Below are 56,251 nucleotides of genomic sequence, written 5' to 3'. Positions count from 1 at the left end.
CGGCCGCAACGCCGTCTATCCGGAAGGGCATCACGGAAACGCGGTGCTGTCCCGCTACCCCATTGAACATTACGAAAACCGCGACGTTTCCGTCGGGGAAAGCGAAAAACGCGGCCTGCTTTACTGCCGCATTACGCCGCCAGACCTCGAGCGACCTGTCCATGTCGGCTGTGTTCACCTGGGCCTTCGCGAAGCCCATCGTCAGGCGCAGCTGAAAATGCTGGCCGAATGGGCCAACGCGCTTCCCGAAGGTGAACCGGTGGTGGTAGCGGGCGATTTCAACGACTGGAGACAGAGGGCAAACCATCCGTTGAAAGTAGATGCCGGGCTGGAAGAGATTTTTACTCGCGCCAACGGCAGGCCTGCGCGCACCTTCCCGGTCCGTTTCCCGCTGCTTCGGCTTGACCGCATCTACGTGAAAAATGCCCACGCCAGCAGCCCGACCGCCCTGGCGCTCCTTAACTGGCGACATCTTTCCGACCATGCCCCGCTCAGCGCGGAGATCCACCTATGAAATGTTCCTGGCAGGAAGGCAACCGAATCACGCTGCTGGTCAACGGGGACGAGTATTATCCGGCCGTGTTTAAAGCGATTGACCATGCACAGCAGAAGGTGATCCTCGAAACCTTTATCTGGTTCGAAGACGACGTCGGCAAGCAGCTGCATGGCGTGCTGCTGCGCGCCGCCCGGCGCGGCGTCAAAATTGAAGTGCTGCTTGATGGCTATGGCTCGCCGGATCTCAGCGATACGTTTGTGAATGAGTTGACCGCTGCGGGCGTGGTGTTCCGCTACTACGATCCCGGCCCTCGCCTGTTCGGCATGCGCACCAATCTTTTCCGCCGGATGCATCGCAAAATAGTGGTGGTGGACGAGACGGTGGCGTTTGTCGGCGGCATTAACTACTCCGCTGAGCATATGTCCGACTACGGCCCGGAGGCGAAGCAGGACTACGCTATTCGCATTGAAGGCCCGGTGGTGCAGGACATCTTACTGTTTGAGCTGGAGAACCTGCCGGGTAAAGAGGCCGTTCGCCGCTGGTGGAGACGCCGCCATCGCCCGGAAGAGAACCGGAAGCCCGGCGAAGCGCAGGCCCTTTTCGTCTGGCGGGATAACGGCGAGCACCGGGACGACATTGAACGTCATTATCTCAAGATGCTCGCCAACGCGAAGCGCGAAGTGATTATTGCTAACGCCTACTTTTTCCCCGGCTATCGTCTGCTGCACGCCATGCGCAATGCGGCCCGGCGCGGGGTACGCGTGAAGCTGATTGTGCAGGGCGAGCCGGATATGCCGATTGTCAAAGTGGGCGCACGCCTGCTGTATAACTATCTGGTGAAGGGCGGCGTACAGATCTACGAATATCGCCGCCGACCGCTGCACGGCAAAGTGGCGCTGATGGACGATCACTGGGCCACCGTGGGTTCCAGTAATCTCGATCCGCTGAGCTTATCGCTCAATCTCGAGGCTAACCTGATCATTCACGATCGCCAGTTTAACCAGACCCTGCGGGATAACCTGCAGGCGCTGATCGTTAACGACTGCGTGCGCGTGGACGAATCCATGGTTCCCAAACGCACCTGGTGGAATCTGGGCATCAGCGTGGTGGTGTTCCACTTTCTGCGTCATTTCCCGGCCATGGTCGGCTGGCTGCCGGCGCATACGCCTAAGCTTGCGCAGGTGGACCCGCCGGTACAGCCCGAAATGGAAACCCAGGACCGTATTGAAGCGGAAGACGGAGGCAAACCCTGATGTCGAAATCGCATCCGCGCTGGCGGCTGGCAAAAAAGATCCTGACCTGGCTGTTTTTTATTGCGGTCGCGGTTCTGCTGGTGGTCTACGCGCAGAAAGTTGACTGGGAAGAGGTGTGGAAAGTCATCCGCAACTATAACCGGATGGTGCTGCTGGGCGCTGTGGGGCTGGTTATTGTCAGCTACCTGATGTACGGCTGTTATGACCTGCTGGGCCGTGCTTACTGCGGCCACAAGCTGGCCAAACGTCAGGTTATGCTGGTGTCGTTTATCTGCTACGCCTTCAACCTGACGCTGAGCACCTGGGTCGGCGGCATTGGCATGCGCTATCGCCTCTACTCGCGGCTCGGACTGCCGGGCGGGACCATCACGCGCATTTTCTCGTTAAGCATCACCACCAACTGGCTGGGCTATATTTTGCTCGGCGGGGTGATCTTCACCATCGGCGTGGTGCAGCTGCCCGCGCACTGGTATATCGATGAGGCCACGCTGCGCATTCTGGGCATTGTGCTGTTGCTGATTATCGCCGTTTATCTGTGGGCCTGCGCCTTTGCCAGACGCCGCCATATGACCATTAAAGGGCAAAAGCTGGTGCTGCCCTCGTGGAAGTTTGCGGTGCTGCAGATGGCCGTCTCCAGCGCCAACTGGATGGCGATGGGGGCCATTATCTGGCTGCTGATTGGCGAGGACGTCAATTACTTCTTCGTGCTGGGCGTGCTGCTGGTGAGCAGTATTGCGGGCGTGATTGTGCATATTCCGGCGGGGATCGGCGTGCTGGAGGCGGTGTTTATCGCGTTGCTGGCCGGGGAGCATGTCTCTCAGGGAACGATTATCGCCGCACTGCTGGCGTACCGCATGCTGTATTACTTCCTGCCGTTGGCCCTGGCAACGGTGTGTTATCTGGTGCTGGAGAGTCGGGCGAAAAAGCTGAGAGCGAAGAACGAGAAGGCGTTAGCGAAATAAAAGCAAAACGGCAACCTTGTTGCCGTTTTTAGTGTTTGTTCCCTCTCCCACGGGAGAGGGTCAGGGTGAGGGCACCAGACCGCATCCCGGCAAAACAACCTTAGCGACGGTTGCCGAAAATCCGCAGCAGCATCAGGAACAGGTTGATGAAGTCCAGATACAGCGTCAGCGCGCCCAGAATCGCGTATTTGCGCAGGTTCGAACTGTCGCGTACGTCGATCTGCTCGCCGATGTTTTTCAGCTTCTGGGTGTCATACGCCGTCAACCCAACGAAGATCACCACCCCGATGTAGGTCACGGCCCACATCAGCGCGTCGCTCTTCAGCCACAGGTTTACCAGCGACGCCAGCACAATCCCGATCAGCCCCATAAACAGCATGCTGCCGAAACCGCTCAGATCGCGCTTCGTGGTGTAACCGTACAGGCTCATCGCACCGAACATCCCGCCGGTGACCACGAAGGTGCTGGCGATGGAGGAGTAGGTGTAAACGATGAAGATACTGGAAAGCGTCAGCCCGGTTAGCGCCGAATAGAGCATAAACAGCGTAGTCGCCATTCCGGCACTCAGCTTTTGCACCAGACCAGAAAGCACAAACACCAGCGCCAGCTGCGCGATAATCAGCCCAAAGAAGGTGATTTTGCTGGAGAAGATAAACATCATCAGTTCAGGCGTGTTCGCCGCATACCACGCGATAAACGCGGTAAGCAGCAGGCCAACCGTCATCCAGCCGTACACCTGAGCCATATACGTCTGCAGGCCGCTACGGGTCTGCTGTACTATTGAATCGGAACGCGGAAATCGGTCCATGATTCACTCCTGATTAAGATTAAGTAGACACACACGTTAAGATTAACACATCCACGTAAACCGACTACCAACGGCTGGCGGCTTGTTTATCGCTGTCGCGCGATTCTACCCAGCGGTCACCTTCCGGCGTGGCTTCGCGCTTCCAGAACGGCGCTTTGGTTTTGAGGTAATCCATAATGAACTCCCCTGCCGCAAACGCGCTGCTGCGGTGCGCGCTGGTCACCCCGACGAAGACAATCTCCTCGCCAGGCCACATCTCGCCGATGCGGTGAATAACCGTGACGCGGCCAAGCGGCCAGCGGCTTCTCGCCTCGTCGACAATCTCCGCCAGCGATTTCTCGGTCATCCCCGGATAGTGCTCCAGCGTCAGCGCCTTCACGCTGTCACCGAGGTTGTGGTTGCGCACCTTGCCGGTGAAAGTGACGACCGCGCCGTCCTCATCGCGTTCCGCCAGCCAGCTGTATTCGGTCCCCACGTTAAAACGTTCGGGACTCACCAGAATTCGGGTTTCAGCCATCTTAGCCCCCCGTAACCGGAGGGAAGAAGGCCACTTCATCGCCCTCCTTCAGCGGATGGGTGAATTCCACCAGCGTCTGGTTAACGGCGGCCAGCAGCTTGCCTTCGTCGAGCGCCAGCGCCCAGCGGTCGCTTTGTGCCGCCAGATGCGCTCGCAGGGTAGCGACGTTTTCGAAGGACGCATCCAGCGTCAGGCTGTCGGTATTCACCAGCTCGCGCACCTGCGCAAAAAAGAGCACCTTAATCATGGCTGTCCACCTTAAAATCACCGGATTTGCCGCCGCTTTTTGCCAGCAGGCGAACCGGGCCAATCACCATATCTTTCTGCACCGCTTTGCACATGTCGTAGATGGTCAGCGCGGCGACTGAGGCCGCCGTCAGCGCCTCCATCTCCACGCCGGTTTTGCCGGTTAAGCGGCAGAGTGACTCAATGCGCACGCGATTATGCTCCGGCTGTGCCTGCAGGTTCACTTCCACCTTGCTCAGCATCAGCGGATGGCACAGCGGAATGAGCTCCCAGGTCCGTTTGGCGGCCTGAATACCGGCGATGCGGGCGGTGGCAAAGACGTCGCCCTTGTGATGGCTGCCGTCGATAATCATCGCCAGGGTCTCCGGCAGCATGGTGACAAACGCTTCCGCGCGCGCCTCGCGCACCGTTTCAGCTTTGGCGGAGACGTCCACCATATGCGCTTCGCCGGCGGCGTTAATGTGGGTCAGTTGTGACATAGCTTATTTCTTTAAATGGGGATGGAAATTACACGGACGGGTACGGGCATCCAGCTGCGGGGCGATGATGTTTTCCCACGCGGTGCGGCAGGCTTTGGTCGAGCCCGGCATAGCGAAAATCAGGGTTTTGTTAGCCACCCCGGCAATGGCGCGCGACTGGAGCGTGGAGGTACCAATCTCTTCAAAGGAGAGCATGCGGAAAACTTCGCCGAAGCCTTCTACCTCGCGGTCGAACAGCGGGATCAGCGCTTCGGGGGCCTGATCGCCTGCGGTAAAACCGGTGCCGCCGGTGATCAGCACCACCTGCACCTCATCACTCGCAATCCACTGCGAAACCTGAGCGCGAATGGCGTAGCGGTTCTCCTTCACGATCGCTTTATCGACGATGTGATGCCCCGCGTCATGGGCCGCCTCGCGCAGCCAGTGGCCAGAGGTATCATCCTCTTCGCCACGGCGGTCGGAAACGGTAAGGATAGCAATGCGTGTCGGGATAAATTCTGCGCTTACCTGACTCATCTTCTGATTCCTTCTTAAGCCTGATTACCCGCCGATGTAGGACAGGTTCTGAGTAATACCGGTATTGCCCTGATGCAGGAAGTGGGTCTGTTTTTTATGCGTCAGCGCGTCAGAAATGCGTGCTTCAAGCGCGGCCTGCTGCGCATCGTCTTCCAGCAGATCGCGGAGATCCACGCCGCCGTCGCCGAACAGGCAAAGATGGAGCTTGCCAACGGAGGAGACGCGCAGGCGGTTGCAGCTGGCGCAGAAGTCTTTCTCATAGGGCATGATAAGCCCAATCTCACCTTCGTAATCCGGGTGGCAGAAGACCTGCGCCGGGCCGTCGCTGCGCTGGCGGATTTGATGGATCCAGCCGCGTTTCAGCAGCTCGTCGCGCAGCACCATGCCGGAGATGTGATGGCGACGAAACAGCTCGCTGCCCTCGCCGGTTTCCATCAGCTCAATAAAACGCAGCTGTATAGGGCGGGATTTGATCCACGCCAGGAAGGTATCGAGCTGGTGATGGTTCACATCACGCATCAGCACCGTGTTGACTTTGACCTTCTCGAACCCGGCCGCAAATGCCGCGTCGATGCCGTCCATGACCTGCTGAAATTTATCCTGGCCGGTAATGGCGTGGAACTGACGGGCATCCAGGCTATCGACGCTGACGTTGATCGCCGTCAGCCCCGCATCGCGCCAGTTCGCCACGTCACGCGCCATGCGGTAACCGTTGGTGGTCACCGCAATCTGGCGGATGCGTTCGTTTTCACGCACGGCGGCAATGATGTCGGGGAAATCGCGGCGCAGAGAGGGTTCTCCGCCGGTCAGACGCACTTTTTCGGTGCCGAGCTCAGAGAAAGCGCGCGTGACGCGGCGCACTTCATCCACGGAGAGAAAGCCGTTATTGGTGACGCTGCCCGGTTTGTAGCCATCGGGCAGGCAGTAGGTGCAACGGAAGTTGCACACATCGGTAATCGACAGACGTAAGTAATAAAACTTACGCGCGAAAGCATCAGTAAGTTGTGAAGCCATGTACACCTTTCCAGATCGGGAGGCACAGTCATTTCTTTCTGTACCCTGGTGGCAAATTCGCCACGGCCAGAGCGCCATATCTTTCGACACAGGCACAAGGGCTAGAGTGTATGTTTTCAATTTTGAAAACGTGGTTAGGGCGATAGTAGCGCGGAAATTCTGACGACGCCATTATCGCCTCACGCTATATAATTATCTATATAGCGAATCGTTCCTGCATTTTCGCTACAGAATACCTAAAAACCGCATTTTCACATTGATATACGTCATTTTGCATCGGGTGAGGCATCGTCTTTTAGGGGTAGTTAGGTTACTGTTACGCGATCGAACGTGATAAGGAATACGTATGCGCAATCGCACTTTTGCGGATCTTGACCGAGTGGTCGCTCTTGGCGGAGGACACGGCTTAGGCCGGGTTATGTCCTCTTTGTCGTCACTCGGCTCAAGGCTGACAGGGATAGTAACTACCACCGACAACGGCGGCTCAACCGGGCGCATTCGTCGTGCCGAAGGCGGCATTGCCTGGGGAGATATGCGCAACTGCCTGAACCAGTTAATTACCGAGCCGAGCGTCGCGTCGGCGATGTTTGAGTACCGTTTTGGCGGTAATGGCGAACTTTCCGGACATAACCTCGGAAATTTGATGTTAAAGGCGCTCGATCACCTGAGCGTAAGGCCTCTGGAAGCCATCAACTTAATCCGTAATCTGCTCAAAGTGGACGCATTCCTGATCCCCATGTCAGAACAACCGGTAGACTTGATGGCCATCGACGCCGAAGGGCATGAAGTGTACGGCGAAGTGAATATCGACCAGCTCATCCTGCCGCCAACGGAGTTAATGACCTATCCGAGCGTGCCCGCCACGCGAGAAGCGGTGGAGGCCATCGGGGAAGCGGATCTTATCCTGATCGGTCCGGGCAGTTTTTATACCAGCCTGATGCCAATTCTACTCGTAAAAGAGCTGGCTCAGGCGCTGCGCCGAACCCCTGCCCCGATGGTTTACATCGGTAACCTGGGACGTGAACTGAGCCCCGCGGCGGCGAGCCTGTCGCTGGCTGACAAACTGGAATTAATGGAGCATTACGTCGGCAAGAAAATCATTGACGGCGTAGTCGTGGGCCCAAAAGTGGATGTGTCAGGGATTGGCAATCGTCTGGTGGTGCAGGAGCCGCTGGAGGCCAGCGATATCAAGTACCGCCACGATCGTCACCTGCTGCGCGAGGCGCTGGAGAAGGCGATTCAGGCGCTGGGTTAGGTTCGTTTTGTGCGGCCTGTTGCCCTCACTCCTGCCCTCTCCCACGGGGAGAGGGAGAAAACAACGCTTTACTCACGATGCCGCGATGAAAAGATCCCGCAGCTGATGAAGCTGGTCGCGGATCTGCGCCGCCTCTTCGAACTCCAGATTCTGCGCGTGCTGCATCATCTGCCCTTCCAGCTCGTGGATTTTCTGCTGCAGCGCTTTCGGCGTCAGCACGACGGTATCCTCTTCCACCACTGAACGCGCCTTGCCGCGACCCTTCGCTTTGGTTTTGGCAATGTTCTGACCCAGCGCCAGAATATCCACCACCTTCTTGTTCAGCCCCTGCGGGGTAATGCCGTGCTCTTCGTTGTAACGCTGCTGTTTCTCGCGTCGGCGCTCCGTTTCGCCAATCGCTTTCGCCATCGACGGGGTGATTTTGTCACCGTACAGAATCGCTTTACCGTTGACGTTACGCGCGGCACGGCCGATGGTCTGGATCAGGGAGCGTTCAGAACGCAGGAAGCCCTCTTTGTCCGCATCCAGAATCGCCACCAGCGAGACTTCCGGCATGTCCAGACCTTCTCGCAGCAGGTTGATCCCCACCAGCACGTCAAACTCGCCCAGACGCAGATCGCGGATAATCTCCATGCGCTCCACGGTGTCGATATCCGAGTGCAGATAACGTACCTTCTCGCCGTGCTCTTCGAGATACTCGGTGAGGTCTTCCGCCATACGCTTGGTGAGCGTGGTGACCAGCACGCGCTCGTTGATGGCGGAACGGGCGCGGATCTCAGAGAGCAGATCGTCCACCTGCGTGGCCACCGGACGAACTTCAATAATTGGGTCGAGCAACCCGGTCGGACGCACAACCTGATCGACAACGTCTTCACCGGATTTCTCCAGCTCGTAGTTGCCCGGCGTGGCCGAGACGTAAATGGTTTGCGGCGCTAATGCCTCAAACTCTTCAAACTTCATCGGACGGTTATCCAGCGCTGACGGCAGGCGGAAGCCGTACTCCACCAGCGTCTCTTTACGCGCCCGGTCACCGCGGTACATCCCGCCGATCTGCGGGATCGTGACGTGGGATTCGTCGATCACCAGCAAACCGTCTGCCGGCAGGTAATCAAACAGCGTTGGCGGCGGCTCGCCCGGCCCGCGTCCGGAGAGGAAGCGCGAGTAGTTTTCAATGCCGGAGCAGTAGCCCAGCTCGTTCATCATCTCAAGGTCGAACTGGGTACGCTGGCTGAGGCGCTGCTCTTCCAGCAGCTTATTGTTCGCCAGCAGCACCTTACGGCGCTCGGCCAGCTCCACTTTGATCTCTTCCATCGCCTGCACGATACGCTCGCGCGGCGTAACGTAGTGCGTTTTCGGGTAGATGGTAAAGCGCTGGATCACTGACTCAACGTGTCCGGTCAGCGGGTCGAAGAGCGACAGGCGTTCAACCTCTTCGTCAAACAGCTCGACGCGCAGCGCCATATCGTCCGATTCCGCCGGGAAGATGTCGATCACCTCTCCGCGTACGCGGAAGGTGCCGCGCTGGAACGCCTGATCGTTACGGGCGTACTGCAGCTCTGCCAGACGGCGGACGATGGCGCGCTGGTCGATAATCATCCCCTGCGTCAGGTGCAGCATCATCTTGAGATAGAGATCCGGATCGCCCAGACCGTAGATCGCGGAAACCGATGCGACGACGACCACATCGCGACGCTCCAGAAGCGCCTTCGTGGCCGACAGACGCATCTGCTCGATGTGCTCGTTCACCGAGGCATCCTTCTCGATGAAGGTGTCAGAGCTCGGTACGTAGGCTTCAGGCTGGTAGTAGTCGTAGTAGGAGACGAAATACTCCACCGCATTTTCCGGGAAGAACTCTTTCATCTCGCCGTAAAGCTGTGCGGCCAGGGTTTTGTTGGGTGCCAGCACCATCGTTGGACGCTGGAGATCCGCAATCACGTTGGCGATGGTGAAGGTTTTACCCGAGCCGGTTACCCCCAGCAGCGTCTGGTGCGCCAGCCCGTCTTCCAGCCCCTCTTCCAGACGACGGATCGCCTCAGGCTGATCGCCAGATGGACGGAAAGCTGAATTCAATTTGAACGGTTTACTCATGGGCGACGACCTGATGACGTTATAAGCGGCAGGTGAGTAATTTTACTCGTTGTTGCCAGGAATGCCAGTAAAAAACACTGGATGAAAAACCAGTAGCATGTCAGGATATTTAGCATAGCGCCTGAATGATTAGCGCGATAGCGGCCAAAATTTGGACTGTGACAATATAAAACACCAGTCAGGTCAGGTTATCCCCAGAACTTTTTCTTTTTTAACATTTGTCAAGCCAGGTAATGATAGTTTTGTGGCAACGGGTGACACTTTCATGACGGGAATTGCTTTTATCTAAGCAGTTAAATAATAAACGATATTTTCTAAAGCCGCGTTTCGCGCCAATTTGGGCGTAAGCCGCGTCTTCTCTCGCTTATCGCGTGTTTTCTAACTCTAATGCACATGGTTATCCACAGGAATAGTGGATAACTGCTTCCAGCCCATACAGACTGGCGCTCGGCAAATTCCCGGTTTTTCCCACGAGACGGCAGTAAAAAATTTTTATAGCTATTTTTTGATGATTAACAGTTGCGTCATTCATAACCAGTCGATGAGATCTTGCTCACATTTTCATCATTTTGGGTTCTGCACCACAACTCACCACCTGCAGCACCGTCGCTGTGCAATCCGGTTTTTTATAAACCGCTTTCTGGTGATTCATTCCTAAAAAAGCCGTTTTTTTGAACACTTTTCGGTTTCTGGCAGGGGTTTTGCAGATTCAAACACGAGCCTCACCTACACACATTTTTAAGGAGAAAAAGATGTTGAGTCTGCGTGCTGTGAATCAGTTTTACGGAAGCCAACATACGCTATGGAACGTGAATTTGGATTTTCCGCAAGGGATGTGTACAGGCGTCGTTGGCCTGCCGGGGATGGGGAAAACCACCCTCATGAATTGCATCGCCGGGAGAGTGCCCGTTGAAAGCGGCAGCATCATCTGGCACGAGGCGGGCGCGCCGCCGCGCGATTTGCTTAACCTGCCGCCAGAACAGCGCTCAGGACCGGGAATAGGCTATGTCCCGCAGGACAGGCGGATCTTCTCCCAGCTAACGATTGAGGAGAATCTGCATATCGCCATGCGGGCGATGGGGAAACCCAACCCGGAGGCGAAAAGTGACGTTTACGACCTGTTTCCGGCGCTCTACGCATTGCGGCAGGCCCGCGCCAATACGCTCTCTCCGGACGATCAGTATCAGCTGGCGCTGGCTAACGCGCTGGTGAACCGCCCGAACCTGCTGATCCTCGATGAGCCCCTGCACGGCGCAGGACACAGCTTCGCCCAGAAGCTGGGGCAGCTGCTGGCGCGCTTAAACCGGGAGTTAGGTATGACGGTGCTATTAGCGGAACAGCAGCTGTCGTTTATCCGCCGGGTTGCGGACCGTTTCTGCATGCTCTATCGCGGGCGTAACGTGGCGCAGGGCCACGTTAACGAACTGGATGACGAGCTTATCGCGCACTGGATGTCGCGGGAAGCAAGACGCTGAGATCGAGATAACGCCCGGTGTCGGCATTTTCCGCGCCGTCAGCAAGCCAGGGAATTTTCCCGAGGCACGGGGCGGGAAGTACGCGCCTGAGCGTCGCCAGATACTCCTGGTGTCGTTTACCCGGCGCAACCACGTCGTTGGCTATCCAGCCCGCCAGCGTCAGCCCGGCCTGCTGGACGGCCTGCGCGGTCAACATGGCGTGATTGATGCAGCCCAGCCTGACGCCGACGACCAGAATGACCGGAAGCTGCTCGGCCTGCACCCAGTCAGCAAACGTCTGCGTCTCCGAAAGCGGCGTAAACCAGCCGCCTGCACCTTCCACCAGCACCCAGTCGGCATGGCTTTCCAGCGTCCGTAACCCGGCTGACAGCACGGTGAAATCAATCGGACGACCTTCGTCAGCGCTGATGATGTGCGGCGAGGTCGGTTCGGCAAAGGTGTACGGATTGACCGCTGAATAGGCGAGTTCAAGGGTGCTGTTACGCTGGAGCGCCAGCGCGTCGGTGTTGCGTAACCCTTCCGCCGTCATCTCGCTGCCGGAAGCAACGGGCTTATACCCGGCGGTGTTTTTTCCGAGCAGTCGTGCCGCCTGCAGCAGCGCCGAGCTGGCCACCGTTTTGCCCACTTCCGTATCCGTGCCGGTAACAAAATAACGTTCAGTCACGTTCGATAATCCCATGAAAAAGTTGATAAGAGAGCGGGAAATGTCCCCGCTGCTGCGGCCAGGCCAGCTCCAGACGCTGCAGCTGGCCCCGGGTCAGCGGTTTTTTCTCCCGTCCGGCGTGCAGATGCGTGGCGCCGATGCCCTTCAGCGAACGCATGGCGCTGAACGCATCGCTAAAATTGAGGGTGATAGTCTGCACCGTGCTGCGGTAGCGCCAGCCTGCCAGCGCCTGCATGACCTGCTCATGCGATAAAAAGCGGTTAGCGTGCGGCTGCTCATCCACCGCTTTCCACGCCTGATTCAGCTCCGGCAGCGAGCTTTCCAGCAGGGTGGTAAAGGCCACCTTCCCGCCCGGTCGCGCGACGCGATAAAGCTCGCGCAAGGCCTGCGGCAGGCTGCTGCACCACTGGACCGCCAGATGACACCAGACCAGATCGAACTGCGCATCCGCCAGCGGGATCGCCTCGATATCCGCCAGCAGATAATGGTCCGCGGCCTGCCGCTGTCGCGCCTCGTCGAGCATCTGGTCCGAGAGATCGATAGCCGTGACCTGGCTTCCCGCCCCGCGCCAGTAGCGGCTGTTGCTGCCGGGACCACAGCCCGCGTCCAGCACCTGCGGAAAGCGGTTGTCGCCAAGCGCGGCCAGAAGCCCCTCCGCGCTCTGACGCTGCAGCTCATCGTGCTGCGAATAGCTCTGCGCGGCCCGGCCAAATGCCGCCGCAACGGCCTGCTTATTCACCGGCGTCATGGAGCGCCTCCAGCAGCGTCTGGATATCCCGAGCGTCATGCGCCGCCGTCAGGGTTAAACGCAGCCGCGCGGTGCCCGGCGGGACCGTTGGCGGGCGAATGGCGGTCACCCACATGCCGCGCTCGCGCAGCGCCTGTGCCAGCGCCAGCGCGCGACCGTTTTCGCCGACAATCACCGGCTGGATGGCGCTTTGCGAATCGGGACTGTGGAAGGGCAGCGCCGCTAACCCCTTGCGGAAGCGGGAGATATGCTCTGCCAGCCGCTGACGACGTTCATCCCCTTCTGCGCTGCGGATCACCGCCAGCGACGCAGACAGAGCCACGGCCTGCGCCGGGGGCATGCTGGTGCTGTAGATCAGGTGTCGGGCAAACTGCAGCAGATAGTCGGCGACGGACTCGCTGCACAGCACGGCGGCGCCGCTGGCGCCAAAGCCTTTGCCGAAGGTGACGATCAGCAGCTCGGGCTTCACGTTTTGCTGGTATGTGCTGCCGCGACCTTCGTCACCCATTACGCCAATGCCGTGGGCATCGTCGACCAGCAGCCAGGCGTTTTGCCGCTTTGCTGCCTCGTGCAGCGCGGCAAGCGGCGCGCTGTCGCCGTCCATGCTGAACACCCCTTCCGTAACCGCCAGCTGTTGTCCGTCGCAGGGTTTATCCAGCAGCGCGGCGAGCTGCCCCGCATCGTTATGGGCAAAGCGGCGCAGCTGCGCCGGGCTTAAACTTGCCGCCTCCAGCAGCGAGGCGTGGCTCAGGCGGTCGGCGACAATACGGTCCTCTTTTCCCATCAGGGCGGTAATGACCGCCTGATTGGCGGCAAAGCCGGAGATGAACAGCAGCGCGCGCGGGTAGCCGAGCCAGTCGGCAAGCGCCTCTTCCAGCGCCTGATGCGCCGTGGTGTAGCCGCTGACGTGTCCCGAGCCGCCGCTGCCCACGCCAAACCGCTCCGCACCCTGCTGCCAGGCGCGGATGATGGCCGGATGCTGGCTCAGCCCGAGATAGTCGTTGCTGGAGAAATTACAAAACTGCCGCCCCTCGCGGGTAAGAAAACGGCCCGCGCCGTTTTCCACCACCCTGCGAACGCGAAACGCCTCTGCCGCCCGGCGTTCGTCCAGCGCGGTATTTATTCGTGCCTGCCAGGTCATACGGCTGCCGCGTTGTAGAACTGGTCGGTGTCGGCGTTGAAAATCTGCTGCTCCAGCTGCTGCTGTTGCTCGTTATCGCCCGTCAGCACTTCGGTTTGATGCGGGTTAAGCCCCAGCTTGCGGAACAGCTGAACGTCTTTGTCCTCTTCCGGGTTCGGCGTGGTCAGCAGCTTGCAGCCGTAGAAGATGGAGTTGGCTCCGGCCATAAAGCACATCGCCTGGGTCTGCTCGTTCATCTGCTCGCGACCGGCAGAGAGGCGCACGAAAGAGGTCGGCATCATGATGCGCGCCACCGCGATGGTGCGAATAAAATCAAACGCATCCACGTCGTCGTTATCCGCCAGCGGCGTTCCCTTAACCTTCACCAGCATGTTGATCGGCACGCTTTCCGGCGGGGTCGGCAGGTTTGCCAGCTGCAGCAGCAGGCCCGCCCGGTCTTTCACCGTTTCGCCTAAGCCGACAATACCGCCGGAGCAGACCTTGATCCCCGGCGTCACGCACTTTATCCAGCGTGTCCAGACGCTCCTGATAGGTCCGCGTGGTGATGATGTTGCCGTAAAACTCCGGCGAGGTGTCGAGGTTATGGTTGTAGTAGTCCAGCCCCGCCGCAGAGAGGCGCTGCGCCTGCTCCTCGTTCAGCGTGCCGAGCGTCATACAGGCTTCGAGGCCCATCTCCTTCACGCCCTTCACCATCTGCTCCAGATACGGCATGTCGCGATCGTGCGGGTTCTTCCACGCCGCGCCCATGCAGAAGCGGGTTGAACCGGCGTTTTTCGCCTTGCGCGCCGAGTCGAGCACCTGCTCCACCTCCATCAGCCGTTCGGATTCCAGGCCGGTTTTGTAGCGCGCGCTCTGCGGGCAATATTTGCAGTCTTCAGGACAGGCACCGGTTTTGATCGACAGCAGCGTGCTGACCTGAACATGGCGCGGATCGAAGTGCTGACGATGCACCTGTTGGGCTTCGAACATCAGCTCAAGGAAAGGTTTGTTGAATAATTCAGTGACTTGCGACATCGTCCAGCGTGCGTGGTGAGCCATCGGGCTTCTCCAAAGGGTTTTGTTAATTTTCGGTTCGGTTTATACTCGTAAACCTAAAACTTTTCAAAATGGTTTACAAGTCGATTATGACCCAGGACGATCTCGCCTTCGACAAGCAGCATATCTGGCACCCTTACACCTCCACTACCCGCCCTCTTCCCGTCTATCCGGTGGCCTCGGCCCACGGCTGCGAGCTGCACCTCGCCAGCGGCGAGCGGCTCGTTGACGGGATGTCTTCGTGGTGGGCGGCCATTCACGGGTACAACCACCCGCGCCTGAATGCGGCGATGAAGGCCCAGATTGACCAGATGTCGCACGTGATGTTTGGCGGGATCACCCATCAGCCCGCGGTGGATTTATGCCGTCGCCTGGTGGCGATGACGCCTGAATCGCTGGAGTGCGTGTTCCTGGCCGATTCCGGCTCCGTGGCGGTGGAAGTGGCGATGAAAATGGCGCTGCAGTACTGGCATGCGAAGGGCGAAACGCGCCAGCGCTTCCTCACCTTCCGCAACGGTTATCACGGGGATACCTTCGGGGCGATGTCGGTGTGCGATCCGGACAACTCCATGCACAGCCTGTGGAAGGGCTATCTGCCGGAAAACCTGTTCGCCCCTGCCCCGCAGAGCCGTTTCGACGGCGAGTGGAACGAGATGGACATGGTCGGTTTCGCGCGGCTGATGGCGGCGCATCGCCATGAAATCGCAGCCGTGATCCTGGAGCCGATTGTGCAGGGCGCAGGCGGAATGCGGATGTACCACCCGGAATGGCTGAGGCGCATTCGCAGGATGTGCGACCGCGAGGGCATTCTGCTGATTGCCGATGAGATCGCCACCGGCTTTGGCCGCACCGGCAGGCTGTTTGCCTGCGAGCATGCGGGCATTGCGCCGGATATTCTGTGTCTGGGTAAAGCGCTGACCGGGGGCACCATGACGCTCTCCGCCACGCTCACGACCCGCCAGGTGGCCGACACCATCAGCGACGGCGAGGCGGGCTGCTTTATGCACGGCCCGACGTTTATGGGCAACCCGCTGGCCTGCGCCGTCGCAAGCGAAAGCCTTGCCATTCTGGAGAGCGGCGAGTGGCAGACGCAGGTTGCGGCGATTGAGGCGCAGCTGAAAGATGAACTGAGCGCCGCCTCGGGCGCGAATTTTGTGGCAGACGTGCGCGTGCTGGGCGCCATCGGCGTGATTGAAACCACCCATCCGGTGAATATGGCGGCGCTGCAGCGCTTCTTCGTGAACCAGGGCGTGTGGGTACGGCCCTTCGGCAAGCTTATCTACCTGATGCCGCCGTACAGCATTACGCCGGAGCAGCTGCGTAAATTAACCGACGCGGTTGTAACAGCCGTTAACATTCCCGCGCATTTCACGATGTAACCCTATGCATTACACTTGCTGAACGAGCGATCAACGAGGGTAAACCGTATGAAAATCATCAGTAAAGATCTGCGCGACGGTGAAAAACTGCCGGAACGCCACGTATTCAACGGCATGGGGTATCAGGGAGACAACATCTCCCCGCACCTGGCGTGGGACGAGGTTCCGGCCGGAACCAAAAGCTTTGTCGTGACCTGCTACGACCCGGATGCGCCGACCGGCTCCGGCTGGTGGCACTGGATTGTGGCGAACCTGCCTGCCGACACGCGCGTCCTGCCGCAGGGTTCCGGTTCAGACCTGGTTGCCCTGCCTGAAGGCGCCATTCAGACGCGCACTGACTTTGGTAAAGCGGGCTACGGCGGCGCGGCGCCGCCAAAAGGGGAAACCCACCGCTATATCTTCACGGTGCACGCGCTGGATGTGGAGAAGATTGAGGTCGATGAAGGGGCGAGCGGCGCGATGGTCGGGTTTAACGTGCATTTCCATTCGCTGGGCAGCGCGTCGATTACGGCGATGTATTCATAATAGTGCGGGCTGATGCCCTCACCCCGGCTCTCTCCCACAGGGAGAGGGAGAAAACCGGGCAATTCCCTCTCCCTTTGGGAGAGGGTTAGGGCAAAAATCACAGCACTGAAGGTAGCAGTCCTACAAGGCTTCCCTCTTCCAGAAGCTGCATCGCCTTATCAATATCCGGCGCAAAGAAGCGGTCGTCATCGTAGTGCGATACGAGCTCGCGCAGCGCATGACGCGCCTGCTCCAGCAGCGGGCTGGATTTTAACCCTTCACGCAGATCGACACCCTGACATGCCGCCAGCCACTCCACCGCCAGCACGCCGCGGGTGTTGGAGGCCATTTCCCAGAGACGACGCCCGGCAGCCGGCGCCATCGAAACGTGATCTTCCTGGTTCGCTGACGTTGGCAGGCTGTCCACGCTGTGCGGGTGCGACAGGGCTTTGTTCTCGCTCGCCAGCGCCGCCGCGGTCACCTGGGCAATCATAAAGCCCGAGTTGACCCCGCCGTTACGCACCAGGAACGGCGGTAGCTGGGACATATGTTTATCCATCATCAGCGCGATGCGGCGCTCGGACAACGCGCCGACTTCGGCAATCGCCAGGGCGATATTATCCGCCGCCATTGCCACCGGCTCGGCGTGGAAGTTGCCTCCGGAGACCACCTCGTTTTCGTGAGCGAACACCAGCGGGTTGTCGGACACCGCGTTGGCCTCCACCAGCAGCACTTCTGCCGCCTGACGCAGCTGCGTCAGGCACGCGCCCATCACCTGCGGCTGGCAGCGCAGGGAATACGGATCCTGCACCTTTTCACAGTTGTGGTGTGAATCCGCGATCTCGCTGGTGTCGGTAAGCACGTGACGGTACATCGCGGCGGCATCAATCTGCCCGCGCTGACCGCGCACCTCGTGGATGCGGGCATCGAACGGGCGGCGCGAGCCCAGCACGGCTTCGGTAGTCAGCGCACCGCACACCACCGCCGAGGCAAACAGATCTTCCGCTTCAAACAGGCCGCGCAGCGCGAAGGCGGTCGATGCCTGCGTGCCGTTCAGCAGCGCCAGCCCCTCTTTCGCCGCCAGGGTGATCGGGTTTAGCCCGGCTTTTTTCAGCGCCTCTTTCGCAGGAAGCCACTCGCCCTGCCAGCGCGCTTTGCCTTCGCCCAGCAGCAGCAGCGACATGTGCGCCAGCGGCGCAAGATCGCCGGATGCGCCAACGGAACCTTTTGCCGGGATCCACGGATAGACTTCCGCATTGACCAGCGCCATCAGCGCCTGAATCACGCTCAGGCGAATGCCGGAGAAGCCGCGGGCCAGGCTGTTGATTTTGAGCACCATCATCAGACGGACAATCTCATCATCCAGCGGCTGACCCACGCCCGCCGCATGTGACAGCACCAGCGAACGCTGTAAGTTTTCCAGATCGTGTGTCGCGATGCGGGTCTGCGCCAGCAGGCCAAATCCGGTGTTAATCCCGTAGGCGGTGCGCCCTTCGGCAACGATGGCTTCGACGCAGGCGACACTGTCGTTAATGGCGGCGTGGGCACTTGCATCCAGCGAAAGGGTGACCGGTTTACGCCAGACGTTACGCAGCTGCTTGAGCGTCAGCGAGCCGGGAGTGAGTGTTAATGCGTTCATTAATGCTTTCCTTGTGTGGCAGGGATCATCGGCAGGTTAAGGCCCTGCTCTTTGGCACAGTCAATGGCAATTTCGTAACCCGCATCCGCGTGACGCATCACGCCGGTGGCCGGGTCGTTGTGCAGCACGCGAGCGATACGCGCGGCGGCTTCATCGGTTCCGTCGCAGACGATGACCATCCCGGAATGCTGGGAGAAGCCCATCCCCACGCCGCCGCCGTGGTGCAGCGACACCCAGGTCGCGCCGCTGGCGGTGTTCAGCAGAGCGTTCAGCAGCGGCCAGTCGGAGACCGCATCCGAGCCGTCGCGCATGGCTTCGGTTTCGCGGTTCGGGCTGGCGACGGAGCCGGAGTCCAGGTGATCGCGACCGATGACGATCGGCGCGGAGACTTCACCGCTGCGCACCATTTCGTTGAAGGCGAGGCCGAGTTTTTGACGCCACTCCAGCCCTACCCAGCAGATACGCGCCGGCAGGCCCTGGAAGTTAATGCGCTCGCGGGCCATGTCCAGCCAGTGATGCAGGTGTTCGTCATCGGCGACGATCTCCTTCACTTTGGCGTCGGTTTTGTAGATGTCCTCCGGGTCGCCGGACAGGGCAACCCAGCGGAACGGACCGATGCCGCGGCAGAACAGCGGGCGAATATAGGCAGGAACGAAGCCCGGGAAGTCGAACGCGTTATTCACGCCCATCTCTTTCGCCATCTGGCGGATGTTGTTGCCGTAGTCAAAGGTCGGAATGCCCATCTGGCTGAAGGCCAGCATGGCGGAGACGTGCTCGGCCATGCCGCGTTTCGCGGCAAGCACCGTGCCTTCCGGGTCGGTTTCCGCTTTTTGCTGATATTCTTCCCACGTCCAGCCTTTTGGCAGGTAACCGTGCAGCGGGTCATGGGCGCTGGTCTGGTCGGTGACCAGATCCGGACGCACGCCGCGGGCGACGAGCTGCGGGAGAATGTCCGCCGCGTTGCCGCACAGGGCAATCGACACCGCTTTGCCTTCGGAGGTGTATTTTTTGATGCGCGCCAGCGCATCGTCCAGATCGGTTGCCTGCTCATCGACGTAGCGGGTGCGCAGACGGAAATCAATGCGGCTCTGCTGGCACTCAATGTTAAGCGAGCACGCACCGGCAAGCGTGGCGGCCAGCGGCTGCGCGCCGCCCATGCCGCCGAGACCCGCGGTCAGCACCCAGCGGCCTTTGAGCGAGCCGTTATAGTGCTGGCGACCGGCTTCCACGAAGGTTTCGTAGGTGCCCTGCACGATCCCCTGGCTGCCGATGTAGATCCAGCTACCCGCGGTCATCTGGCCATACATCGCCAGCCCTTTCGCGTCCAGTTCGTTGAAATGTTCCCACGTGGCCCAGTGCGGCACGAGGTTAGAGTTAGCGATCAGCACGCGCGGCGCGTTTTTGTGCGTTTTGAACACGCCAACCGGCTTGCCGGACTGCACCAGCAGGGTTTCGTCGTGTTCGAGTTCGGTCAGGGATTTTACAATTGCGTCATAGCATTCCCAGTTGCGCGCGGCGCGGCCAATGCCGCCGTAGACCACCAGCTCGTGGGGGTTTTCCGCCACCTCAGGGTCGAGGTTGTTCATCAACATGCGCAGCGGGGCTTCGGTGAGCCAGCTTTTGGCGGTAAGCGTGGTGCCGCGCGCAGCGCGGACGTCCTGCTGGCGGTATTTACCTGACGACATTGTGTGCTCCTCATAGGGGACAGATGATGCATTTAGATATACTTGTATAGACAAGCACACACAAGGTCATATTTAACAAAAAAGATACAATTTTGTTATATTGCGTTAGCGATCACGCTTATAAAACTTATGACATGAAGTGGCCCTGCAGCCGGTAGCGATTCCCCGGGAAAAGCAGCCGGGCATGCGACACAATGTGCGACGAGGACCAGGTTCGACGGCGGATCAGCAGGCACGGATCGTGCTCTTTAATGCGTAGCCTTTCGCACTCCTGCGGCGTGGCGCGCACGGCCTCCACAATGTGCTCCCCTTCCGTCAGCGGTGCGACGAGCGAGAGATAGGCATGCGGCGTGGTCTGGGTGTAATCCTGGTTCAGATAGTCCGGTATCCGCTCAGCGTTCACGCAGCGATCTTCAATCTGCACCGGAATGTCGTTTTCGAAATGCACCATCACGGAGTGGAAGATGCGGCTTCCCTCCTTGACGTTAAGCTCCGTGGCCTGCTCGGCGCTGGCCTGGGTCTCTTCGAGCACCAGCACCTCGCAGCGGTGCTGATGATTACGCGCGGCTATCTCGTCCGCAATGCTGCGGATTTCAAACAGCGCCGACTGTCCTTTCGGTTCCGCCACAAACGTCCCCACGCCCTGCAGGCGCACCAGAAGCCCTTCGTCGGTCAGCTCGCGCAGCGCCCGGTTGACGGTCATCCGGCTAAAACCAAACTGCGCTACCAGCTCGGCCTCCGAAGGAATGCGATCGTGCGGGCGCCAGACGCCGGTAGCGATTTTTTCGCTAATTGCCTGCTTCACCTTTTCATAGAAAGGCGCGGGAGGGCTCGACTGCGGCAGAGGTGAGCGTGAAAACATCGTGACTCCTTGAATAGTGTTATGCCCACCAGTGAGCAATTTGCCAGGCCAGGCGGGCGGCGAGCTTAGCGCCCTGCCCGTCCCGATCGTACTGCGGGTTAAACTCTACCAGATCGGCGGCCTGTAGCTTACCGCTACGGCAGATTTGTTCGATAACCGGGAGAAGATCCAGCGCCGGTATGCCTAACGCAGCCGGTGCGGACACGGCAGGCATTTCGCTGGCGGGCAGGACGTCCAGATCGATCGTCAGATAGATACGATCGGCCTGCGCCAGCACCCTTTCCAGCGCGGATAGCGCATCGCGCCTGAAATGGAGATCTTCCACCAGCGTGACGTTCAGGCGTTCGGCCTCATCCCACAGCGCCAGCGTGTTCGCCGCCCGGCTCACGCCAAGGCAGGCGTAGTGAAATTCCCGCCCCCGCTCATCGCAGTAGCGCGCCAGCTGGCGAAACGGGGTGCCGGATGTGGCCTGGTCGGCCTTGCGCAGATCGAGATGGGCATCAAGGTTGATAATGACAACCCGCTCGTTCGGGAAGGCCTCCAGCACGCCGCGACCGTGCGCCCACGCGGTTTCGTGCCCGCCGCCAAAGACCAGCGTGCGCATCCCGGACTGCTGACAGGTCGTGACGGCATCGCTTAACGCCTGCTGTGCCGCTTCCAGCTCGCCGCCTTCAACGTACACCGAGCCCATATCCGCCAGCCGGTCATGCCCCTGATGGCTTGCCATATTTGCCAGCGCCTTTCGCAGCATATCCGGTGCCTGCACGGCGCCGGGCCTGCCCTGATTGCGTTTTACCCCTTCATCACATTCAAAGCCTATCAGCGCGATGCCGGATGAAAGCGGCGTGAACTGGCCCTGCTGCTTTATCGTCTGGAAAATGCGCTTTGCACTGCTGGCCTCGGCGCTGTCATCTCGCCCCTGCCAGACGGTTTTGGCTACGGGCCGCCATAACTTCATACTGCCTCCCCACGGAAAATACGTTGATACAGCGGGTTGCGTCCCGGCTCGTAGACCATCTCAACCGGATGATGTGCATCCCAGACGATAAAATCGGCGACAAACCCTGCCCTGAGTTGTCCGTGGGTTGCGCCACGGCCCAGCGCCTGCGCGGCATGCCGCGTGACGCCAGCCCAGGCCTCTTCAGGGGTCAGACCAAACTGGACGCAGGCCATGTTCATCGCCAGGTGCAGGCTCGCAAACGGGCTGGTGCCGGGGTTATAGTCGGTGGCGACGGCCATCGGCACGCCCTGTTTTCTGAGCTGTTCAACCGGTGGACGCTGGCGCTCCTGCAGAAAATAGAACGCACCCGGCAACAGGACGGCAACCGTGCCGCTTTCCGCCATCGCCTGAACGCCTGCGTCATCGAGATACTCAATATGATCGGCGGAAAGCCCCTTATATCGGCTGACCAGCGCCGCGCCGCCCTGATTCGACAGCTGTTCGACATGCCCTTTCACCGGGATACCGAGCGTGGCGGCGGCCTTGAAAAGTCGCTCGGTTTGCGACGGGGTAAAGCCGACGTTTTCACAAAACACGTCGATTGCTTCATATAACTCTTTTTGCCACAGCGTGGGCAGTATCTGCTCGCAGACCAGCGTGAGGTAGGCATCCGGATCCTGCCGGTATTCCGGCGGAACCGCATGGGCCGCCAGCAGCGTTGGGCTGATATCGATCGGATTATTGAGGCCCAGCTGGCGGGCAACCTGCAGCATCTTCTCTTCGGCCTCGGCGTTGAGCCCGTATCCCGATTTGATTTCAACGGTCGTCACGCCTTCATTCATGAGACGCTGGAGCCGCTGCTGCGCCAGTTTCAGCAAGGTTTCGGCTGAGCTGCTGCGCGTCGCCGTCACGGTAGCGTTAATCCCGCCCCCCTGGGCGCTGATGGTTTGATAAGAGACGCCGTTCAGGCGCTGCTCCCACTCCGCCGCGCGGTCGCCGCCAAATACCAGATGGGTGTGGCAGTCAATCAGGCCAGGCGTGACCAGACGTCCCTGAAGATCGACACAGTGTCGGTGTCCCGAAGGAATGTCAGATTCAGGGATCGCGGCCAGAATAGTGTGGCCGCGCACGACCAGGGCGTGTTGCTCTTTCAGTCCATAAGGCGCAGGTACGTCCGGCGCCATCGTAGCCAGTCGCGCATTTCGCCATATTACATCGTCGGGATGAATCTGCTGCATGGGGCATTCCACTTGTCTTAGGTTGTATAGACATTTATTTGCATCCACCGTCTACTGTCAACCGCCTTGACTGAAAATGTTATTTATTTGTGATCACCTACCTGCCGCTCCGGGGCTAAAAATGCAACTTTTACCCTTTTTATCTTCCCGTTTCGCTCAACTTAGTATAAAAAAGCAGGCTATTTCGTCTATCCCGTTTAAGACTTGCATACCCAGGAGCTCTACCTTGAACATTTCCAGGATTTCCCGTCTGGCGTTAGCACTCGCCTTTGGCGTGACCTTATCCGCATGCAGTTCAACACCACCGGATCAGCGTCCTTCTGAGCAGGTTGCGCCCGGTACCGCCTCCCGCCCGATTTTGTCCGCTGATGAAGCGAAGAACTTCGATCGTGCGCACTACTTCTCGGCAATGGATCCTAACGCTGCGCCGTGGACACCGTCTTCTATTAACCTGCCTAAACAGCCTGACTTCGTGGTTGGCCCGGCGGGTGCGCAGGGCGTAACGCATACCTCTATTCAGGCTGCGGTTGATGCTGCCATCACTAAACACAGCGCGTCTCGCCAGTACATCGCGATCCTGCCGGGTGAATATGAAGGTACCGTGTATGTTCCGGCAGCCCCTGGCAGCATTACGCTTTACGGTCTGGGCGAAAAAGCGATCGACGTAAAAATTGGCCTGGCGATTGATTCCGAAATCGACAGCAACACCTGGCGTCACCTGGTGAACCCGGCCGGTAAATATATGCCGGGCAAACCGGCTTGGTACATGTTTGATAACTGCCAGAGCAAGCGTTCCGCCACCATTGGCGTGATGTGCTCGGCGGTGTTCTGGTCTCAGAATAACGGTCTGCAGCTGCAGAACCTGACCATTCAGAATACCCTGGGCGACAGCGTTGATGCCGGCAGCCACCAAGCCGTTGCGCTGCGTAGCGATGGCGATAAGGTGCAGATTAACAACGTCAACATTCTGGGCCGTCAGAACACCTTCTTCGTGACCAACAGCGGCGTGCAGAACACCCTGCAGAATAACCGCCTGACCCGTACTCTGGTGACCAACAGCTACGTTGAAGGTGACGTGGATCTGGTGTCCGGTCGCGGCGCGGTGGTGTTTGATAATACCGATTTCCGCGTGGTGAACTCCCGCACTCAGCAGGAAGGTTACGTGTTTGCTCCGGCAACCCAGTCTAACCTCTTCTACGGCTTCCTGGCCGTGAACAGCCGCTTTAACGCTGCCGGTGACAGCGTGGCGCAGCTGGGACGCTCCCTGGACGTGGACTCTGCGACCAACGGTCAGGTCGTGATCCGCGACAGCGTGATCAATGAAGGCTTCAACATGGCGAAGCCGTGGGCTGATGCCGCGATCTCCAAACGTCCATTCTCCGGCAATACCGGCGCGGTGGATGATAAAGGGAACGTGCAGCGCAACCTGAACGACGCTAACTTCAACCGCATGTGGGAATACAACAACCGCGGTCTGGGTAGCAAAGTGGTTGCTGAGCCGAAGCAGTAAGCTGTTTTGCCCGGTGGCGCTGCGTTTACCGGGCATAAAAAAACCTCGCATTCGCGAGGTTTTTTGTTTTTAGCCGCTTAGTGAGCGTTTACCACCACCCACATTGGCCCCTGGCCTACGGCATAACGCCCTTTCTCTTCCAGCAGCCCCTGCTCGCCTTTAATTTCATACAGCGCGATGTGGTGGGATTTCTGCCCCGCCGCAATCAGGTATTTACCGCTGTGATCGATATTAAAGCCGCGCGGCTGGGTTTCCGTTGGCTGGAACCCTTCAATCGCCAGCACGCTGCCGTCTTCAGAGATGCTAAAGACGGTAATCAAGCTGGAGGTACGGTCACAGGCGTACAGATGGCGGCCATTTGGCGTAATGTGGATATCCGCCGCCCAGCGGGTATCGGAGAAATCAGACGGCATCATGTCCAGCGTCTGCACGCACTCAATCTGACCGTTTGGATCTTTCAGCTCCCATACGTCCACAGAGCTGTTCAGCTCATTGACCACGTAGGCGTACTGCTGGTTCGGATGGAAGACCATATGACGCGGACCGGCGCCTTCAACGGTAGTCACTTCGGCAGGATTCTGCGCCACCAGGTGACCATCGTCGCTCAGGGTGAACAGGCAGATACGATCCTGCTTCAGCGCAGGCACCCACAGCGTGCGGTTATCCGGAGAGATATTCGCCGAGTGGCAGCCTTCAAGCCCTTCCACCACATCCACGGTTTCGACCGGAATACCATCTTCCAGACGCGTTACGCTGACGCAGCCCGCGTTATAAGAGCCGCTGAAGACAAAGTTGCCTTTACGTTCGGTCGAGATATGGGTTGGGCTGCCCGGCAACGGGGCTTCGGCAGTGTACGTCAGCGCGCCATCGTCCGGAGAAATGCGATAGGCCAGCACGCGGAACTCCGGGCGCACACCCACGTACAAGAAACGTTTATCCGGGCTGATGACCATCGGTTGCACCTGGCCTGGCACATCAACAACCTGAACCAGCGTGAGTGTCCCTTCGGTATTTAAACGCCAGACGTGGATCTGCTGGCTTTCAGGACTGGCGGTATAAACGGTTTGTTTCATGAATATTCACTCCTCACTGCGCATGAAAGTAGTTAACTTTTGACGGTGAATGCTGAATTGTCGACAGGAGTTTTGAAGCGTTCGCTTCTCGGTGTACCATCCCATCAAAACGTAAATTCAATATTAACCCGGGAAAACAGATGACCTCGCGTGTGATTGCTCTGGATTTAGACGGTACCTTACTGACGCCGCAAAAAACCCTCCTCCCCTCCTCCCTTGAGGCGCTAAAACGCGCGCAGGAAGTGGGATATCAACTCCTTATCGTAACGGGTCGACATCACGTTGCCATTCACCCTTTTTATCAGGCACTGGCGTTAGATACACCTGCAATTTGTTGTAATGGCACTTATTTGTATGATTATCAGGCAAAAAAGGTTTTAGAATCCGACCCGCTGCCGGTTCCCCAGGCGCTGCAGCTGATCGATCTGCTGGATGAGCATGCCGTTCACGGCCTGATGTACGTGGATAACGCGATGGTGTACGAGCGCCCTACAGGCCACGTGGTGCGCACCAGCAACTGGGCGTTGTCCCTGCCTGAAGCGCAGCGTCCGGTCTTTACCCAGGTTTCCTCCCTGCGTCAGGCAGCCCAGGACGTTGAGGCTATCTGGAAATTCGCCCTGACCGATGAAGACACCACCAAACTGAATACCTTCGCAAAACACGTGGAACAAACGCTGGGTCTGGAGTGCGAATGGTCCTGGCATGACCAGGTGGATATTGCCCGCAAAGGCAACAGCAAAGGCAAGCGCCTGACGCAGTATGTGGAATCACAGGGCGGGTCGATGCGTGACGTGATCGCCTTCGGCGACAACTACAACGACATCAGCATGCTGGAAGCCGCCGGTACCGGCGTGGCGATGGGCAATGCCGACGACGCGGTAAAAGCCCGCGCCAACGTGGTGATTGGTGACAACACCACCGACAGCATCGCGCAGTACATTTATACCCACCTGCTGTAATCAGGCGGTGATCGAGACGCTCTTAATTTGCGCGTAAAGCCACAGGCCGGGTTTGATCCCTAACTCATCCCTCGCCCACGGGCTGATGCGCGCCCAGAGCGTCCTGCTGCCGACTTCAAGCTTCACTTCCACCTGCCCGTTATCATCAAAACACTCCGCGACTTTGGCGCGCAGAATATTTCGAATACTGGTTTGCAGCGGCGGCTGCAGCACCAGCGAGACGTCCGACGCCTTGATGCGAATTCGCAGCGCGGACTGTAGCGGTTTGTCGATCTTATTGACCCACAGATGCTGGTCGCCCAGCGCCAGGGCGGTCATCGCGTAGTGCGGGTGATGTTCCAGAACGCTCACTTTCAGGATGCTGCTCTGCTGTTCCCTGGGTAACCAGGGGTGCATTACGCTGCTGCCCCACACCTCTTCCAGGTTGCCGAAGGCCTTCACGCTGCCCTCTTCCAGCACCAGCACCTTGTCGGCCAGATGGAGGATCTCATCCAGCGAATGGCTAACGTAGAGCATCGGAATATTAATTTCGCGCGTCAGTCGCTGTAGATAAGGCAGAAGTTCGCGTTTACGCGGAATATCGAGCGAGGCCAGCGGCTCGTCGAGCAGCAGCAGCTCCGGGGCGGTCAGCAACGCGCGGCCAATGGCCACACGCTGTTTTTCTCCGCCGGAGAGTGAGGATGGCAGCCTGTCGAGCAGAGGCTCAATGCCTAAAAGCGTCACCAGCTTGTCAAACTGCCCGGCCATGCTTTTCGCCATGCCGTAACGCAGGTTGCCGCGCACGCTGTAGTGCGGGAACAGGCGCGCGTCCTGGAAAACATAGCCGATGCGGCGTTTATCCGGCGAGAGGTAAATTTTGTTCTCCACGTCATTCAGGACGCGGTCATTCAGGACAATACGGCCTGACTGCGGGCGGGTCAGGCCGCTGATGGCATTAATCAGCGACGTTTTTCCCGCCCCCGACACGCCAAAGATAGCGGTGATTCCGCTTGCCGGCAGCGTCTCGTTAAGCGTCAGGGTATGGTTTCCCAGCGTCTGGGTGAAATGGAGTTCCAGCATGCTTATTTCCCCATCCGCTCGCGGCTGAGCCGCGCCAGCCATTCAGACACCATCAGCGATACCAGCGCCAGCACAATAGAAATAATACACAGCCGCGCCGCCGCGCCTTCACCGCCCGGCGTTTGAATCAGGGTATACATTGCCGACGGGATGGTTCGCGTCTCGCCGGGGATGTTCGACACAAACGTGATCGTCGCGCCAAACTCGCCCAGCGAGCGGGCGAAGGCCAGCACCGTCCCGACAATAATGCCCGGCAGCGTGAGCGGAAGCGTGATGGTGAAAAAGACGCGCCAGCGCCCTGCGCCCAGCGTGCGGGCCGCCTGTTCGAGCTTCATGTCCACGCCTTCCAGCGCGAGGCGTATCGCCCTCACCATCAGCGGGAATGACATCACCGCCGCCGCCAGTACCGCACCGCGCCAGCTAAACGCAAACGTCAGCCCAAACCAGTCATAGAGCTTCTCGCCGATAAAACCGCGTCGCCCCATCGAAATCAGCAGCAGGTAACCGACCACCACGGGCGGCAAAACGAGCGGAAGATGCAGCACGCTGTCGAGCAGCGTTTTGCCGGGAAACTGACAGCGAACCAGTAGCCAGGCAAAGAAGATCCCAAAGGGCAAGCTCAGCGCAACCGCCAGGGAAGAGACTTTTAGGCTCAGCAGAACAGCCTGCCATTCAGGATCGGTCAATATCATCAGTGAGTCGTAAATCCATAACGTTTAAAGATTGCGGACGCCTCCGGCCCTTTCAGGTAATCGCGGAAGGCCGTCACGGCCGCATTTTTATGTCCATCAACAATCGCAACAGGATATTCCACTTTCTTGTGGGAGTCTTCCGGGAACGTTGCGACCACTTTTACACCTTTACTGGCAACGGCATCAGAGCCATACACAATGCCCAGCGGGGCTTCATTGCGTTCTACCAGCGCCAGCGCGCCGCGCACGTCTTCCGCCGGGGCCAGCTTCGGTGACAATGTCTCCCATGCACCCAGCTTTTGCAGCGCTTCTTTGGCATATATCCCGGCCGGAACGTGCTCCGGGTCGCCCACGGCCAGACGGCCACCGTTCAGCAGGCTCGCCCAGTGGGTCTCTTTGTTGATGGTGAAGTCCGCCTGCGCGCTGGCTTTTGGCGCCACGACAACCAGGCTATTCCCCAGCAGCGTTTCGCGGGTTGTGGCATCAATCGATTTCTTCTCCGTCGCGTAGTCCATCCACTTCTGGTCAGCCGAGATGAACAGATCCGCCGGTGCGCCCGCTTCTATCTGGCGCGCCAGCGTCGAGGAAGAGGCAAAAGAGGAGACCACCTCGACGTTTTTCTCTTTTTTATACGCCGCCGCGATGTCCTGCAGCGCGTTGGTCAGCGACGCCGCGGCAAAGACAGTGATTTTACCCTCGTCCGCCAGCGCGTGTCCGGTAAGTGAAAGCGTCAGCGTTGCCCCTGCGAAAAGGCGTACCCATGAACGTGCCATCTGTAACTCCTGTGAGTAGCGTTATATACATCTTAATATAACGATAACGTCAGGGAGATCCCAGCGTTTAATCGTACCGCTGAAGAGGTAAACCGGTGTGATGCGTTAAATAATATCGGCGTAGACGGGAAAATCTTGAGAGCAAAACGCCCGGACTCGCCGGGCGTTTTGTGGGGAATCAATGCTGCTTTTTAGCCTGGTCTTTGTGACCAATGTTCGAAAAGACGTTGAACACTTCACCCAGGCCGTAGATGGCACCGAGGATGATGGCCATCACTACTGGTACCATGATCACGGCGAATACCAGACTTTTCAACAACTCTAACATGGTTTTCTCCAGATATTGTGAACGGCTCATTCTACCCTTTCAAGTGAGAAAAACATCCCCTTTTGTGCGGTACCCTTTGCGCCCTGCACCATTTGGGTCACAATACTCTTTTTGCCAGGACACTGTTATGCAGGCCGAAATTCTTCTCACTCTACGACTTCAGCAAAAGCTTTTCGCCGATCCGCGACGTATCGCCCTGCTTAAACAAATAGAACAAACGGGCTCGATTAGCCAGGGGGCGAAAAACGCGGGTATCAGCTACAAAAGTGCCTGGGACGCCATCAACGAAATGAACACCCTGAGCGAACACCCGCTGGTGGACAGAGCCACAGGCGGCAAAGGCGGCGGCGGTGCGATCGTGACGCGCTATGGCCAGCGCCTTATTCAGCTTTACGATCTGCTGGCCCAGATCCAGCAAAAGGCGTTCGATGTGTTGAGCGACGACGATAACGTTCCGCTGGACAGCTTGCTGGCCGCCATTTCCCGCTTCTCGTTACAAACCAGCGCCCGCAACCAGTGGTTTGGTACGGTGACGGCGCGCGACAATCTGCAGGTACAGCAGCATATTGAGATCCTGCTTGCCGATGGCACCACCCGTCTGAAGGCCGCAATAACGGCGCAGAGCGCAGAGCGCCTTGAGCTCGATGAAGGTAAAGAGGTGCTGGTGCTGCTGAAAGCGCCGTGGGTCAATATCACGCGCGATCCCGACGCCGCAAAGGCGGCCGATAACCAGCTCCAGGGCGCTATTAGCCATATCGAACGCGGCCAGGCGCAGTGCGAAGTGCTGATGACCCTCGCAGACGGGCAACCGCTTTGCGCGACGATACCGCTTAGCGAAGCGGACGGTTTAGAAGAAGGTTCTGTCGTTACCGCCTGGTTCAACGCAGACCGGGTGATTATCGCCACATTGTGCTGAGCGCATTGACAATCGCGCCGACAGTGCGTATCCCTGATATCTATTGCTGCAAAAACAGGGATAAATCATGTCATCATTGCATATTTCGCAAGGCACGTTTCGTCTTAGCGATACCCGAACGCTGACGATTGCTGATTTAACGCTACGCGCGGGTGAAAGCTGGGCGTTTGTCGGCACTAACGGCAGCGGTAAATCCGCGCTGGCCCGCGCGCTGGCCGGCGAGCTCCCCCTCCTCAAGGGCGAATGCCAGGGCGACTTTACGCGCCTGACGCGCCTGTCATTTGAACAATTGCAAAAGCTGGTAAGCGACGAGTGGCAGCGCAATAACACTGATTTACTCAGCCCTGGCGAAGAAGATACCGGCCGTACGACGGCGGAAATTATTCAGGATGAGGTGAAAGATCCCGCCCGCTGTCAGCGCCTGGCAGAACGGTTCGGCATCACCGCCCTGCTCAACCGGCGCTTTAAATACCTTTCAACCGGCGAGACGCGAAAAACGCTGCTTTGCCAGGCGCTGATGAGCGAGCCCGAGCTGCTTATCCTCGACGAACCCTTTGACGGCCTTGACGTGCAGTCCCGTGCGCAGCTGGCGGCCCTGCTGGAGTCGCTTAATCAGCAGGGCTATACCCTGGTTTTGGTGCTTAACCGCTTCGATGAAATTCCGGACTTTATTCAGCACGCGGGCGTACTGGCCGACTGTAACCTGACCGAGACCGGTGAAAAAAACGCGCTGCTTAAGCAGGCGCTCATTGCCCAGCTCGCACACAGTGAACAACTCGACGGAATTACGCTTCCGGAACCTGACGCCCCTTCGGCCCGCCATGCGCTCGATCCCCACCAGCCGCGCATCGTACTGCGGGATGGGATTGTCTCTTATGACGATCGCCCGATCCTCAACCGTCTTAGCTGGACGGTCAATCCCGGCGAACACTGGCAGATTGTCGGCCCTAACGGCGCGGGAAAATCCACGCTGCTGAGCCTTATCACCGGCGATCACCCGCAGGGCTATAGCAACGATCTGACGCTGTTTGGTCGGCGTCGCGGCAGCGGCGAAACCATCTGGGATATTAAAAAACATATCGGCTACGTCAGCAGCAGCCTGCATCTGGATTACCGGGTCAGTACCACGGTACGCAACGCGATCCTTTCCGGGTATTTTGATTCCATCGGTATTTATCAGGCGGTGTCTGACAAACAGCACAAGCTCGCCCAGCAGTGGCTGGATATTCTGGGCATGGACAACCGGGTCGCTGACGCGCCGTTTCATAGTCTGTCGTGGGGGCAGCAGCGTCTGGCCCTGATCGTTCGCGCGCTGGTGAAACACCCTACGCTTCTGATCCTCGACGAACCGCTGCAGGGACTCGATCCGCTGAATCGCCAGCTTATCCGCCGCTTTGTGGACGTGCTGATTAGCGAAGGTGAAACGCAGCTGCTGTTCGTTTCACATCATGCCGAAGATGCCCCCGCCTGCATCACGCATCGCCTGGAGTTTGTGCCGGACGGTGAGGGTTATCGCTACTTTCTCAGTAACGTCGATTAACCGTGGAGGGCTCTGCCCTCCTCTTTTTCAGATAACTTGCATCAATACATGGCTATCTCTTTGATCTAGAATGCACTCAGTCATTGAAAAAGCGAGTGTGAAAACGAGTGTAAACGATTCCACTATTTTATCCCATGTCACACTTTTCGCGTCTCTGTTATGCTATGGTTATTACATACCATAAGCCCAATGGAGCGAAATATGCGAGTTCTGGTAACAGGTGGTAGCGGTTACATAGGTAGTCATACCTGCGTGCAACTGCTGCAAAACGGTCACGACGTCATCATCCTCGACAACCTGTGCAACAGTAAGCGCAGCGTGCTGCCGGTGATTGAACGCCTTGGCGGTAAACAACCGACTTTCGTGGAAGGCGACATCCGCAACGAAGCGCTGATGACCGAGATCCTTCACGACCATGCCATCGAAGCGGTGATCCACTTCGCGGGTCTGAAAGCGGTCGGTGAATCCGTTGCGAAGCCGCTCGAGTATTACGACAACAACGTCAACGGTACCCTGCGTCTCATCTCCGCCATGCGTGCGGCCAACGTCAAAAACTTCATCTTTAGCTCCTCCGCCACCGTCTACGGCGATCAGCCCAAAATCCCTTACGTTGAAAGCTTCCCGACCGGTACCCCGCAAAGCCCGTACGGCAAAAGCAAGCTGATGGTAGAGCAGATCCTGACCGACCTGCAAAAAGCACAGCCGGAGTGGAGCATCGCGCTGCTGCGCTACTTCAACCCGGTCGGCGCGCATCCGTCCGGCGACATGGGTGAAGATCCGCAGGGCATCCCGAACAACCTGATGCCGTATATCGCCCAGGTTGCCGTGGGTCGCCGCGACTCGCTGGCGATTTTTGGCAATGACTATCCGACCGAAGACGGTACCGGCGTGCGCGACTACATCCACGTGATGGATCTGGCCGACGGTCACGTTGCGGCCATGCAGCAGCTAGCCAACAAACCGGGCGTGCATATTTACAACCTCGGCGCCGGGGTCGGCAGCAGCGTGCTGGACGTGGTTAACGCCTTCAGCAAAGCCTGCGGTAAGCCGGTGAACTACCACTTCGCTCCGCGTCGTGATGGCGACCTGCCTGCTTACTGGGCTGATGCTACCAAAGCCGACAAAGAGCTTAACTGGCGTGTGACGCGCACGCTTGATGAAATGGCACAGGATACCTGGCACTGGCAGTCACGCCACCCGCAAGGCTATCCGGACTAAGGATCCGTCATGACGCAATTTAATCCCGTCGATCATCCGCATCGTCGTTTTAACCCGTTAAGCGGGCAATGGATTTTGGTCTCTCCGCATCGCGCCAAGCGCCCCTGGCAGGGGGCGCAGGAGACGCCTGCAAAACAGACGCTGCCACAGCACGACCCGGACTGCTTCCTCTGTCCGGGCAACACGCGCGTCACCGGGGATAAAAATCCGGACTACAAAGGCACCTTCGTGTTCACCAACGATTTTGCCGCGCTGATGACCGACACGCCGGACGCGCCGGAAAGCCACGATCCGCTGATGCGCTGCGAAAGCGCGCGCGGAACCAGCCGCGTGATCTGCTTCTCGCCGGATCACAGCAAAACGCTGCCCGAGCTGAGCGTGGACGCGCTGAAAGAGGTCGTCAGCACCTGGCAGGCGCAAACCGCAGAGCTGGGGCAGCGCTATCCGTGGGTGCAGGTGTTCGAAAACAAAGGCGCGGCCATGGGCTGCTCAAACCCGCACCCGCACGGCCAGATCTGGGCGAACAGCTTCCTGCCTAACGAAGCCGAGCGTGAAGACCGTCTGCAGAAAGCGTATTACGCGGAAAACGGTTCGCCGATGCTGGTGGATTACACCCAGCGCGAGCTGGCCGACGGCAGCCGCACCGTGGTGGAAACCGAACACTGGCTGGCCGTCGTCCCTTACTGGGCCGCCTGGCCGTTTGAAACGCTGCTGCTGCCGAAAGCGCACGTGCAGCGCATCACCGATCTTAGCGACGCGCAGCGCGACGACCTTGCCCTGGCGCTGAAAAAGCTGACCAGCCGTTACGACAACCTCTTCCAGTGCTCTTTCCCGTACTCCATGGGCTGGCACGGCGCCCCGTTTAACGGCGAAGGGAATCAACACTGGCAGCTGCACGCCCATTTCTATCCGCCGCTGCTGCGCTCTGCGACGGTGCGTAAATTCATGGTGGGCTATGAAATGCTGGCGGAAACCCAGCGTGACCTGACGGCGGAACAGGCGGCAGAACGTCTGCGTGCCGTTAGCGACGTCCACTATCGCGAATCAGGAGTTTAAAAAATGAGTCTGAAAGATAAAACACAATCCCTGTTTGCTGAGAAATTTGGCTACCCTGCCACCCACGTTATTCAGGCGCCAGGCCGCGTTAACCTGATCGGTGAACACACCGACTATAACGACGGTTTCGTGCTGCCGTGCGCTATCGATTACCAGACCGTCATCAGCTGCGCGAAGCGCGACGACCGTAAAGTTCGCGTGATTGCGGCGGATTACGGTAATGAGACGGACGAGTTTTCCCTCGATGCCCCGATTGTGACGCACGACAGCCAGCAGTGGTCTAACTACGTGCGCGGCGTGGTGAAACACCTTCAGAAGCGCAACAAGAACTTTGGCGGTGCCGATTTAGTTATCAGCGGTAACGTGCCGCAGGGTGCGGGCTTAAGCTCCTCTGCGTCCCTGGAAGTCGCCGTGGGTACCGTGTTCCAGCAGCTTTATCATCTGCCGCTGGACGGCGCGCAAATCGCCCTGAACGGTCAGGAAGCAGAAAACCAGTTCGTGGGCTGCAACTGCGGCATTATGGACCAGCTGATCTCCGCGCTGGGCAAAAAAGAGCATGCCCTGTTAATTGATTGCCGCTCGCTGGGTACCAAAGCCGTTCCCCTGCCGAAAGGCGCGGCTGTGGTGATCGTCAACAGCAACTTTAAGCGCACGCTGGTGGGCAGCGAATACAACACCCGCCGCCAGCAGTGCGAAACCGGTGCCCGCTTCTTCCAGCAGCCTGCCCTGCGCGACGTGACGCTCAATGAATTTAACAAAGTGGCGCACGAGCTTGATCCGGTTGTCGCCAAACGCGTTCGTCACGTGCTGACGGAAAATGCCCGTACCGTTGAAGCCGCGTCCGCGCTGGCAAAAGGTGACCTGAAACGCATGGGTGAGCTGATGGCGGAATCTCACGCCTCCATGCGCGATGATTTTGAAATCACCGTTCCGCAGATCGATACCCTGGTGGACATCGTTAAAGCCACCATTGGCGACAAAGGCGGCGTGCGCATGACAGGCGGCGGTTTTGGCGGCTGCATCGTTGCGCTGGTGCCAGAAGAGCTGGTTCCTGCCGTACAGGATGCCGTGGCGAAGCAGTACGAAGCAAAAACGGGTATCAAAGAAACCTTCTATGTTTGTAAAGCATCACAAGGAGCCGGACAGTGCTAAACGAAACACCTACCCTTGCACCGGATGGTCTGCCGTATCGCCTGTTAACCCTGCGCAACAGCGCGGGGATGGTCGTTACGGTGATGGACTGGGGGGCAACCCTTCTTTCTGCACGCGTACCGATGCCGGACGGCAGCGTGCGCGAGACCCTGCTCGGCTGCGCCTCGCCTGAGCAGTACATCAATCAGTCCGCCTATCTGGGCGCGTCCGTCGGGCGCTATGCTAACCGCATCGCGAAGAGCCGTTTTGAACTCGACGGCGTGCAGTACACCCTGCTTCCAAGCCAGGGTGAGAACCAGCTGCACGGTGGTCCGGACGGATTCGATAAACGCCGCTGGAAGATTGTTCGTCAAAACGATGGCGAAGTGCTGTTCTCGCTGGATTCGCCTGATGGCGATCAGGGCTTCCCGGGGAACCTTGTCGCGTCCGCGCGCTTTACGCTGACCGACGACAACCGTATCGCCATCGAATACCGTGCGACGGTCGATAAGCCGTGTCCGGTCAATCTGACCAATCACGCGTATTTCAACCTGGACGGTAGCCAGTGCGACGTGCGTAACCACAAGCTGCAGATCCTGGCGGATGCATATCTTCCAGTTGACGAGATGGGCATTCCGTATCAGGGCCTCAAAGACGTGAGCGGCACCAGCTTTGACTTCCGCAGCGCGAAGTCCATCGCCCAGGATTTCATGAGCGATGACGATCAGCGTAAGGTAAAAGGCTACGACCACGCTTTCCTGCTGCAGGCCAAAGGCGATGTGAAACAGCCTGCCGCACAGGTCTGGTCTGCGGATGAGAAACTGCAGATGACGGTTTATACCACAGCCCCTGCACTGCAGTTTTACTCAGGCAACTACCTCGGCGGGACGACGGCGCGCGAACACGATGAGTACAGCGACTGGCAAGGCCTGGCGCTGGAGAGCGAGTTCCTGCCGGACAGCCCGAACCATCCGGAATGGCCGCAGCCGGACTGCGTGCTGCGTCCGGGTAAAGAGTACGTGAGCGTGACGGAATATCATTTTATTCCACATTAATATCCAGCCCTCCCTCCGGAGGGCTTTTTTCTGCCCGCCTTGCTGAAAATAGCGCCGATCGCAGACAAAATCATAACCCTGGATTCACAAGCATCTTACACTCAGAGACTATTTTCGCTATGGTTAGGGTTAAGCGTTGCTGGTGGCACGGCCACGGCAATATAATGAGAATTGTTATCATTCTAAAAATGCTTGAGGAGTAAGAGATGGCTATAACTAAGCTGGTCCTGGTGCGTCACGGCGAAAGCCAGTGGAACAACGAAAACCGCTTTACCGGTTGGTACGACGTTGATCTGTCTGAGAAAGGCGTAAGCGAAGCAAAAGCAGCAGGTAAACTGCTGAAGGAAGAAGGCTTCAGCTTTGATTTTGCTTACACCTCTGTGCTGAAACGTGCCATCCACACCCTGTGGAACGTGCTGGACGAACTGGATCAGGCCTGGCTGCCGGTTGAGAAGTCCTGGAAACTGAACGAACGTCACTACGGTGCGCTGCAGGGCTTGAACAAAGCGGAAACCGCCGAGAAATATGGCGACGAGCAGGTTAAACAGTGGCGTCGCGGTTTCGCAATCACCCCACCAGAGCTGACCAAAGATGACGAGCGCTACCCGGGCCACGACCCGCGTTACGCGAAGCTGACCGACGCTGAGCTGCCAACCACCGAGAGCCTGGCGCTGACCATCGACCGTGTTGTGCCTTACTGGAACGAAACCATTCTGCCACGCCTGAAAAGCGGCGAGCGCGTGATCGTCGCTGCTCACGGTAACTCCCTGCGCGCGCTGGTGAAATACCTGGACAACATGGGTGAAGACGAAATCCTCGAACTGAACATCCCAACCGGCGTACCGCTGGTGTATGAGTTCGACGAAAACTTCAAGCCAATCAAACACTACTATCTGGGTAACGCAGAAGAGATCGCGGCGAAAGCAGCGGCTGTCGCGAACCAGGGTAAAGCGAAGTAACTTTCGCAAGGCATAAAAAAAAGCGCGGAGCCTTCCGCGCTTTTTTATTTGTGCCTGAGAATTCAGCCGCGGCGCGCTTTTACCGCATTCGCCAGCTGACGCAGGATGGTATCGGTATCGTCCCAGCCAATGCAGGCATCGGTGACGCTTTTGCCATACACCAGCGGCTCGCTGCCTTCCAGGTTCTGGTTACCTTCAACCAGATGGCTTTCGATCATTACCCCAATCACCGCCTTCTCACCGCCGGCAATCTGCTGGCAGACGTCTGCACCCACTTCCATCTGCTTTTTAAACTGCTTGCTGGAGTTGGCATGGCTGAAATCGATCATCACCTGCGGTGACAGCCCGGCTTTTTCCAGCCCGACCTTCACTTCCGCCACGTGTTTCGCACTGTAGTTTGGCTCTTTGCCGCCGCGCAGAATGATATGGCAGTCACCGTTACCGCTGGTGTTAACGATGGCGGAATGGCCCCATTTGGTCACGGACAGGAAGCAGTGCGGCGCACCCGCTGCGTTGATGGCGTCGATAGCCACCTTAATGGTGCCGTCAGTGCCGTTTTTGAAACCCACCGGGCAAGAAAGACCGGACGCCAGCTCGCGGTGAACCTGAGATTCGGTTGTGCGGGCACCAATTGCGCCCCAGCTCATCAGGTCTGCCAGATATTGTGGCGTAATCATGTCGAGGAATTCACCGGCCGCAGGCAGGCCGCTGTCGTTGATCTCCAGCAGCAGCTTGCGCGCAATGCGCAGGCCGTCGTTGATCTGGAAGCTGTTATCCATATGCGGATCGTTAATCAGCCCTTTCCAGCCCACGGTGGTGCGCGGTTTTTCAAAATAAACGCGCATCACGATTTCCAGCTCGTCCTTCAGCTCTTCACGGAGGGTGAGCAGACGGGCTGCGTACTCTTTCGCAGCTGCAGGATCGTGAATAGAGCACGGACCAATCACCACCAGAAGACGATCGTCATTACCTTTCAGGATCTTATGGATCGCTTTACGAGCATGAGAAACCGTATTTGCGGCATTTTCAGTGGCGGGGAATTTCTCAAGGAGCGCTACAGGAGGTAATAACTCATTGATCTCTTTAATACGTAAATCGTCGTTCTGATAATTCATTTTCTTTCCAGCTCTGCCATATCTTTAGTAATGAAAGCAATCCTTTCAATCTATCTTGTCGACCAGGAAGTGTAAACACGGTTTTACACTTCACGCAGATAATTCCTGGAATTCGCCTAAAAATCGCCACAAAATAGCGAAAAACGAGATCTAACCTAAGCTTTTTAACTGTAACAACCAATTTTACACGCTTAAACGCGATTCCCTACTGACGTAAGTCCGTAAGGCGGAATCTTTCGCCTCAGAAAAAGATGCACTGTTGGAGAATGTTATCCAGCGTAACGACAAGAACAGGAGCACCATGATGAAAATGACAAAACTGGCAACCCTCTTCCTGACCGCCACACTCACTCTGGCCAGCGGCAGCGTCCTGGCCGCGGAAACGGGCACATCAGACAGCAACGGTGATGCGAATGCCGCGGCAGCAGCAGGCCAGCCCGCACCTGATGCGAAACAGAATATCGCCCCGAATAATGTCGACAACAGCCAGATCAATACCGGCAACACTAACACCGGAGGCACCATGCTGCATCCCAACGGCAGTGGTTCCGGCACCATGAATCATGACAATATGAGCTCGGACGAGGTTCATAAGAACTCAATGTGCAAGGACGGCAAATGCCCTGACCCTAATGACAAAGTAGGAAACGACGCGAATACCAAAACCGATGGCACCACCCAGTAATGGGGATGTTCGGTTAGAAAAAGGAGAGCTCTGGCTCTCCTTTCTTTTTGGAGTAACCTATTAAAAACGCTACACTAAAAACAATAACACATCAGGAAAGCAGACATGGCGCACTCCCATTCCCACTCACCCTCTCCCGGCAACGACAACGCTAAACGACTGATGCTGGCCTTTGGCGTTACCGCAACGTTTATGATTATCGAGGTCATTGGCGGCCTCATTTCCGGCTCTCTGGCGCTACTGGCTGATGCCGGACATATGCTGACCGATGCCGCAGCGCTGCTCTTCGCCCTGCTGGCGGTGCAGTTTGCGCGTCGTCCTCCCAATGCGCGCCATACCTTCGGCTGGCTGAGGCTGACAACCCTCGCCGCGTTTGTTAACGCCATTGCGCTGGTGGTCATTACCGTTCTTATCGTCTGGGAGGCCGTCCAGCGATTCAGACACCCGCAGCCGATCGCCGGGGCGACAATGATGGTGATTGCCGTGGCGGGGCTGCTGGCGAATATCCTCGCCTTCTGGATTTTGCACCGCGGCAGCGGGGAAAAGAACCTCAACGTGCGCGCTGCGGCTCTGCATGTTCTGGGTGATTTGCTCGGCTCAGTCGGGGCGATTGTCGCCGCGCTGGTGATCCTCTACACCGGCTGGACGCCTGTCGATCCGATTCTGTCCGTGCTGGTGTCGTGTCTGGTCTTGCGCAGCGCCTGGCGGCTGCTGAAGGAGAGCGTGAATGAACTGCTTGAAGGGGCACCGACATCGATGGATATTGACCAGCTAAAGCGCAACCTGCGCCGTTCAGTCCCGGAAGTGCGCAACGTTCATCACGTTCACGTCTGGCTGGTGGGGGAAAAACCGGTCATGACGCTGCACGTCCAGGTGATCCCGCCTCACGACCACGATGCGCTGCTTGAACGCATCCAGCATTTTCTTGAACATCACTACGAAATTGGCCACGCCACCATCCAGATGGAGTATCAGCCCTGTAACGGGCCGGACTGCCACCTTAACGAGGCGCAGTCCGGACATTCACATCAGCATCACCACTAGCTGGAAAGCGCGTGAGAACCCCGCTCACGCGCGCTCTTAATCCACATCCGGCTGCCGTTCAGCGCGATGAAGGTCAGCAGCAGATATTCCAGCGACATCGCATAGACGCCCTGCAGGGCGAAGATTGCCACGCTGATCACGTTGATGATGACCCACAGCAGCCAGTTCTCAACGTATTTACGGGTCATCAGGATCATCGCCGCAATCGACAGCACCATCATGCAGGAATCCCAGAACGGGAAGGCATCCGGCTGGAGCTCGGGCATCGTCACGTTCAGGCCGAAACCGGACATGACCGAAACGGCAACGCGGGTCAGGAACGCAAACACCGGGTTGATATAGACGGTCATTAAACCAATGGCGACCACGCAGGCGACAAACCAGGCGATGGCTTTCGGCAATGGAAGCCAGCGGATCTGCAGTTCTGCCTCCTGCTGGCTGTTCTGACGCGACCACGCGTACCAGCCGTAAATATTGGCGGCGAAGAAGAACAGCTGCAAAAGCAGGCTGGCGTACAGCTGGATCTGGAAGAAGATAATCGCAAACAGCGTAACGTTAATCAGCCCGAACGCGTAGTTGCTAATCTTCTCCAGGCTTGCCAGCCAGATACAGAGTAATCCCGCCAGCGTGCCAACGGCCTCAATCCATGACAGGTCATAGCCACCTGCACCAATCGGTATATGAACCAGAATGTTCTGCGTGCTAAAAAAATCCATCTTTTCCCCGGTCGTTTTGAATTAAGTACGTAGTGTAGCCGCAAAATCCAGCATGCGGTTAAGCGGAATTAATGCACCTTCACGCAGGGCGGCATCCACATGGATTTCATGTGCTGCCCCGCCCGTCTCGAGCCCTTCGGCAATGGCCTTCAGGCCATTCATCGCCATCCACGGACAATGCGCACAGCTGCGACACGTTGCGCCCTCGCCCGCCGTTGGCGCTTCAAGGAGCTCTTTCTCCGGCACGGCCTGCTGCATCTTGTAGAAGATACCGCGATCGGTCGCCACGATGAGCTGCCTGTTAGGCAGCGTTCTGGCCGCGTTGATAAGCTGGCTGGTTGAGCCCACGGCGTCCGCCATGTCGACAATCGACTGCGGTGATTCAGGGTGAACAAGAATCGCGGCGTCAGGATAAAGTGCCTTCATGCGCGCCAGCGCCTGAGTTTTGAATTCGTCGTGCACAATGCAGGCACCCTGCCAGCAGAGAACGTCAGCCCCCGTCTGCTTCTGGACATAATTTCCAAGATGGCGGTCAGGCGCCCAGATGATTTTCTCGCCCAGGCTATCCAGATGTTCAATCAGCTCAACGGCGATGCTGGAGGTGACAACCCAGTCTGCCCGCGCTTTTACCGCCGCAGATGTGTTGGCGTAAACCACCACGGTCCGGTCAGGGTGGGCGTCACAGAAGGCCGTGAATTCGTCAATAGGGCAGCCGAGATCCAGTGAACACTCCGCATTAAGCGTCGGCATCAGAATGGTTTTTTCAGGGCTCAGGATCTTTGCCGTTTCGCCCATAAAACGCACGCCGGCAACCAGCAGCGTGGAAGCAGGATGTTTTGCACCGAAGCGTGCCATCTCCAGTGAATCTGAAATACAGCCCCCGGTCTCTTCCGCCAGCTGCTGAATTTCCGGGTCGGTGTAGTAATGGGCCACCATCACCGCATCTCGTTCTTTGAGAAGACGTTTGATCTTCTCACGGTAGAATTGCTTTTCGTCCTGGCTCAGCGGGACAGGCTTTGGCGGAAACGGATAGATTGCGGCTTCAGGATCAAACATCACACTCATTATGGCTTCTCGTTTTACGGGCTTAACAATATTGCCTTTCTTTTGCATGACATAGCAAAACGCATGGCAATTGTGTTTTGTATACTAAACAAGATAGCGAATATGAGAGGAAAAGTCACCGGAAATAGGTGCGGATAGCATTTGTCGGCTGGCGGCTTCGCCTTGCCCGACCTGCACAGACGGCAGATAGCAAAAAGGCGCCTTTAGGGCGCCTTTCTACACTGGTGGGTCGTGCAGGATTCGAACCTGCGACCAATTGATTAAAAGTCAACTGCTCTACCAACTGAGCTAACGACCCCTTGCGGGATGTACTTCAAATTTATTCAGGCTGGTGGGTCGTGCAGGATTCGAACCTGCGACCAATTGATTAAAAGTCAACTGCTCTACCAACTGAGCTAACGACCCTTTTGGGTGTTGCCTGAATTATCACTCGGAACCAATAAAATTGGTGGGTCGTGCAGGATTCGAACCTGCGACCAATTGATTAAAAGTCAACTGCTCTACCAACTGAGCTAACGACCCGAGTGGTGGGTGATGACGGGCTCGAACCGCCGACCCCCTCCGTGTAAAGGAGATGCTCTACCAACTGAGCTAATCACCCACTCTGTACTGCTGGTGTGCGTTAAGTGGTGGGTCGTGCAGGATGACTCGGCTTCGCCTCGCCCTATGGGCCGTTGCTGACGCAACGTTATCCTTCACGTTTTACTACTTCCACCTGACTTAGTGGTGGGTCGTGCAGGATTCGAACCTGCGACCAATTGATTAAAAGTCAACTGCTCTACCAACTGAGCTAACGACCCACTTTTACGCTGTTTTCACGTTGTTTGATATCCCGTGGCAACGGCGGCATATATTACTGATTTAAGAATTCAGCGCAACAAAAATTTCGATGAAGATCACTTAACTGCTTACGAATCATGCTGCACGACCAGAAATAACGCGATTTCTGGTCATGCGATAATCATCCCATCGAATTCAGACGTTTTTGCGCCTGCTTAGCACCTTCGGTACCCGGGAATTTAGAGACCACCTGCTGATAAACCGCTTTGGCTTTCGCAGTGTCGCCTTTGTCCTGCATGATGACGCCCACTTTATACATCGCATCAGGCGCTTTTGGCGATTTCGGGTAATTTTTCACCACTGAGGCAAAATAAAACGCCGCATCGTCCTTTTTACCCTTGTTGTAATTCAGCTGACCGAGCCAGTAATTCGCATTTGGCTGATAAGTGGAATCAGGGTATTTCTTAACAAAGTTCTGAAACGCAGCAAGCGCGTCATCCTGACGAGATTGATCCTGCACCAGGGCAATGGCCGCGTTGTAGTCCGTATTCGCGTCACCGCTCTGTACAGGCGCACCTGTTGAAGCAGAAGCATCCGCAGCCGGAGCTGATGTCGCCGCACCGGTCTGATCGCCCGCGGCTGGCTGTGCTTGTGCTGCTGCACCACCGCTGCTCAGACTATCCATCTGCAGCAAAATCTGCTTCTGACGTTCCACAACCTGGTTCAACTGATACTGGCTTTCCTGAATCTGGCCGCGGAGAGAGTCAATATCGTTTTGGTTATCAGAAAGTTGTTGCTGGAGTTGGGTTAAAAGCTGGCTGTGAGCGTTAGAAATACGCTCGAGTTGAGTGACCCGGTCTTCTACCGAGCCTGAGCCGACACTACTGATTGGTGCCTGAGCAAAAGCGGCCCAGGGGGCCGCTATTCCAACCAGTAACGACAGACTCAACAGATGATGTCTGAAGTTACTGCTCATGCAATTCTCTTAGTAAACCAGTACGGCACGACGGTTTTTGGAGTAAGCCGCTTCGTCGTGACCCAGTACTGCAGGTTTTTCTTTACCGTAAGAAACGATGGAGATCTGGTCAGCAGAAACGCCTTTACCCTGCAGGTACATTTTAACAGCGTTAGCACGACGTTCACCCAGGGAGATGTTGTACTCTGGAGTACCACGTTCGTCCGCGTGACCTTCTACGGTGACTTTGTAAGATGGGTTGCTACGCAGGAAGTTAGCGTGAGCGTCCAGCATCGCAGCGAAGTCAGAACGGATGTCGTATTTATCCAGATCGAAGTAAACGATGTTGTTCTGCTGCAGCTGCTGCATCTGAAGACGCGCTTGCTCTTCAGAAGACATGTTGCCATTGCCGTTCGCGTCCATACCGGTGCCGGCACCCATCATGCCTTCGCCGCTCTGGTCATTGCTGGCGTTCTTGTTAGAAGAACACGCTGCGATTGCCATTACAGGCAGAGCGATCATCAGCCCCTTCAGCACTTTGTTCAGTTGCATTTCTATGATTCCTTTAGTAATCAATTAATTATTATTTACAGATACGGCGACCAGGCAGGTGATTTTACCTGTCCATCAGTTGCCGGAATACGCGCTTTGAAACGCCCATCTGTAGAAACCAGATTCAGCACAGATCCCATCCCCTGAGAAGAGCTGTAGATTACCATCGTGCCGTTAGGTGCCAGACTTGGCGTTTCATCCAGGAACGTTGACGACAGAACTTGAACGCCACCCGCTACCAGATCCTGTTTGGCAATGTGCTGCTGCCCACCGTTGGAGCTCACCATTACCATAAATTTACCGTCGCTGCTCACGTCTGAGTTCTGGTTCTGCGAACCTTCCCAGGTAATACGCTGCGGAGCACCGCCGTTGATGTTGACTTTATAGATTTGTGGACGGCCAGCCTGGTCAGAAGTAAACGCCAGGTTTTGACTATCCGGGAACCATGAAGGTTCAGTGTTGTTGCTGCGACCGTCGGTCACCTGACGGATCTGGCCAGAGCCAATGTCCATCACGTACAGGTTCAGGCTACCGGTTTTTGACAGCGCAAACGCCAGTTTAGACCCGTCCGGAGAGAAGGAAGGTGCACCGTTGTGACGTGGGAAAGACGCCACCTGACGAACAGCACCGTTTGCCAGCGTCTGGATAACCAGCGCTGAACGGCCGCTTTCGAAGGTTACATAGGCCAGTTTAGAACCGTCAGGAGACCAGGCTGGAGACATCAGCGGCTGTGAAGAACGTTTCACCAGGAACTGGTTGTAGCCGTCGTAGTCAGATACGCGCAGCTCATACGGGAACTGACCACCGTTGGTCTGCACCACATAAGCAATACGGGTACGGAACGCCCCTTTAATGCCGGTCAGTTTTTCAAATACCGCATCGCTGGCAGCGTGTGCCGCGTAGCGCAGGTACTGCTTAGTGACCTTGTAAGAGTTCTGTGCCAGAACGGTACCCGGTGCACCGCCGGTATCCACCAGCTGCCAGGCCACGTTGTAAGAGCCGTCCGGGTTAGGCGTAACCTGACCCACAACCACGGCATCAATACCCAGTGCAGACCATGCTGCAGGCTGTACTTCCTGCGCGCTGCCCGGCTGCTGAGGCAGACGAGAACGATCTAACGGGTTGAATTTACCGCTGTTACGCAGGTCAGCCGCCACGATGCCACCGGCATCTTCAGGTGCAGCGCCAGGACCGGCCCACTGGAACGGAACAACACCGATTGGGCGTGCCGAGTCCACCCCCTGGGTGATCTCGATACGTACTTCTGCGTGCAGTACTGCTGCCCACAGCATTAAAAAACTAAATGCTACACGTAATGCCTGCTTCATCATATCTCCCTTATCCGGGTAACCTTACCCACGATAATTTAGCAGAATGTTAACAAACTCAAATAGACAAAACTACCAGAACCCTGTGACTAAACTTGGTCTATTTTTCCCCGTTTGCACGGGGAAAATGTAACTTAAGGTTTGAAGTCCAGCGGCGCATTTTTGAAGACTTCGTAAACTGCCTGAGACGGCGGTTTAGGCATCTTCGCCTGACGCGCTGCAGCCAGGGCCGCAGTACATAAAGCCGGGTCGCCACCTTCAGACTTGATATCCAGCAGCATGCCGTCCGGAGCCAGTTTTATACGCAACGTACACGTTTTACCGGTATAGGAAGACGCATCATAGAATCGGCTTTCAATAGCGGATTTAATCTGCGCGGCATAACCGTTGATTTCAGCCCCTGTCGCACCGTTACTCTTAGTGTTACCACTTCCCGTCGGCGCTGCGTTGTTTCCTTTCGCCCCACCGCCCGTTTTCGGTGCATTCTTACCGGAGCTTAAATCGCCCAGCAGATCGTCAACCCCTGCGGCAGCAGCGGCTTTTTCAGCAGCCGCGGCCTTTTTGGCCGCCGCTTTATCAGCAGCAGCTTTCTTATCGGCAGCGGCCTTCTCAGCTGCAGCTTTCTTATCGGCAGCGGCCTTCTCAGCTGCAGCTTTTTTATCGGCAGCGGCTTTTTCAGCGGCGGCAGCTTTTTCTGCAGCCGCTTTCTCAGCAGCAGCCGCTTTCTTCGCGGCCTCGGCAGCAGCTTTCTTCTCTGCTTCCTGAGCGGCTTTTTTCGCGGCTTCCGCTTCGGCTTTCTTCTGAGCATCAGCAGCGGCTTTCTTCGCGGCTTCCGCTTCAGCTTTCTTCTGAGCATCGGCAGCGGCTTTCTTCGCCGCTTCCGCTTCAGCTTTCTTCTGAGCATCAGCAGCGGCTTTCTTCGCCGCTTCTGCCGCTAATTTTGCCTGGGCATCAGCCTGTGCTTTCGCGTCCGCTGCGGCTTTTGCTGCCGCCTCTTCCGCCTGCTTTTGCTGTTCCTGTGCTTTCTTCGCGGCCTCTTCGGCTTGCTTCTGCTGTTCCGCCTGCTCTTTCGCAGCTTCCTGCGCCTGCAAACGCTCTTTCTCAAGCTGCTTCAGACGCTCCTGCTCTGCGGCCTGCTTTTCACGCAGTTCTTCCGCCTGCTGTTGCGACTGTTTTTCACGCTGCTCTTCAGCCCGTTTGGCACTCGCCTTCTGCTGCTGTTCGCGATTATAGTTCTGTACTACCGCACCGGGATCCACCATCACGGCGTCAATGGAAGACCCTCCACCGCCACCGGCTGATGCATCAATATGCTCGTCGAACGAACTCCAGATCAGCGCTGCAAAGAGAATCACGTGCAGCACTGCGGAGACGATTATCGCTCGCTTAAGCTTGTCGTTCTGTTCGGTTGCCTTTGACACTATCGGTTCCCAAAAACTACGCGGATGATCAAATAGGTTGGGTCATTAAGCCAACTGACTTAACACCCGCACTATGTAGCAAGTTCAGCGCTTTAATAATTTCATCGTAGGGTACGTCTTTCGCGCCACCGATTAAGAAGACCGTTTTCGGATTTGACTCCAGACGACGCTGCGCTTCAGCAATAACCTGCTCAGGCGGCAGCTGATCCATACGATCTTTCTCTACCACGACGCTGTATTGCCCTACGCCGGAAACCTCAATGATAACCGGAGGATCGTCATTGGTGCTCACCGCCTGTGATTCTGTCGCATCCGGCAGATCCACTTCCACGCTCTGAGTAATGATTGGCGCTGTCGCCATGAAGATCAGCAGCAGTACCAGCAGGACGTCCAGCAGTGGAACGATATTGATTTCGGACTTGAGCTCGCGACGACCTCGTCCACGCGATCTGGCCATGGTTTACCCCTTGTTGCTCTCGGTGCTGGTAAACGCCTGACGGTGCAGAATCGCAGTGAACTCTTCCATAAAGTTGTCGTAGTTCAGTTCCAGTTTGTTCACGCGCTGGTTCAGACGGTTGTAAGCCATAACCGCAGGAATTGCCGCAAACAGACCGATAGCGGTCGCAATCAGTGCTTCAGCGATACCCGGTGCAACCATCTGCAACGTCGCCTGCTTCACCGCGCCCAGCGCGATAAAGGCGTGCATGATCCCCCACACGGTACCAAACAGGCCGATATACGGGCTGATGGAACCGACAGTGCCGAGGAATGGAATATGCGTTTCGAGATTTTCCAGCTCACGGTTCATAGAGATACGCATCGCACGCGAGGCACCTTCTACAACCGCTTCCGGCGCATGATTGTTTGCACGATGCAGACGAGCAAACTCTTTGAAACCGCTATAAAAAATTTGCTCGGAGCCTGTAAGGTTTTCACGGCGTCCCTGGCTTTCCTGATACAGACGAGAAAGCTCAATACCCGACCAGAACTTATCTTCAAACGCTTCAGCTTCACGGCCAGCGGCATTGAGGATACGCGTTCTCTGGATGATGATGGCCCAGGATGCGATTGAAAAACCAATCAAAATCAACATGATAAGTTTAACCAGAAGGCTTGCCTTCAGGAACAAATCAAGGATATTCATGTCAGTCACTGCTTAAACTCCGCGACAATAGACTTAGGAAGCGCACGAGGCTTCATTATGGTTGGATCAACACAAACAATCAGCACTTCAGCTGAGTTCAGTACGGTATTCTCTGCGTTGACTATCCGCTGCGTGAAAACCAGTGAGGTCCCGCGCATTGATGTAATTTCAGTTTGGACTTCGAGCATATCGTCGAGTCTGGCAGGCGCAAAATACTCAAGCGTCATCTTGCGTACCACGAAGGCAACTCGCTCAGCCAACAGCACCTGTTGACTAAAGTGATGATGGCGCAGCATCTCTGTGCGTGCCCGTTCATAAAAAGCAACGTAGCTGGCGTGGTAAACCACACCGCCGGCATCGGTATCTTCGTAATAGACACGAACCGGCCATCGAAACAGCGTTGTATTCACTTTACATCCCGGTAATGCAACAAAAGTTAATGCTTTTAAACTTCGCTACTATACGCGCGGGAAAGAGGGTTGGGAATGGGAGAAAGTAAACGGAGAGTAAATTTTTATGGGCTCGGGTAAGCCCATAACGTTAACGGACATTTCTTATTCAGAAGAAGAAGAAAATCAAACCGGCGAGAAGCACCAGATCGGCAATCAGCGGGCAAAAAATTCCCTGCCAGTGAATGGCTTTCGGACGAAAGCCGACGCCGTGGATCACACCTGCACAGACCGCCCACATAATGAGAAAGCCGTGCCAGATTTCAAGCTCGCTGGTTTTCGCTGCAAAGCGCGAAGGGTCCCAGAAGATACAACCTGCCAGCAGTAATGCCATCACTAAAGAAAGCGCCCGTAACGGGCGCTTGTCCATTACCGCGTAAAGCGTCGCGATAATATTCATCAGTGTTTTTCTTCACCCGCTTTGGTCGCTTCGACGTGCTCAAGCGCCAGGGCAGTGATGACACCAAATGCACAGGCAAGAAGCGTCCCTAAAATCCATGCGAAATACCACATATTCAGCTCCTTACTTAGTACATAGAGTGGGTGTTGCTTTCGATATGTTCTTTAGTGATGCGACCGAACATTTTCCAGTAACACCAGGTGGTGTAGAGCAGGATAATCGGTACGAACACGCAAGCAACATACGTCATCAGGTTCAGCGTCAGCTGGCTGGACGTTGCGTCCCACATGGTCAGGCTAGCATTCAGCATGGTGCTGGATGGCATGACGAATGGGAACATCGCAATACCCGCCGTCAGGATGATGCACGCCAGGGTCAGCGAAGAGAACACGAACGCCAGCGCGCCTTTCTCCAGACGAGACGTCAACACGGTCAGCAGCGGCAGCAATACGCCCAGAGCCGGGATCGCCCACAGCGCAGGGGTGTTATTGAAGTTCACCAGCCATGCGCCAGCCTGACGCGCCACTTCTTTGGTCAGCGGATTAGACGGTGCCGAGTGGTTAATTGCAGAGGTCACCACATAACCATCAATGCCGTACACCACCCACACACCGGCCAGTGCGAAGCAGACCAGCGTTACCAGCGCAGCGACCTGAGCCGTCGCGCGAGAACGCAGGTGCAGTTCACCAACCGTACGCATCTGCAGATAGGTTGCGCCCTGAGTGATGATCATCGCCACGCTCACCACGCCGGCCAGCAGGCCAAACGGATTCAGCAGCTGGAAGAAGTTACCGGTGTAGTAAAGACGCATGTATTCGTCCAGGTGGAACGGTACGCCCTGCAGCAGGTTACCGAACGCCACGCCGATCACCAGCGGTGGAACGAAGCTACCGATGAAGATGCCCCAGTCCCACATGTTGCGCCAGCGGGTGTCTTCAATCTTGGAACGGTAGTCGAAACCAACCGGACGGAAGAATAAAGAGGCCAGCACCAGAATCATCGCCACGTAGAAGCCGGAGAACGCAGCCGCGTAGACCATCGGCCAGGCAGCGAACAGCGCGCCGCCAGCGGTGATCAGCCACACCTGGTTACCGTCCCAGTGAGGGGCGATGGAGTTGATCATGATTCGACGCTCGGTGTCATTACGACCGAGGAAACGGGTGAGCATCCCCACCCCCATGTCGAAACCATCCGTGACGGCAAAACCGATCAGCAGAACGCCAACCAGCAGCCACCAGATAAAACGCAATACTTCATAATCGATCATTTGATGACTCCTGTCTTAGCGTGCCGGCTGAGTAGTCGCAGTGGACTGCTCGTAGTGATAGCGACCGGTTTTCAGGCTGCTTGGGCCAAGGCGCGCGAACTTGAACATCAGGAACAGTTCAGCCACCAGGAACAGGGTGTACAGACCACAAATCAGCAGCATGGAGAAGATCAGGTCGCCCGCTGTCAGGGACGAGTTCGCTACCGCCGTTGGCAGTACCTCACCAATCGCCCATGGCTGACGGCCGTACTCCGCAACAAACCAGCCGGATTCAATCGCGATCCACGGCAGTGGAATACCGTACAGCGCGGTGCGCAGCAGCCATTTTTTCTCGCCGATGCGGTTACGAATCACGGACCAGAAGGACGCCGCAATGATCAGCAGCATGATGATGCCGCAGCCCACCATGATACGGAATGCGAAGTACAGTGGCGCAACGCGTGGAATCGAGTCTTTGGTTGCCATCTGGATCTGCGCTTCTGTCGCATCAGAAACGTTCGGGGTATAACGCTTCAGCAGCAAACCGTAACCCAGATCTTTCTTCACGTTGTTGAACTGGTCGCGAACGGCCTGGTCGGTAGAACCGGCACGCAGCTGTTCCAGCAGAGAGTAGGCTTTCATACCGTTACGGATACGCTCTTCGTGCTGAACCATCAGCTCTTTCAGACCGGTCACCTGCTTATCAACAGAACGGGTGGCGATGATACCCAGCGCATAAGGGATCTGAATGGCGAAGCGGTTTTCCTGCGCGTCCTGATCCGGAATACCGAACAGCGTAAAGGCAGCAGGCGCCGGTTGGGTTTCCCATTCGGCTTCGATGGCGGCCAGTTTGGTTTTCTGCACGTCACCCATTTCGTAACCGGATTCATCACCCAGAACGATAACAGAGAGGATTGCAGCCATACCGAAGCTTGCAGCGATAGCAAAGGAGCGCTTAGCAAAGGCGAAGTCACGACCGCGCAGCATGTAGTAAGAACTGATGCCCAGTACAAACATCGCGCCGCACACGTAGCCAGAGGCGACGGTGTGAACGAATTTAACCTGCGCAACCGGGTTCAGGACCAGCTCGGCAAAGCTGACCATCTCCATACGCATGGTTTCGAAGTTGAAATCAGACGCGATAGGGTTCTGCATCCAGCCGTTCGCCACCAGAATCCACAGCGCGGACAGGTTCGAACCTAATGCCACCAGCCAGGTCACCGCCATATGCTGGACTTTACCCAGACGGTCCCAGCCGAAGAAGAACAGACCTACAAAGGTGGATTCGAGGAAGAATGCCATCAGACCTTCAATGGCCAGCGGCGCACCGAAGATATCCCCTACATAGTGGGAATAGTAAGACCAGTTAGTCCCGAACTGGAACTCCATGGTCAAACCGGTTGCCACGCCCAGCGCGAAGTTGATACCAAACAACTTGCCCCAGAACTTGGTCATATCTTTATAAATCTGTTTGCCGGAGAGAACGTATACCGTTTCCATAATGGCCAGCAGGAACGCCATACCGAGCGTCAGTGGCACAAACAGGAAGTGGTACATCGCGGTCAAGGCAAACTGTAAGCGCGACAGTTCGACTATATCTAACATCATGACTCCTTGCTCATCGCATGAAGACTCCGAGAGTGAACCCCGTCAGAGAGAGATCCACACGCATGCCCCAATACAAATTATTCGCATCCTTGTCGTCGTTATTACCCTGAAGGAGGATAAAAACGATGACGTGAGGTTACAAATACGTTAATAAAAAACTCAAATTGATCCCGCAAATATAATACGCTGCAAAACCCTTACAATAAACAGGTTTTTATTGAATCACATTTACGTTTTTCGACGGCGATCAATTTATAGCAAAATTACCACTTTTCGGCCATTTTGATCGGGGACAATTTACCGCCTTTTGATGGGTTTTTCCAAGGATTAAACATTGATTTAAATCAAAAACAATCCGTTGTGTTAAATGTGTTTTGATGCGGTGAACATAGTAAAAACCATGTTAAAGATATGTATATAAAATACAATTAAGGTTATCAAGTCGATTGATGAATATAAACAGAAGTGATTTTTATTAACTCAGAAGCCCGAATGCCTAATTTATTCAGGACATAAATTTTAGTGCGTTTTTCGTTTTTTTCCATCCGCTCTCTTTAAGGTAAATAAATAACAATTATTTTACTTTTACCCCCCCCTCTCTAATTAACACCATTTAGTGACTATTGCATGACACCCGGCAGGCAATAAAAAAGGCCGCTTTACAGCGGCCAACCATGTCGAAACGGACATTTTTATACTTCAACGCCCCCCTTTCGGGGAGCAGAGAGGACTTACTTAATGATGGATTTCAGTGCTTCGCCGATATCCGCCAGGCTGCGAACGGTTTTCACGCCTGCGGCTTCCAGCGCTGCGAATTTCTCATCAGCCGTACCCTTACCACCGGCGATGATCGCGCCTGCGTGCCCCATACGCTTGCCTTTCGGCGCGGTCACACCCGCGATGTAACCGACAACTGGCTTGGTCACGTGTTCTTTGATGTAAGCAGCGGCTTCTTCTTCCGCGCTACCACCGATCTCACCGATCATCACGATCGCTTCGGTCTGTGGATCTTCCTGGAACAGCTTCAGGATGTCGATGAAGTTAGAGCCCGGGATCGGGTCACCGCCGATGCCAACGCAGGTGGACTGGCCGAAGCCGTAATCGGTGGTCTGCTTCACAGCTTCATAGGTCAGCGTACCGGAACGGGACACGATGCCCACTTTCCCCGGCTTGTGAATGTGGCCCGGCATGATGCCGATTTTGCATTCGCCCGGGGTGATAACGCCAGGGCAGTTCGGGCCGATCATGCGCACGCCTGCTTCATCCAGCTTCACCTTCACGGTCAGCATATCCAGCGTCGGGATGCCTTCAGTGATGGTGATGATCAGCTTGATGCCTGCGTCGATCGCTTCCAGAATGGAGTCTTTGCAGAACGGTGCCGGAACGTAGATCACGGTCGCGGTTGCGCCCGTCGCTTCAACGGCTTCACGCACGGTGTTGAATACCGGCAGGCCCAGATGCGTGGTGCCGCCTTTACCTGGCGTTACGCCGCCAACCATCTGCGTGCCGTAGGCAATCGCCTGTTCGGAGTGGAAAGTCCCCTGGCTACCGGTGAAGCCCTGGCAGATAACCTTGGTATCTTTATTAATTAAAACTGACATTATTTCCCCTCCACTGCGGCAACAACCTGCTGAGCTGCATCCGTCAGACTTTTCGCTGCAATAATATTCAGGCCGCTGTCAGCCAGTTTTTTCGCGCCGAGTTCAGCGTTGTTACCTTCCAGACGCACAACCACCGGAACGTTAACACCCACTTCTTCTACCGCACCGATGATACCGTCGGCAATCAGGTCGCAACGAACGATGCCGCCGAAGATGTTAACCAGAACGGCCTTCACGTTGTCGTCAGAGAGGATGATTTTGAACGCTTCGGTTACGCGCTCTTTGGTTGCGCCACCGCCTACGTCGAGGAAGTTTGCTGGCTCACCGCCGTGCAGCTTAACGATGTCCATGGTGCCCATTGCCAGGCCCGCACCGTTAACCATGCAGCCGATGTTGCCGTCCAGCGCTACGTAGTTCAGCTCCCACTGTGCAGCCTGCGCTTCACGCGGATCTTCCTGAGACTGATCGCGCATTTCGCGCAGATCGGACTGGCGGAACAGCGCGTTGCCGTCAGCGCCCAGCTTGCCGTCGAGGCAGATCAGGTCGCCCTGGGTGGTGATCACCAGCGGGTTGATCTCGATCAGCGCCAAATCGCGCTCCAGGAAGATGTTCGCCAGACCCATGAAGATCTTGGTGAACTGCTGAACCAGCTTGCCTTCCAGGCCCAGTTTGAACGCCAGCTCGCGACCCTGGTAAGGCATTGGGCCCGCCAGCGGATCGATTGCCACTTTGTGGATCAGGTGCGGGGGTTCTTCCGCCACTTTTTCGATTTCCACGCCGCCTTCGGTAGACGCCATGAACACCACGCGACGGGAGCTACGGTCAACAACCGCGCCCAGGTACAGTTCTTTCGCGATATCGGTCGCCGCTTCAACCAGGATCTGGTTAACCGGCTGGCCGTTCGCATCTGTCTGGTACGTTACCAGACGCTTGCCGAGCCAATGTTCAGCAAACGCACGAATCTCTTCTTTGCTCTTAACAACCTTCACACCGCCCGCTTTACCACGGCCACCAGCGTGAACCTGACACTTAACTACCCAAGGGCCGGAACCGATTTTAGATGCGGCTTCTTCTGCTTCACGCGGGGTAGTACAGGCATAACCCACCGGAGCCGGTAAGCCATACCGGGCAAACAGCTGTTTGGCCTGATATTCATGTAAGTTCATGTGTTCTATCCATCCTTCAGGTAATCGTTAGGTCGTGCTTTTATTGGCCCGGCAGCCATACGCCGCCGGGCAAGACTGCAAAACTAGACGTCCAGCAGCAGACGGGTTGGATCTTCCAGCAGCTCTTTAATCGCGACCAGGAAGCCCACGGACTCGCGGCCGTCGATCAGGCGGTGATCGTATGAGAGCGCCAGGTACATCATCGGCAGGATCTCAACTTTACCGTCTACCGCCATCGGGCGATCTTTAATGGCATGCATACCCAGGATCGCGCTCTGCGGCGGGTTAATGATCGGGGTAGACATCAGCGAGCCGAATACGCCGCCGTTGGTAATGGTAAAGTTACCGCCGGTCAGGTCGTCTACGGTCAGCTTGCCGTCGCGGCCTTTAACAGCCAGCTCTTTAATGTTTTTCTCGATGTCAGCCATACCCAGGGTATCCACATCACGCAGAACCGGGGTGACCAGGCCGCGTGGAGTAGAAACCGCCATGCTGACGTCGAAATAGTTGTGGTAAACCACGTCATCGCCATCGATAGACGCGTTCACTTCCGGGTAGCGTTTCAGCGCTTCAACTACCGCCTTCACGTAGAAGGACATAAAGCCCAGACGGATACCGTGACGTTTTTCAAACGCGTCACCGTACTGCTTGCGCAGGTCCATGATTGGCTTCATGTTCACTTCGTTGAAGGTGGTCAGCATCGCGGTGGAGTTTTTCGCTTCCAGCAGACGCTCGGCCACGCGCTTGCGCAGGCGAGTCATTGGAACGCGTTTTTCGCTGCGGGCACCCAGAGCAGGCTGCGCTGCTGGTGCTGCCGCAGGGGCTTTCGCTTCTGCCTGAGCTGGCGCTTTCGCAAGGTGTTTGTCGATGTCTTCGCGGGTCAGACGACCGCCCACACCGGTGCCTTTGATGGCTGCCGGGTCAAGGCTGTGTTCAGCCAGCAGGCGACGGATCGCCGGGCTGAGGGCGTCGTTAGACTGTTCTTCCAGAGAAGCCTGCTGGCGCTGAGCCGGCGTAGAGGCTTTCTCTTCAGATTTCGCGCTGGACTCTTTACCCGCGCTGTTGCCTTCACGCAGGCGACCCAGGATCTGACGAGAGGTTACGGTGGTGCCTTCATCTTCCAGCACCGCGTCCAGAACGCCATCCGCCGAAGCCGGTACTTCCAGTACCACTTTGTCAGTTTCGATTTCTACCAGCACTTCATCGCGCTTAACGGCATCGCCTGGTTTTTTGTGCCAGGTAGCGACGGTCGCATCTGCTACGGATTCAGGCAGGTCGGGAACAAGAATATCTACGCTACTCATTTTGTATCCTTTAATTAATCGACGTTCAGCGCGTCATTGACCAGATCTTGTTGCTGCTTCTGGTGAACGGACATATACCCTACCGCCGGAGAGGCGGAGGCCGGGCGACCTGCATAACGCAGGGCTGACCCAAATGGAATCACTTCACGGAAATGATGCTGGCTGCAGTACCATGCGCCCTGGTTGAGCGGCTCTTCCTGGCACCAGACAAAATCATGTACGTGAGCATATTGTTTCAGCACTTCCTGCATCGCCTGATGCGGGAACGGATAAAGCTGTTCGATACGCACGATGGCGACATCTTTCTGATCGTTCTTGCGGCGCTGTTCCAGCAGGTCGTAATAAACCTTACCAGAACACATCACCACGCGCTTCACGCCCTGCGGATCCAGCTCGTCAATTTCACCGATGGCTGGCAGGAAGGTTCCGTTCGCCAGTTCTTCCAGGCTCGACACCGCC

56 protein-coding genes, 5 tRNA genes, 1 pseudogene and 1 riboswitch (2 of these 63 running past the window's edge) are annotated in these 56,251 nt (G+C 56.9%); of the genes and pseudogenes, 18 read left to right on the top strand and 44 right to left on the bottom strand.

What is annotated here, in order from left to right:
• The 3 genes in view from HB664_RS09770 to HB664_RS09760 are tightly spaced (each overlapping or abutting the next) and all read left to right on the top strand, a layout consistent with a single transcriptional unit that may run on beyond the window.
• Window positions 1–514 carry the 3' portion of an endonuclease/exonuclease/phosphatase family protein gene (locus HB664_RS09770; RefSeq protein ID WP_023334979.1) on the top strand. It extends 248 nt beyond the left edge of the window, so the window shows 514 of its 762 coding nt (coding positions 249–762); its start codon lies beyond the left edge, outside the window; it ends in the stop codon at window positions 512–514.
• Window positions 511–1,749 (top strand): cardiolipin synthase ClsB, encoded by a 1,239-nt coding sequence (gene clsB / locus HB664_RS09765; protein WP_048979617.1) that lies wholly within the window; start codon window positions 511–513, stop codon window positions 1,747–1,749. Before HB664_RS09770 ends, clsB begins: the two co-directional genes overlap by 4 nt.
• Window positions 1,749–2,711 (top strand): YbhN family protein, encoded by a 963-nt coding sequence (locus tag HB664_RS09760; protein WP_033144983.1) that lies wholly within the window; start codon window positions 1,749–1,751, stop codon window positions 2,709–2,711. Before clsB ends, HB664_RS09760 begins: the two co-directional genes overlap by 1 nt.
• A gap of 100 nt (window positions 2,712–2,811) precedes the next feature.
• Here HB664_RS09760 and HB664_RS09755 read toward each other — a convergent pair whose 3' ends face one another.
• From HB664_RS09755 to moaA, 6 genes are all read right to left on the bottom strand, one after another.
• Window positions 2,812–3,519, bottom strand: a complete 708-nt coding sequence (locus HB664_RS09755; RefSeq protein ID WP_033144982.1) for a Bax inhibitor-1/YccA family protein — start codon at window positions 3,517–3,519, stop codon at window positions 2,812–2,814.
• A 64-nt stretch (window positions 3,520–3,583) separates the two neighbouring features.
• Window positions 3,584–4,036, bottom strand: a complete 453-nt coding sequence (moaE, locus tag HB664_RS09750; RefSeq protein WP_219940720.1) for a molybdopterin synthase catalytic subunit MoaE — start codon at window positions 4,034–4,036, stop codon at window positions 3,584–3,586.
• Between the two features lies 1 nt (window position 4,037).
• Window positions 4,038–4,283, bottom strand: coding sequence for a molybdopterin synthase sulfur carrier subunit (gene moaD / locus HB664_RS09745; protein ID WP_219940719.1), 246 nt, complete (start codon window positions 4,281–4,283; stop codon window positions 4,038–4,040).
• Complete coding sequence (gene moaC, locus HB664_RS09740; RefSeq protein WP_047650631.1) at window positions 4,276–4,761, bottom strand: cyclic pyranopterin monophosphate synthase MoaC; 486 nt, start codon at window positions 4,759–4,761, stop codon at window positions 4,276–4,278. Before moaC ends, moaD begins: the two co-directional genes overlap by 8 nt.
• 3 nt (window positions 4,762–4,764) lie before the next feature.
• Window positions 4,765–5,277, bottom strand: coding sequence for a molybdenum cofactor biosynthesis protein B (gene moaB, locus HB664_RS09735; RefSeq protein ID WP_048979615.1), 513 nt, complete (start codon window positions 5,275–5,277; stop codon window positions 4,765–4,767).
• A 24-nt stretch (window positions 5,278–5,301) separates the two neighbouring features.
• A complete protein-coding gene (gene moaA / locus HB664_RS09730) occupies window positions 5,302–6,291 on the bottom strand; it encodes a GTP 3',8-cyclase MoaA (RefSeq protein WP_064672124.1) in 990 nt (329 codons plus the stop codon).
• A riboswitch (molybdenum cofactor riboswitch) is annotated at window positions 6,279–6,412 on the bottom strand. (Overlaps the previous gene by 13 nt.)
• A gap of 225 nt (window positions 6,413–6,637) precedes the next feature.
• Here moaA and yvcK point away from each other — a divergent pair.
• Complete coding sequence (gene yvcK, locus HB664_RS09725) at window positions 6,638–7,546, top strand: uridine diphosphate-N-acetylglucosamine-binding protein YvcK (RefSeq protein ID WP_039261383.1); 909 nt, start codon at window positions 6,638–6,640, stop codon at window positions 7,544–7,546.
• Between the two features lie 72 nt (window positions 7,547–7,618).
• Here yvcK and uvrB read toward each other — a convergent pair whose 3' ends face one another.
• Window positions 7,619–9,634, bottom strand: coding sequence for an excinuclease ABC subunit UvrB (gene uvrB, locus HB664_RS09720; protein WP_029742168.1), 2,016 nt, complete (start codon window positions 9,632–9,634; stop codon window positions 7,619–7,621).
• A 752-nt stretch (window positions 9,635–10,386) separates the two neighbouring features.
• Between uvrB and HB664_RS09715 the strand changes: the two genes are divergently transcribed.
• Entirely contained in the window at window positions 10,387–11,109 is a 723-nt protein-coding gene (locus tag HB664_RS09715; protein ID WP_058841692.1) for an ABC transporter ATP-binding protein, read from the top strand.
• Here the strand turns inward: HB664_RS09715 and bioD are convergent.
• The 4 genes and pseudogenes from bioD to bioB all read right to left on the bottom strand — a co-directional run bounded on the left by bioD (window position 11,072) and on the right by bioB (window position 14,700).
• On the bottom strand, window positions 11,072–11,773 hold the full coding sequence (gene bioD, locus HB664_RS09710) for a dethiobiotin synthase (RefSeq protein ID WP_219940718.1): 702 nt from the start codon (window positions 11,771–11,773) through the stop codon (window positions 11,072–11,074). The genes HB664_RS09715 and bioD overlap by 38 nt on opposite strands.
• Window positions 11,766–12,521 carry a malonyl-ACP O-methyltransferase BioC gene (gene bioC / locus HB664_RS09705; protein ID WP_219940717.1) on the bottom strand — a complete coding sequence of 252 codons (756 nt, stop codon included), beginning with the start codon at window positions 12,519–12,521 and terminating at the stop codon, window positions 11,766–11,768. Before bioC ends, bioD begins: the two co-directional genes overlap by 8 nt.
• On the bottom strand, window positions 12,505–13,662 hold the full coding sequence (gene bioF / locus HB664_RS09700) for an 8-amino-7-oxononanoate synthase (protein WP_219940716.1): 1,158 nt from the start codon (window positions 13,660–13,662) through the stop codon (window positions 12,505–12,507). The genes bioC and bioF overlap by 17 nt, the downstream gene beginning before the upstream one ends.
• Window positions 13,659–14,700: pseudogene (gene bioB / locus HB664_RS09695) on the bottom strand (biotin synthase BioB). Before bioB ends, bioF begins: the two are co-directional and overlap by 4 nt.
• An 86-nt stretch (window positions 14,701–14,786) precedes the next feature.
• On the opposite strand from bioB, the gene bioA reads away from it, so the two are divergent.
• A complete protein-coding gene (gene bioA / locus HB664_RS09690) occupies window positions 14,787–16,076 on the top strand; it encodes an adenosylmethionine--8-amino-7-oxononanoate transaminase (RefSeq protein ID WP_375156383.1) in 1,290 nt (429 codons plus the stop codon).
• A gap of 48 nt (window positions 16,077–16,124) precedes the next feature.
• The gene (locus HB664_RS09685; RefSeq protein ID WP_008501131.1) at window positions 16,125–16,601 is read left to right on the top strand and encodes a kinase inhibitor; all 477 of its coding nucleotides are present in this window, start codon (window positions 16,125–16,127) and stop codon (window positions 16,599–16,601) included.
• Window positions 16,602–16,698: 97 nt separating this feature from the next.
• Here HB664_RS09685 and hutH read toward each other — a convergent pair whose 3' ends face one another.
• The 5 genes from hutH to hutI all read right to left on the bottom strand — a co-directional run bounded on the left by hutH (window position 16,699) and on the right by hutI (window position 22,944).
• The gene (hutH, locus tag HB664_RS09680; RefSeq protein ID WP_219940714.1) at window positions 16,699–18,219 is read right to left on the bottom strand and encodes a histidine ammonia-lyase; all 1,521 of its coding nucleotides are present in this window, start codon (window positions 18,217–18,219) and stop codon (window positions 16,699–16,701) included.
• A complete protein-coding gene (hutU, locus tag HB664_RS09675; protein WP_219940713.1) occupies window positions 18,219–19,904 on the bottom strand; it encodes a urocanate hydratase in 1,686 nt (561 codons plus the stop codon). Before hutU ends, hutH begins: the two co-directional genes overlap by 1 nt.
• A gap of 127 nt (window positions 19,905–20,031) precedes the next feature.
• Entirely contained in the window at window positions 20,032–20,766 is a 735-nt protein-coding gene (locus tag HB664_RS09670; protein ID WP_023310841.1) for a histidine utilization repressor, read from the bottom strand.
• A 19-nt stretch (window positions 20,767–20,785) separates the two neighbouring features.
• Window positions 20,786–21,724 (bottom strand): formimidoylglutamase, encoded by a 939-nt coding sequence (gene hutG / locus HB664_RS09665; protein WP_219940712.1) that lies wholly within the window; start codon window positions 21,722–21,724, stop codon window positions 20,786–20,788.
• A complete protein-coding gene (gene hutI / locus HB664_RS09660; RefSeq protein ID WP_219940711.1) occupies window positions 21,721–22,944 on the bottom strand; it encodes an imidazolonepropionase in 1,224 nt (407 codons plus the stop codon). The genes hutG and hutI overlap by 4 nt, the downstream gene beginning before the upstream one ends.
• 226 nt (window positions 22,945–23,170) lie before the next feature.
• On the opposite strand from hutI, the gene HB664_RS09655 reads away from it, so the two are divergent.
• Window positions 23,171–24,454, top strand: coding sequence for a putative acyl-CoA thioester hydrolase (locus tag HB664_RS09655; RefSeq protein WP_219940710.1), 1,284 nt, complete (start codon window positions 23,171–23,173; stop codon window positions 24,452–24,454).
• 77 nt (window positions 24,455–24,531) lie between these two features.
• On the opposite strand, the gene pgl is transcribed toward HB664_RS09655, so the two are convergent.
• Window positions 24,532–25,527, bottom strand: coding sequence for a 6-phosphogluconolactonase (pgl, locus tag HB664_RS09650; RefSeq protein WP_219940709.1), 996 nt, complete (start codon window positions 25,525–25,527; stop codon window positions 24,532–24,534).
• 140 nt (window positions 25,528–25,667) lie between these two features.
• Between pgl and HB664_RS09645 the strand changes: the two genes are divergently transcribed.
• Window positions 25,668–26,486 carry a pyridoxal phosphatase gene (locus HB664_RS09645; protein WP_126795114.1) on the top strand — a complete coding sequence of 273 codons (819 nt, stop codon included), beginning with the start codon at window positions 25,668–25,670 and terminating at the stop codon, window positions 26,484–26,486.
• Here HB664_RS09645 and modC read toward each other — a convergent pair whose 3' ends face one another.
• The 4 genes from modC to HB664_RS09625 form a co-directional block, all read right to left on the bottom strand.
• The gene (modC, locus tag HB664_RS09640) at window positions 26,487–27,545 is read right to left on the bottom strand and encodes a molybdenum ABC transporter ATP-binding protein ModC (RefSeq protein WP_219940708.1); all 1,059 of its coding nucleotides are present in this window, start codon (window positions 27,543–27,545) and stop codon (window positions 26,487–26,489) included. It lies immediately after the preceding gene.
• Between the two features lie 2 nt (window positions 27,546–27,547).
• Window positions 27,548–28,237 (bottom strand): molybdate ABC transporter permease subunit, encoded by a 690-nt coding sequence (gene modB / locus HB664_RS09635; RefSeq protein WP_033144966.1) that lies wholly within the window; start codon window positions 28,235–28,237, stop codon window positions 27,548–27,550.
• The gene (gene modA, locus HB664_RS09630; RefSeq protein ID WP_219940707.1) at window positions 28,237–29,010 is read right to left on the bottom strand and encodes a molybdate ABC transporter substrate-binding protein; all 774 of its coding nucleotides are present in this window, start codon (window positions 29,008–29,010) and stop codon (window positions 28,237–28,239) included. The genes modB and modA overlap by 1 nt, the downstream gene beginning before the upstream one ends.
• Before the next feature lie 178 nt (window positions 29,011–29,188).
• Window positions 29,189–29,338, bottom strand: a complete 150-nt coding sequence (locus tag HB664_RS09625) for an AcrZ family multidrug efflux pump-associated protein (RefSeq protein ID WP_023310811.1) — start codon at window positions 29,336–29,338, stop codon at window positions 29,189–29,191.
• 127 nt (window positions 29,339–29,465) lie between these two features.
• Between HB664_RS09625 and modE the strand changes: the two genes are divergently transcribed.
• From modE to gpmA, 7 genes are all read left to right on the top strand, one after another.
• On the top strand, window positions 29,466–30,254 hold the full coding sequence (gene modE / locus HB664_RS09620; protein ID WP_069303832.1) for a molybdenum-dependent transcriptional regulator: 789 nt from the start codon (window positions 29,466–29,468) through the stop codon (window positions 30,252–30,254).
• A 67-nt stretch (window positions 30,255–30,321) separates the two neighbouring features.
• The gene (gene modF, locus HB664_RS09615; RefSeq protein WP_219940706.1) at window positions 30,322–31,794 is read left to right on the top strand and encodes a molybdate ABC transporter ATP-binding protein ModF; all 1,473 of its coding nucleotides are present in this window, start codon (window positions 30,322–30,324) and stop codon (window positions 31,792–31,794) included.
• 201 nt (window positions 31,795–31,995) lie between these two features.
• On the top strand, window positions 31,996–33,012 hold the full coding sequence (galE, locus tag HB664_RS09610; RefSeq protein WP_023334950.1) for a UDP-glucose 4-epimerase GalE: 1,017 nt from the start codon (window positions 31,996–31,998) through the stop codon (window positions 33,010–33,012).
• Between the two features lie 9 nt (window positions 33,013–33,021).
• On the top strand, window positions 33,022–34,068 hold the full coding sequence (galT, locus tag HB664_RS09605) for a galactose-1-phosphate uridylyltransferase (protein ID WP_219940705.1): 1,047 nt from the start codon (window positions 33,022–33,024) through the stop codon (window positions 34,066–34,068).
• Between the two features lie 3 nt (window positions 34,069–34,071).
• Window positions 34,072–35,220 (top strand): galactokinase, encoded by a 1,149-nt coding sequence (gene galK / locus HB664_RS09600; protein ID WP_029739550.1) that lies wholly within the window; start codon window positions 34,072–34,074, stop codon window positions 35,218–35,220.
• A complete protein-coding gene (galM, locus tag HB664_RS09595) occupies window positions 35,214–36,254 on the top strand; it encodes a galactose-1-epimerase (protein WP_219940704.1) in 1,041 nt (346 codons plus the stop codon). Before galK ends, galM begins: the two co-directional genes overlap by 7 nt.
• A gap of 206 nt (window positions 36,255–36,460) precedes the next feature.
• Entirely contained in the window at window positions 36,461–37,213 is a 753-nt protein-coding gene (gene gpmA, locus HB664_RS09590) for a 2,3-diphosphoglycerate-dependent phosphoglycerate mutase (protein ID WP_033144959.1), read from the top strand.
• Window positions 37,214–37,275: 62 nt separating this feature from the next.
• On the opposite strand, the gene aroG is transcribed toward gpmA, so the two are convergent.
• Window positions 37,276–38,328, bottom strand: coding sequence for a 3-deoxy-7-phosphoheptulonate synthase AroG (gene aroG, locus HB664_RS09585; protein WP_219940703.1), 1,053 nt, complete (start codon window positions 38,326–38,328; stop codon window positions 37,276–37,278).
• A 304-nt stretch (window positions 38,329–38,632) separates the two neighbouring features.
• Here aroG and HB664_RS09580 point away from each other — a divergent pair, with 304 nt between their 5' ends.
• Together HB664_RS09580 and zitB are read left to right on the top strand one after the other, a co-directional pair.
• Window positions 38,633–39,013, top strand: coding sequence for a protein YbgS (locus HB664_RS09580; RefSeq protein WP_032661161.1), 381 nt, complete (start codon window positions 38,633–38,635; stop codon window positions 39,011–39,013).
• Window positions 39,014–39,118: 105 nt separating this feature from the next.
• On the top strand, window positions 39,119–40,057 hold the full coding sequence (zitB, locus tag HB664_RS09575; protein WP_219940702.1) for a CDF family zinc transporter ZitB: 939 nt from the start codon (window positions 39,119–39,121) through the stop codon (window positions 40,055–40,057).
• Here the strand turns inward: zitB and pnuC are convergent.
• The 22 genes from pnuC to sucA form a co-directional block, all read right to left on the bottom strand.
• A complete protein-coding gene (pnuC, locus tag HB664_RS09570; protein ID WP_047061376.1) occupies window positions 40,054–40,773 on the bottom strand; it encodes a nicotinamide riboside transporter PnuC in 720 nt (239 codons plus the stop codon). The two genes, zitB and pnuC, sit on opposite strands and share 4 nt — an antisense overlap.
• Before the next feature lie 21 nt (window positions 40,774–40,794).
• Window positions 40,795–41,838, bottom strand: a complete 1,044-nt coding sequence (gene nadA / locus HB664_RS09565; protein ID WP_039261329.1) for a quinolinate synthase NadA — start codon at window positions 41,836–41,838, stop codon at window positions 40,795–40,797.
• Window positions 41,839–42,060: 222 nt separating this feature from the next.
• Window positions 42,061–42,136, bottom strand: a tRNA-Lys gene (locus HB664_RS09560).
• A 31-nt stretch (window positions 42,137–42,167) separates the two neighbouring features.
• Window positions 42,168–42,243: transfer RNA gene (locus tag HB664_RS09555), tRNA-Lys, on the bottom strand.
• A gap of 41 nt (window positions 42,244–42,284) precedes the next feature.
• A tRNA-Lys gene (locus HB664_RS09550) sits at window positions 42,285–42,360 on the bottom strand.
• Window positions 42,361–42,363: 3 nt separating this feature from the next.
• Window positions 42,364–42,439: transfer RNA gene (locus HB664_RS09545), tRNA-Val, on the bottom strand.
• 123 nt (window positions 42,440–42,562) lie between these two features.
• A tRNA-Lys gene (locus HB664_RS09540) sits at window positions 42,563–42,638 on the bottom strand.
• A gap of 161 nt (window positions 42,639–42,799) precedes the next feature.
• Entirely contained in the window at window positions 42,800–43,594 is a 795-nt protein-coding gene (gene cpoB, locus HB664_RS09535) for a cell division protein CpoB (protein ID WP_023310799.1), read from the bottom strand.
• Between the two features lie 9 nt (window positions 43,595–43,603).
• Window positions 43,604–44,125, bottom strand: a complete 522-nt coding sequence (gene pal / locus HB664_RS09530; protein ID WP_003858578.1) for a peptidoglycan-associated lipoprotein Pal — start codon at window positions 44,123–44,125, stop codon at window positions 43,604–43,606.
• A 35-nt stretch (window positions 44,126–44,160) separates the two neighbouring features.
• Window positions 44,161–45,453 (bottom strand): Tol-Pal system beta propeller repeat protein TolB, encoded by a 1,293-nt coding sequence (gene tolB / locus HB664_RS09525; RefSeq protein ID WP_008501103.1) that lies wholly within the window; start codon window positions 45,451–45,453, stop codon window positions 44,161–44,163.
• A gap of 134 nt (window positions 45,454–45,587) precedes the next feature.
• Window positions 45,588–46,874: a cell envelope integrity protein TolA gene (tolA, locus tag HB664_RS09520; protein WP_029740419.1), complete on the bottom strand. Its 1,287-nt coding sequence runs from the start codon at window positions 46,872–46,874 to the stop codon at window positions 45,588–45,590.
• Window positions 46,875–46,902: 28 nt separating this feature from the next.
• Entirely contained in the window at window positions 46,903–47,331 is a 429-nt protein-coding gene (gene tolR, locus HB664_RS09515; protein WP_003858589.1) for a colicin uptake protein TolR, read from the bottom strand.
• 3 nt (window positions 47,332–47,334) lie between these two features.
• Entirely contained in the window at window positions 47,335–48,027 is a 693-nt protein-coding gene (gene tolQ, locus HB664_RS09510; protein WP_008501101.1) for a Tol-Pal system protein TolQ, read from the bottom strand.
• On the bottom strand, window positions 48,024–48,428 hold the full coding sequence (ybgC, locus tag HB664_RS09505; protein ID WP_003858593.1) for a tol-pal system-associated acyl-CoA thioesterase: 405 nt from the start codon (window positions 48,426–48,428) through the stop codon (window positions 48,024–48,026). The genes tolQ and ybgC overlap by 4 nt, the downstream gene beginning before the upstream one ends.
• Before the next feature lie 148 nt (window positions 48,429–48,576).
• Complete coding sequence (ybgE, locus tag HB664_RS09500) at window positions 48,577–48,867, bottom strand: cyd operon protein YbgE (protein ID WP_014831116.1); 291 nt, start codon at window positions 48,865–48,867, stop codon at window positions 48,577–48,579.
• A complete protein-coding gene (gene cydX, locus HB664_RS09495; protein ID WP_003858598.1) occupies window positions 48,867–48,980 on the bottom strand; it encodes a cytochrome bd-I oxidase subunit CydX in 114 nt (37 codons plus the stop codon). The genes ybgE and cydX overlap by 1 nt, the downstream gene beginning before the upstream one ends.
• Before the next feature lie 14 nt (window positions 48,981–48,994).
• On the bottom strand, window positions 48,995–50,134 hold the full coding sequence (gene cydB / locus HB664_RS09490) for a cytochrome d ubiquinol oxidase subunit II (RefSeq protein ID WP_047061368.1): 1,140 nt from the start codon (window positions 50,132–50,134) through the stop codon (window positions 48,995–48,997).
• A 15-nt stretch (window positions 50,135–50,149) separates the two neighbouring features.
• Window positions 50,150–51,718, bottom strand: a complete 1,569-nt coding sequence (cydA, locus tag HB664_RS09485) for a cytochrome ubiquinol oxidase subunit I (RefSeq protein WP_023310795.1) — start codon at window positions 51,716–51,718, stop codon at window positions 50,150–50,152.
• A gap of 734 nt (window positions 51,719–52,452) precedes the next feature.
• Window positions 52,453–53,322 carry a succinate--CoA ligase subunit alpha gene (gene sucD / locus HB664_RS09480; protein ID WP_008501094.1) on the bottom strand — a complete coding sequence of 290 codons (870 nt, stop codon included), beginning with the start codon at window positions 53,320–53,322 and terminating at the stop codon, window positions 52,453–52,455.
• Window positions 53,322–54,488: an ADP-forming succinate--CoA ligase subunit beta gene (sucC, locus tag HB664_RS09475; RefSeq protein ID WP_219940701.1), complete on the bottom strand. Its 1,167-nt coding sequence runs from the start codon at window positions 54,486–54,488 to the stop codon at window positions 53,322–53,324. Before sucC ends, sucD begins: the two co-directional genes overlap by 1 nt.
• Window positions 54,489–54,571: 83 nt before the next feature.
• Window positions 54,572–55,792: a 2-oxoglutarate dehydrogenase complex dihydrolipoyllysine-residue succinyltransferase gene (gene odhB, locus HB664_RS09470; RefSeq protein WP_008501093.1), complete on the bottom strand. Its 1,221-nt coding sequence runs from the start codon at window positions 55,790–55,792 to the stop codon at window positions 54,572–54,574.
• 14 nt (window positions 55,793–55,806) lie between these two features.
• Window positions 55,807–56,251, bottom strand: the 3' end of a protein-coding gene (gene sucA, locus HB664_RS09465; protein ID WP_033144953.1) for a 2-oxoglutarate dehydrogenase E1 component. The gene runs 2,363 nt beyond the window's last position; the window shows 445 of its 2,808 coding nt (coding positions 2,364–2,808); the start codon falls outside the window, past its right edge; the stop codon is at window positions 55,807–55,809.

The sequence above is a fragment of the Enterobacter sp. DNB-S2 genome (genome assembly GCF_019443845.1).
GTDB lineage: Bacteria > Pseudomonadota > Gammaproteobacteria > Enterobacterales > Enterobacteriaceae > Enterobacter > Enterobacter asburiae_B.
This window is presented reverse-complemented; position numbering and strand designations above follow the sequence as displayed.

Coding starts and splice junctions, on each gene's coding strand:
- moaE (WP_219940720.1), bottom strand. CDS start 4,036: ATGGCTGAAACCCGAATTCTGGTGAGTCCCGAACGTTTTAACGTGGGG.
- HB664_RS09670 (WP_023310841.1), bottom strand. CDS start 20,766: ATGTTTTCACGCTCACCTCTGCCGCAGTCGAGCCCTCCCGCGCCTTTC.
- modE (WP_069303832.1), top strand. CDS start 29,466: ATGCAGGCCGAAATTCTTCTCACTCTACGACTTCAGCAAAAGCTTTTC.
- moaA (WP_064672124.1), bottom strand. CDS start 6,291: ATGGCTTCACAACTTACTGATGCTTTCGCGCGTAAGTTTTATTACTTA.
- yvcK (WP_039261383.1), top strand. CDS start 6,638: ATGCGCAATCGCACTTTTGCGGATCTTGACCGAGTGGTCGCTCTTGGC.
- galT (WP_219940705.1), top strand. CDS start 33,022: ATGACGCAATTTAATCCCGTCGATCATCCGCATCGTCGTTTTAACCCG.
- moaD (WP_219940719.1), bottom strand. CDS start 4,283: ATGATTAAGGTGCTCTTTTTTGCGCAGGTGCGCGAGCTGGTGAATACC.
- cydX (WP_003858598.1), bottom strand. CDS start 48,980: ATGTGGTATTTCGCATGGATTTTAGGGACGCTTCTTGCCTGTGCATTT.
- sucD (WP_008501094.1), bottom strand. CDS start 53,322: ATGTCAGTTTTAATTAATAAAGATACCAAGGTTATCTGCCAGGGCTTC.
- bioA (WP_375156383.1), top strand. CDS start 14,787: ATGACCCAGGACGATCTCGCCTTCGACAAGCAGCATATCTGGCACCCT.
- nadA (WP_039261329.1), bottom strand. CDS start 41,838: ATGAGTGTGATGTTTGATCCTGAAGCCGCAATCTATCCGTTTCCGCCA.
- hutH (WP_219940714.1), bottom strand. CDS start 18,219: ATGAACGCATTAACACTCACTCCCGGCTCGCTGACGCTCAAGCAGCTG.
- uvrB (WP_029742168.1), bottom strand. CDS start 9,634: ATGAGTAAACCGTTCAAATTGAATTCAGCTTTCCGTCCATCTGGCGAT.
- cydA (WP_023310795.1), bottom strand. CDS start 51,718: ATGTTAGATATAGTCGAACTGTCGCGCTTACAGTTTGCCTTGACCGCG.
- pnuC (WP_047061376.1), bottom strand. CDS start 40,773: ATGGATTTTTTTAGCACGCAGAACATTCTGGTTCATATACCGATTGGT.
- ybgE (WP_014831116.1), bottom strand. CDS start 48,867: ATGAATATTATCGCGACGCTTTACGCGGTAATGGACAAGCGCCCGTTA.
- cydB (WP_047061368.1), bottom strand. CDS start 50,134: ATGATCGATTATGAAGTATTGCGTTTTATCTGGTGGCTGCTGGTTGGC.
- tolB (WP_008501103.1), bottom strand. CDS start 45,453: ATGAAGCAGGCATTACGTGTAGCATTTAGTTTTTTAATGCTGTGGGCA.
- modA (WP_219940707.1), bottom strand. CDS start 29,010: ATGGCACGTTCATGGGTACGCCTTTTCGCAGGGGCAACGCTGACGCTT.
- zitB (WP_219940702.1), top strand. CDS start 39,119: ATGGCGCACTCCCATTCCCACTCACCCTCTCCCGGCAACGACAACGCT.
- hutU (WP_219940713.1), bottom strand. CDS start 19,904: ATGTCGTCAGGTAAATACCGCCAGCAGGACGTCCGCGCTGCGCGCGGC.
- modC (WP_219940708.1), bottom strand. CDS start 27,545: ATGCTGGAACTCCATTTCACCCAGACGCTGGGAAACCATACCCTGACG.
- hutG (WP_219940712.1), bottom strand. CDS start 21,724: ATGAAGTTATGGCGGCCCGTAGCCAAAACCGTCTGGCAGGGGCGAGAT.
- hutI (WP_219940711.1), bottom strand. CDS start 22,944: ATGCAGCAGATTCATCCCGACGATGTAATATGGCGAAATGCGCGACTG.
- HB664_RS09760 (WP_033144983.1), top strand. CDS start 1,749: ATGTCGAAATCGCATCCGCGCTGGCGGCTGGCAAAAAAGATCCTGACC.
- HB664_RS09645 (WP_126795114.1), top strand. CDS start 25,668: ATGACCTCGCGTGTGATTGCTCTGGATTTAGACGGTACCTTACTGACG.
- gpmA (WP_033144959.1), top strand. CDS start 36,461: ATGGCTATAACTAAGCTGGTCCTGGTGCGTCACGGCGAAAGCCAGTGG.
- pgl (WP_219940709.1), bottom strand. CDS start 25,527: ATGAAACAAACCGTTTATACCGCCAGTCCTGAAAGCCAGCAGATCCAC.
- aroG (WP_219940703.1), bottom strand. CDS start 38,328: ATGAATTATCAGAACGACGATTTACGTATTAAAGAGATCAATGAGTTA.
- HB664_RS09625 (WP_023310811.1), bottom strand. CDS start 29,338: ATGTTAGAGTTGTTGAAAAGTCTGGTATTCGCCGTGATCATGGTACCA.
- pal (WP_003858578.1), bottom strand. CDS start 44,125: ATGCAACTGAACAAAGTGCTGAAGGGGCTGATGATCGCTCTGCCTGTA.
- sucC (WP_219940701.1), bottom strand. CDS start 54,488: ATGAACTTACATGAATATCAGGCCAAACAGCTGTTTGCCCGGTATGGC.
- tolR (WP_003858589.1), bottom strand. CDS start 47,331: ATGGCCAGATCGCGTGGACGAGGTCGTCGCGAGCTCAAGTCCGAAATC.
- moaC (WP_047650631.1), bottom strand. CDS start 4,761: ATGTCACAACTGACCCACATTAACGCCGCCGGCGAAGCGCATATGGTG.
- modF (WP_219940706.1), top strand. CDS start 30,322: ATGTCATCATTGCATATTTCGCAAGGCACGTTTCGTCTTAGCGATACC.
- HB664_RS09685 (WP_008501131.1), top strand. CDS start 16,125: ATGAAAATCATCAGTAAAGATCTGCGCGACGGTGAAAAACTGCCGGAA.
- odhB (WP_008501093.1), bottom strand. CDS start 55,792: ATGAGTAGCGTAGATATTCTTGTTCCCGACCTGCCTGAATCCGTAGCA.
- galK (WP_029739550.1), top strand. CDS start 34,072: ATGAGTCTGAAAGATAAAACACAATCCCTGTTTGCTGAGAAATTTGGC.
- clsB (WP_048979617.1), top strand. CDS start 511: ATGAAATGTTCCTGGCAGGAAGGCAACCGAATCACGCTGCTGGTCAAC.
- bioC (WP_219940717.1), bottom strand. CDS start 12,521: ATGACGCCGGTGAATAAGCAGGCCGTTGCGGCGGCATTTGGCCGGGCC.
- bioF (WP_219940716.1), bottom strand. CDS start 13,662: ATGACCTGGCAGGCACGAATAAATACCGCGCTGGACGAACGCCGGGCG.
- cpoB (WP_023310799.1), bottom strand. CDS start 43,594: ATGAGCAGTAACTTCAGACATCATCTGTTGAGTCTGTCGTTACTGGTT.
- HB664_RS09755 (WP_033144982.1), bottom strand. CDS start 3,519: ATGGACCGATTTCCGCGTTCCGATTCAATAGTACAGCAGACCCGTAGC.
- modB (WP_033144966.1), bottom strand. CDS start 28,237: ATGATATTGACCGATCCTGAATGGCAGGCTGTTCTGCTGAGCCTAAAA.
- galE (WP_023334950.1), top strand. CDS start 31,996: ATGCGAGTTCTGGTAACAGGTGGTAGCGGTTACATAGGTAGTCATACC.
- HB664_RS09715 (WP_058841692.1), top strand. CDS start 10,387: ATGTTGAGTCTGCGTGCTGTGAATCAGTTTTACGGAAGCCAACATACG.
- moaB (WP_048979615.1), bottom strand. CDS start 5,277: ATGAGTCAGGTAAGCGCAGAATTTATCCCGACACGCATTGCTATCCTT.
- HB664_RS09580 (WP_032661161.1), top strand. CDS start 38,633: ATGAAAATGACAAAACTGGCAACCCTCTTCCTGACCGCCACACTCACT.